Origin of the sequence: Mycobacterium montefiorense, assembly GCF_003112775.1 — a bacterium.
In the GTDB taxonomy this organism is placed as follows: domain Bacteria; phylum Actinomycetota; class Actinomycetes; order Mycobacteriales; family Mycobacteriaceae; genus Mycobacterium; species Mycobacterium montefiorense.
Map to the genome: position 1 here is coordinate 114,931 of NZ_BFCH01000017.1, position 57,671 is coordinate 172,601.

A 57,671-nucleotide genomic window follows, 5' to 3' on the forward strand; every position below is an offset into this window, starting at 1 on the left:
AGATCCTCGACCTTGCGGTGGCATTCCGTATTCCGGTGGCCCCCATCGGCGCACCCGCCACGCTGCCGACCGTCGACCACTTTGTGCAACGGGGCGTGTTCGTCGAATCCGAGTCCGGGGTGCTGCAGCCGCGGGTGCCGTATCGCAGCGATGCCATCACGACGCGGCCGCCCGGACGTGCCCCGGTGCTGGGCGCCGACAACCGCGGAGTGCACTGGCCACCACGGCTGGAACGACCGAGACTTGCCGACGGCGGCGCACTTCCGCTGTCCGACATCCGGATAACCGACTTCACCGCGTTTTGGGCCGGGCCGGTCGCCACCCAATTTCTCGGTGCGCTGGGCGCCGACGTGATCAAGCTGGAGGGCGTTCGCCGTCCCGATGGTATGCGGTTTTCCGCGGGTCGCCCGACTGACTGGGACCAGTGGTGGGAGTGGGGCCCAGTCTTCCTGTGCAGCAACAACAACAAGCGCGGCGTCAGTATTGAACTCAGTTCCGAAGCCGGCCGGGAGCTCGCGCTGCAGCTCATCGCCGCGAGTGACCTGGTCATCGAGAACTTCTCCCCCCGGGTGATGGAGAACTTCGGTCTGCAGTGGGATGCCGTGCGCGCGGCCAATCCCCGTGCCGTCATGGTCCGGATGCCGGCATTCGGTCTCGACGGCCCGTGGCGCGACCGCGTCGGCTTCGCGCAGACGATGGAGCAGGCGACCGGAATGGCATGGATGACCGGACATGCCGACGGGCCGCCGGTGATCCCGCGCGGTGTGTGCGATCCGATCGCAGGGCTGCATTCCGCGTTCGCGGCCATTGCGGCGCTGGTCATCCGCGACCGGGATCAGACTGGCATACACGTCGAATCCACGATGGTGGAGTCGGCGCTGAACGTGGCCGCCGAAATGCTGCTCGAGTACTCGCGCAACGGAATTCAGATGCGGCGTGTTGGAAACCGGGGTCCTGGCGCGACTCCGCAGGGTATCTATCGTTGCCAGGGCGATGACGAATGGGTCGCGCTGGCCGCGCTGACCGACGCCGCTCGCGAAAACTTGGCGGGCCTCCTTGACAGGCCGGAACTCGGCGACGACGAGGCCGGCTGGCGTGAACGAGCCGACGAAATCGACAAGTTGATCGCGGATTGGACCGCGCGGCGACCGGTGGCCGATGTGGTCCGTATGTTGCGCGCCGCGCAGGTATCCGCTGCTCGCGTGACGGAGGCGGCCGCGCTGCTGACCGACCCGCAGTTGCTCGCGCGGGGATTCTGGGAAACCGTCGACCATCCCGTCGCCAGCTCCTTCCTTTGCACCGGAATGCCGTTTACCTTTGTCGGAAAGCCGAGGCGCTGGATTCGCCGCATATCTCCGCTGTACGGGCAGCACACCAGCGAGGTATTGACCGGTGTACTGGGGTACGGCGAAGAAGATCTAGCGGAGCTGCGTGCGGCGGGCGTAACCAGCGTCCGGCCGGCGGGCTTGTGACATGGCCGTCACGCTGTGTGTGCCACCGCGAGCCGGGGAACTGTGCGCGCCGGTGCGGTTCCTGGTGCGCCAGGACTCGGTCGTGATGGAACTGACGGCGCGACACCGGATTACCAGCGTGGAGTGGGACGAGCGAGAGCATGCGGTGGCGATGGTCGTGGAGATCACCGACCCACAAACCGCACGTCCCGTCGACGTACGCATCGATGTCGTCGAAGCGGGCACGCCGGCAGTCGATGCACGCAGCAGAACAATCGGTACCGTCGCGCGCGACGGACGCCAATTCGAGGTCCTGGGAACCTATCTCGGGGTGGTAGCAGATGAGAATTGAAGGGCCGCAGCGGATGAAAATGACGCAAGGGTGAGCGCCTCGCGGCGCACCGCGGCGATCGTCGGGGTGCACAACACCCGGCAGGGACGGCGCCTGGACGACGAAACGTCACGCGGCCTGGCGATCAAGGCGATTCTGGGCGCGCTCGACGATGCCGGCCTGACCCTCGACGATGTCGATGGCATCAGTGCGAGCCCGAACTCGACTTCGTTGATCTACGACCTGCGTATCGGCCCGGCCTGGCAGGGCTTGGCCTTCGGGGTCGGCATGATCACCGAGGCTGTCGCCGCCATCGAGCACGGCATGGCCGACGTGGTGGTGCTGGTTGCCGCCCAGGCCGGCGAATACCGCGACCACGAGGCCACGGCGCCTTGGACCAGGCCCGAGAACGAATTCGTCGCGCCGTGGGGAATGTTCACCACCGCTGAGTTCGCGCTGATTGCCCGGCGGCACATGCACGTCTACGGCACCACGCGCGAGCAGCTCTCGATCGTGGCCGCGACCATCCGCAACAACGGGTCGCGGAATCCGGAAGCGGTTTACTACCAACGCGGTCCGTTCACCCCGGACGACATCACCGCGTCCCGGCCGGTCGCCGACCCGTTTCACCTGCTTGACTGCGCCACTACCTCCGAAGGTGGTTGCGCGCTGGTGGTGGCGAACGTCGACAAGATCGACGCGGCGTGCCGGCCGATCTATGTGCTCGGCAGCGGCGCGGACTTTCACGGCCCGTCATATCAGCACCCACCGGCCTGGGATCTCGCCGGCCGCCGCGGCGATCACGTGAATGGCGTTGTCGGACGACGCGCGGCGCAATGCGCGTTCCGCCAGGCTGGAATTCGGCCCGACGACGTCGACGTGCTGGAACTCTACGACCCGTTCTCGTTCGAAATCATCCGTCAGCTCGAGGCTTTCGGCTTCTGTGGCGACGGTGAAGGCGGTCCATTCGTCGCCGACGGCCACATCGCCATCGACGGCAGTCATCCGATCACCACCGATGGGGGAACCATGTCCTTCAGCCACGCCGGTGCCAATCCGCAAATGATGCAGCGTGCCGTCCGCGCCGTCCAGCAATTGCGTGGTGAGGCGGGCGCGCTCCAGGTACCGGGCGCGCACGTCGCGTTCTGCAGCAATGGAGGAGCGGGCGCATTGTTCACCACGGTGCTGATCGTCGGAGATGAGCCACGATGACTACCGATGCGTTGCAGCCACAGCCCGGTCCGTTGCCGCATGCGAGCAGTCACCTCAGCGTGCCGTTCTGGCAGGGATGTCAATCAGACGAGCTGCGCTATCAGCGCTGCGATGCATGCGGGCTGGCCAACTTTCCGCCGGTCGAGCACTGTCGGCAATGTCTTTCGGCTGAATTGCAGTGGGAGAATAGCGGCGGTATCGGCGAGATCTACAGCTGGACAGTGGTTTACCGCCCCGTCACACCGGAGTTCGAACCGCCCTACGCGCCGGCGATCATCACGCTGGATGAGGGTTACCAGATGCTCACCAACATCGTGGATGTGGCGCCGCAAGATCTGGCGATCGGCATGCGGGTGCGTGTGCACTTCCATGTCGTTGGTCCTGACCTGACGCTGCCCTACTTCACCAGCCAGAAATAGCCCGGTTGTGAGTCCGCGGCGTACCACCAACGGTCTACCGGTAACGGCCTACCTGGTGCTGGGTGTGCTGGCAGCCAATGACGAGCAACTGACCGCCGGCGAGATCAAGATGCGCGCCGAGCTAACGGTGGGCCACTTCTACTGGTCGCCGTCGGTCAGTCACGTGCGACGCGAACTGAACAGGCTGCTGGCCCGCGGGATGGTCGGTGAGATCGGCGCTCAATCCGGCAAGCGCGCGATCACGCTGTACGAAACCACCGATTCTGGGCTCGATGCACTTCGCCGTTGGGTGCAACACTTTCCCGGCGACGATCAGGTCGTCATCAAGCACCCCGTCATCCTGCGAACCTGGCTCGCGCGGGGCGAGGATCCCGAACGCATCGCCGAATCGTTGGACCGCCATCTCGAGGCGACGCGGGCCCGGCTGGACGAGGCGCTATGGTCGCGGCAGCGCTCCCGTGAGCTTGGCATCACCGACGATCCCGACCAGCGTTTGTCGTTCGCCGTCCTGGACTACTCCATCCGCGGGTTGTACGCGGAGATCTCGAACATCGCCCAGCTGCGCGACGAGATCGCTAGCGGCACAAGCCGAGATCCCGTCAAGCGGGTGCCCCGGGCGAAGGGACAGATCCGCCGTCGGACGCCAAAGAACTAGCCGCACGCCAGCGTCGTGACGCCGAAATTCGACGCGGCCGCGACCTAGGCCAGCGGATCCACCGGAGATAATATTGCGCCTGACTAGACTGACACGAGTTGGTCGAAGTAACCCAAAAGATCCGTCCCTGCGCTGCTCGTCAGTGAATCGGGTTCGGGGCGGATGTCGGTTAACAAGCTCGGCTTCTCAAGGGGGGCGCTTACTTAATGTCAGCGGACTTGACGAATCCTCACGAAAAGCCGCTGTCTTGGTGGGTCGGTAGCGACATACCCACCGAGTCGCTGCCCGGGCTGCCGCCGCTGCCTCCGGAGCTGCACGCACGGCTGCAGCGAGCGCTGGCACTGCCAGCGGCACAACAGCCCGAATGGCCAAACGAGGCGCATGTCAGGAAAATTCGGGCGCTGCTGGAAAGCGTGCCGCCGGTGACTCTGCCCACCGAGATCGTCATCTTGCAACAGCGACTTGCCCAAGTAGCGCGCGGCGAGGCATTTCTGCTGCAGGGGGGTGACTCGGTGGAGACTTTCGCGGCCAATTTCGAACCGCACATTCGCAGCAACATTCGCACCCTGCTGCAGATGGCGGTCGTGTTGACTTACGCCGCCGCCACGCCGGTGGTCAAGGTCGCGACCATCGCCGGGCAATATGCGCGGTCATCAAAACCGGCCGGGGCGCCCGAAATACCGCCCCTTCTTGGTGATTTGGTGCATTCAGCGGATTCCGGCGAGGCGGCGCGACGACCCGATCCCTCGCGACTTGTCCGGGCCTATGCCAATTCGACGGCGACGATGAACCTGGTGCGTGCGCTAACCATCGACGGGACAGCCGATTTACATCGAGTCCACGACTGGAACAAAGACTTCCTGCGCAGCTCCGCTGCGAGTGCACGCTATGAATCGGTGGCCACTGAAATCGATCGCGCCCTACGATTCATGTCCGCATGCCACGTCAACGACCCCTCATTGCAGAGCACGGAGATCTTCGTCAGCCACGAGGCGCTGCTGCTGGAATACGAGCGGGGGCTGCTGCGCATGGACACCTCTGAAACCGGCGAGATCAAACTCTACGATCTTTCCTCGCACTTTCTCTTTATCGGCGAACACACCGGCGACCTTGCTGGCGCTCACATCGCCTTGGCGGAGATTCTGGCCAACCCCGTCGCAGTAAAAATCGGCCCGACGACCACGCCAGCCAAAGTCGTCGAATACGCGGATCGGCTTGACCCCGATCGTGTCCCGGGCCGGTTGACATTCGTCACGCACATGGGCAACACCGCGATCCGCTCCGTGTTGCCGCCGCTGGTCGACGCCGTTCGGGCCTCCGGCCACCCGATTATCTGGCAGTGCGACCCGATGCAGGAAAACACGATCACGCTGTCCAGCGGCTACCAGACGCGCGACTTCGATCGCATCCTCGACGAAGTGGAAGGATTCTTCGAGGTTCACCGATCGCTGGGCACCCACCCTGGTGGGATCCACATCGAATGCACCGGTGAGGAGATCACCGAGTGTCTCGGTGGTGCCCAGGATATTTCGGAAGCCGACCTTGAACTGGGACGCTACGAAACCGCGATGGGACCACGCCTGAATACCCAGCAATCGCTAGAGCTTGCGTTCCTCATCGCGGAAATGCTGCGTCCCTGAAATGAGCCGCCCGTTGGCGCGCTAGCGGGAGGGAGGACCTGCAGGATTGTCGGGAGAGCTAGCCGCATTCCGGTAGGCGGTGCCACGTGGTTCGCGTACCCACAGGGTTTCGTCCTCGCCGATTGCCGTTGCCTGGGCGATCAACTGACGTTTGAGCACCTTGTGTGTCGCGGTGCTGGGCAGGTCGGTGGCGATACGTAGATAGCGCGGCCGGGCCTTGGGGGACAGGTCGGGCTGCGTTGCGAGGAAGGCTTCGAACTCATCGGGGTCGAGGGTCTTTCCCTCATTCAGCACGACAGCGGCCATTACCTGGTCGCCGACCTGGCCATCCGGGACGGCGTACACCGCAACCCGATTGATCACGCTGTGGCGCAGCAGGATTCGCTCGATGGGTGCGGCGGCCATGTTCTCGCCGTCCACCCGCATCCAGTCCGCGGTGCGGCCCGCGAGGTAGATCCACCCGTCGGCGTCGCGGTAGGCGAGGTCACCGGACCAGTACATGCCGTGACGCATGCGTTCGGCGTTGGCCGCCGGGTCGTTGTAGTAGCCGGTGAAGAAGCCGGATCCGGCGGTGTTGACCAGCTCGCCCACGGCCTCGTCGGCGTTGGCGAGCGCGCCGGTGGCGTCGAAACGCGCCTCGGCGCACTCGGTGATGGTGTCGCTGTTGTAAATCGCGATCCCGTCGATGCCCCTGCCGATAGAACCCTTCGGGGTGCCTTCTTCGCGGATCACGATAACCGCGTTCTCCGTTGAGCCGAAGCCGTCCTCGACCTGGACGCCGAAACGGCGCCCGAACTCTTCGATGTCCTTGTCGTTGGCCTCGTTGCCGAATGCCACCCGCAGCGGGTTGTCAGCGTCGTCGCCACGTTCGGGGGTGGCCAGGATGTAGGCAAGCGGCTTGCCAACGTAGTTCATGTAGGTCGCGCCGTAGCGGCGGACATCATCGAGGAATTTGGTCGCCGAGAATTTGGCCGGGACGATCGCCGCGCCGGACACCACCGCGGGCGCCCACCCGGCGACGACGGCGTTGGAATGAAATAGCGGCATGGACACGTAGCAGGTGTCCTGTTCGGAGAGGACGAAGCGCTGGACCAGGTTGGTGCCGGCGAACATCGCCATCAGGTGCGAGACCTGAACGGCCTTGGGATTTCCACTCGTCCCCGAGGTGAAGATCATCATGAACGCGTCGGTCGCGCTGACTTCCCGATGCGGAACCAATTCGCCCGCAGCACAAACGAATTCGGCCCATTGCGGTGTCGAGGTATCGAAGATCTGTGTTCCCTCGACATCCAACCCGTCCAACAACGGCCGGTGTTCGGCGTCGGTCACCACGAACTGGCAATCGGCCCGCCGGACGTCGGCGGCCAGCGCATCACCACGCCGGGTGTTGTTCAGGCCGCACAGCACATAGCCGCCCAGGCCGGCCCCCGCCATCTGGTTGAGCATCTCTGGGGTGTTGCCTAGCAGAGCGCCGACGTGCAGCGGTCGTTGCGGATCGGCAGCGCCGATCAGCGCCGCGGCTCGCGCGGTTGCCTGCGCCAGGTGCTGGCTCCAACTCCATTGCAGATCATGGTGTTTCACGGCGATATTCGGATCCGACACGCGCCGCCGCAGGAACGCCTGCATCGTGTCGTCAGTCATCGACATTCACCTTCACTGTGTCCAACCCTACGAGACGAGACGGTCCGTCTTATCCTAGCGGGTCGGATGGTGCGGCAGTTCACCTGCTGCCGATGCGCCCCAGGGCGCATGCATCAGAGCGTCCGGGGCCCGCTACCCGCCCACCATCATCAGTCCGCCGTCCACGGCCAGCAGCTGCCCGGTAATGAAGCCCGACCCCGGGCCGGCCAGGAAAACCAGCATCGGGCCGACATCGCGCACCGGATCGCCCAGTGTCCCGCCGAGCGGAATCATCATCTGCATCTGCTGGTCGATGAGCGCGGCGGCGTCCGGCCCGAGGAAATCCCGCAGCCGGTCGGCCCCCGGCGTCTGCACCGCGGGTGCCAGGGCGTTGACGGTGACATTGTCGGAGGCCCAGGCTTTGGCGGCCGATCGCGTCCAGGCCTGCACCGCTCCTTTGGTCGCGGCGTAGACAGCCGAAATCGGGCTTCCCATAACGGCTTCGGAGGATCCGAAGTTGATGATCCTGCCGCCCTTAGGGTCTTGGCCCTTCATGACGGCGTACACGGCCTGATTGGTCAGGATCGTCGCCTTGATGTTGGTGTCCAACAGGAACGAGATGTCGTCGGCGCCGATATACCCCGGTATCCCGGCCTGCCACAGCCCCGCGGCGTTCACCAGGACATCGAGCCCGCCAAGATGCTCGGCGGATTGTCCGACCATCGCCGAAACGGCGTCGGCGTCACGCACATCGCACTGGATCCAGGTGGCCGCGAGGCCATCCGGCGGCGGAGTCCGGTGATAGGTCGCGGCGACGTCGGCTCCCGCCGCGGTGAGCACTCCGACCGCGGCGGCACCGATACCGGTTGCTCCGCCGGTCACCAGGATTCGTCGATCTTTGAGTGCCGGCGCTACGTCTGACATGGCCGAAACGCTATACGGCCACTACACCGCGTTGTCAGGGGAGCCTGCTACGCGCGCACCGCGATCGTCGACATCAGTTCGGCGAGCCGGTCAGGCTGGTCCACCATCGAGTACGTCCGCGCGTCATCGATGACTTCGAGGCGAGCGTTGGGAATGGTCGCGGCCATACGCCGGCCGTCCTCCTGCGGAAAGAACACGTCGTCGGCCGACCAGGCGACGAGGGTGGGCATGTCGATCTCGTGCAGCCGGGCCGCGACGCCGGTGGCGACCTCCGAGCGCAGCGACAGGGTGAACTGGCGCAGGTCTTCTGCGATCGCCGCGTCGTTCTGCGCCGGCCGGACCCAGAGCTTGGTCAGGTGGTCAATATTGCTGTGCGCCAATCCATCGAAGGCACGCTTGCGCACCAGCGATGACCGCATCGCCTGGGTCACGGCGCGGAACGTCGTCGTCGTTTTCGCGGCGAGGATGACCGGCTTAAGGATGGGGGGCGGAAAGTGTTCGAATGCATCGCAACTCGTGAACACAAGCCCGCCGAGCCGTTCGGGATAGTGCACGGCGACCAGTTGGGTGACCAAACCGCCGGTGTCGTTGCCGACCAGCACCACGTCCTCGAGATCCAGCGCGGCAATCACGTCCGCCACGATGCGCGCCACACCGTAGATGGTCTGATCGGCGCCGGGGCGCAGCGGTTGGGTGTGTGCGCCGAAGGGAAAGGTGGGGGCGATGCACCGCAGGCCCAGGCCCGCAAGCCGTTCGCTGACCTGGCGCCAGAGTTCTCTGCCCATCATGTATCCGTGCACAAACACGACTGGCCTGCCGTTTTCTGGTCCGGTTGCTTCGTAATGAATGGTTCCGGCACTAATGTCGATCGTCGACATGGATAACTCCTACTCACGAATGTGTATTTACAAACAGGCTGTCTGTTCGTAAGTTACCAACAGGTTGTATGGAAAGCAAGAGACGCACTCAAGAGGAGCGCTCCGCGGCCACTCGCGACGCGCTGATCTCGGCTGCCCGCCGGCTCTGGGGCGAACGGAGCTACGCGGAGGTGGGCACGCCGGAGATCGCCGCTGCCGCGGGTGTCACCCGAGGGGCGCTGTATCACCAATTCGCTGACAAGGCAGCACTATTCAGCGAGGTAGTCGAGGTGGTGGAGCGGGATCTAATGGCCCGAATCGCCACTCTGGTGGCCACCTCGGGAGGAACTACACCGGCGGACATCCTTCGCGCCGCCGTCGATGCTTGGCTCGAGATTTCCGGTGATCCTGAGGTCCGTCAACTGATCCTGCTGGACGCACCCAGCGTGCTGGGCTGGGCGGGATTCCGCGATGTCGCCCAGCGGTACAGCCTGGGTATGACCGAGCAAATGCTGACCGAGGCGATCAAGGCGGGTCAGTTGGCTCGTCAACCCACCCGACCGCTTGCCCATGTGCTGATCGGCGCGCTCGATGAGGCGGCAATGCTGATCGCCACCTCCGAAGATCCGAAACGCGTCCGCCGGGATACCCGCCAAGTTCTGCATCGGCTGATCGACGGGATGCTGCACGACCCGACACGCTGACGGCCACCAGCCGCATCAGGCTCGTCATGACCCCGCGTTGCCCCAAAACCTTTGCACCAGAACGACTGCGGCCGGCGCGACTTTCGAGCCATGTGGCAGCCGGGGCAGTCACCGAGAAGGTTCCCTTTTCGTCAGTGCAACTCCGGTGATGACGCCCTGGATGAGTTGGTCGAGGTGGTCGGCGCTCTCGACGACCGGTTGGCCGGCGACGAACGTCATCATCACCCCGTTGATGAATGTCAGAGCGGCGAGTGCCTGATCTTCGATCAACGCCGAATCGGGCGGGTTTTCCGCCGGATGCCATTGCGTGACAACCTCGCGGGCCAGCGCATAGAGCCGGTCCGACGATTCGTTGAGCTTCGCGGCCAATTCGGGATCGCGGCTGGCGAGCAACATGAGCTCGCAGCGTGCCCTGGCGCGGGTCAACCAGGGCTCGGTGTTGACGTGCATGACAATCCGGGCCAGGCCCGCGGTGCCGGTGAACTGCGTCGACTGCGAGCCGGCGAGTTCGGTCATCAGCGCGAAGTCGGCGACATCGAGGGAGGTCAGCCGGGTGGCGACCGCATGCAGCAACGCTTTGCGGGTCCGGAAGTAGAACGACGTGCTGCCCGCGGGTACCTGGGCGCGTTCGTCGACCTTCGGATGGCTCACGCCGTGGACACCGTCGCTGCCCAGCAGTTCGATCGCGGCGTCGGTGAGTTGTCGACGCCGCTCGGGTGCGTTGTGCTTCCTGCGGGCACCGGTCGGCATGGCGACTTCAATTTTATGAGCGAGTTAGAACTGACCACAGTTTGGTGTGCTTGGCTCGCCGTTGAAGCGGGCAGCGATCCACTGCATGGCCGGTTCACCGTCAACGAGCATCGGCAGGGCGTGGTTGATGATCAGCTTGTTGAGGAACGGTGGTTTCTCGTTGGTCCGGAATTCCACATCGGCGCCCTGAGCACACCAGTCACGACCAAGCTGATTGGCTGCGGTCCACGGCACCAGCGAGTCGTAGCGATTGCTGTCGATCAGCACCGGCGTCGTGGGTTTGTAGCGACCGAGCTTCTGCTCTTCGAACATGGTGTTGAACGGTTCTTCGTTGACCAATTGATAGATGTCTTCAGTGAAGTAGGGCTGCAGATGTCGAAACATGAAATCCAGCAGGGTCTGTCCTACGCACTGACGCGACGCTGATTCGAGCATCGCCAGCCCGCGGGGTGTCATCTTGGAGCGGATGAAGTCGGCGAACTCCGGGTACTCGGCCATCACACCGTTGAGGGCGTAGCCGACGACGCCGACCAAGACGCTGCCGTCCGCGTAGGGCAACAGTTCCTTGAGGTTGGCCGGAGGTGCGCCCGCGTAGGTTCCCACGATGTGCAGCTCCGGGGCATACGACGGGGCGAGCTCGGCTGCCGACGCTGTCGCCCCACCGCCTTGTGAATAGCCCCAAAATGCCACGGGCCCTTGTGGATCCAGTGATGTTCCGGGCAGGAGCATTGCCGCGCGAGCCGCATCGAGCACGGCTTGCCCCTCCGCTACCCGGCCCACGTACGTGTGCATGGATGCGGTGCCCAAGCCCTCGTAGTCGGTCATCACGATGGCGAAGCCGCGAGCAACCATGGTGGCGACGAACAGTTCCTCGTAGTTGAACATGATGTCCCAGCCGCCCGAATAGTGGATGCCCTGGTTGAACATTCGCGACGGGGCACACTGATTGCCTTGGCCCTGGGTTCCGGGCGCGTAGCTGATCAGCGGCCGCGGCCCCTTGCCCGGCCACGCATTGTAGGGCTCGAAGTAGGTACCGGTGACCGCGATCGGCCTGCCTCGAGTATCGGTGCTGCGGTACATGATTCGGGTGCCGGTGGCCATGATCGCGCCCAGTTGGCCGGACGGCTCCAGCACCAATCGCGACGGTTCGGTGCGGATCAGGTCGCCGGGCTGGCCGGACGGCAGCGGATCTGGCGGGGTGTAGAACTCGGTATACTGCGGTTCATCCCCACCGTCCGCGTGCACAATGCCGGCGCCGAACAGCGCCGAACCGAACACAAACAGGACTGCGAAGATTCCCCCACATCGGCGCATCACGAAAAGGTAACAATGGGTAGACCGGCAGCGGAAGAGTAATCTCTAAAATTTTAGAGATTATGCGTTGACGCGCTGCGCGAGTTGCCGGTCACGAGCCGCTGAAGGCGATATTCATTCGTCGTTTGAATACATCGTCGAAACGGCGGTAGGTGCTGCGCAGTGTGCGGCCCGGCCAGCCTTTGGGAGTGAGCTCTACCGGGAGTTGCGGGTCGAGCTGGAGGTGTCGGACAACGGCGATCGACAAGGCGAAGTCATGGGTGAAGCCTTCGGTCGAGTCATCGCGCTGGCTCGTCTTGAGCGCGACATCCATCGCTTCGATGAGCACCCTTGCATCGTCTGTCCACTCGTCAAGAGAAAACAGCGGCCGAAGCCTGTCCGGGGTTATGTCTGTGGCGGCGCCATGAAAGTGGGTGCATTGCTGATCGAGCACCTCACGCGATGGCGGAAGCCGTTGCGGGTCAAGGTTGTCCGGGCGGATCCAAACGCCGTCCCGGAGCTCGGCAAGGTGCAGTGCTATCGCTGCCTTACGCAGCTCAAGCCGGTCGGCCGCCGACCGGCGATCCAGCGAGACGATCGCCAATTCCCAGGTGCCGTCCCAGCCAGGAGCGGCTGCGTCATCGCTGCGGGACGCTTCGTCTACGCGCTGGCGCCGCTCGAGCAGGTGCCCGGCCAGCGCGTAACTGCCGTCATCCCCGGTAAGTTCGCCGTTGGACACCATCCGCCACAGGCAGGTGCGGGCCGCCCCGGCGCTGATGCCAAACAGGGCAGCCATGGCAACCAACTCCGCGACCGTGAGACGAGCATGGGTGGACCCCAATAGCGCCGACGCGAGCACTGAGCGCGCGCTGAGCGGCCGGTTGTCGAGCAGATCGCTGATGCGGGACTGGAACGCGGCGGGCACGCGGGCAACGCTATCACCAATTCATTGACGCGTGACATGCAGAGTGTGATACTGACACGCATGAGCTCCGCCACCAAGTTGCTGGTCGCAGATGATGTGGAAATCGCCCGCCGCATCCTGGCACATATCGATGCCGGCACCACCGACGAGGGCGCGAGTTGGCGTGAGCCCGTCGAAAACTACCTGAGTCCAAGCAGATTCACGGCCGAACTCCGGATGCTGCGCGCGATGCCGAGTGTGTTGGTGCCCTCCGTGACGATCCCGCACCCGGGCGACTACGTCGAACGAACGGTCTTCGGGGTGCCCTTATTCGCGGTCCGGGGGCGCGATCAACGCGCCCGGGTGTTCCGCAATGCATGCCGGCATCGCGGGTTTGCCCTTGTCGAAGGGGCCGGCTGCACCCGCGCGCTGGTGTGTCGCTATCACGGCTGGACGTATCGACTGGATGGCTCGCTGTCGCACGTGCCGCACGCCAACGCGTTCACTGATCTGGACATGTCCAACCGCGGATTGGTCGAGGTCGCCAGCCATGAGTCCGACGGCCTCATCGTCATCGGTCCGCTCGACTCCGGAGATGCGCAGCGGCAAGAGTGCGCTGACGAGGCGATGGCGTGGCTGACCGAGGGGAGTCCGTGGCGGGACAAACTGGTGCCAGCCGAGCAACTCCTGCTGGTGGAATCGACACTGCGGGCGATGAACTGGAAGGTGCTGGCAGAGCAGTTCCTGGAGGGCTATCACATCCGTTCGACGCACAAGGACACTTTTTCCCGGTGCAGTACGACGATCTCAATGTGGTTGAGAAGTTCGGGCCGAACAGCCGAATCACGTTTCCATACCAAAACATCGAGCGGCTTCGCGGCCGCGCGGAGAGCACCTGGACGACAGATGCCCGGGTCACCTATCTGTACCAGCTGTTCCCCAATGTCATGCTGGCTACCTTTCCGGACGTGATAGCCGTGGTCGTGATCGACCCGGTGGACGTCGGCCACAGCACAGTCACCACCTATTCGATGGCCCGGCCCGACATCGCCGCGCGTGCCTCGCTGCGCCCGCAGGACAAGCTGGTAGGTGTGGGTAGCTTCATCGAACGGGGTCTGGTGGAAGACAACGAGATGTCGATGGGTGTGCAACGCGGGCTGAATTCCGGCGCAAACGAATTCGTGGAGTTCGGGCGCCATGAGAGCGCGATCGGACATTTCCACGCAACCCTCGACGACCGCCTGGCTCGATTAGCCACCTAGCGGACAGGCTTGAGTAATCACGTTGGCGTTCAATAGATGTGGACAAGCAGCGTTGGCGTCAGGAGTCGAATGGGCCCAACCGCACGGCCAACGGCATTCCGCAGCGCACGAGCAGGCTCATGCGTCCCCCCGGTACCGCTGCCGCCTCCGCGCGAGTCATGCTGACCAGTTCGCGTTTGAAATCGCCTCGCGGGTAACGGCGCACGGCCTCGGCGACGTTTCCGCGAGCGACGTCCCAGATGCGTAGTCCGGCAGCGTCGACCATTGCGCCCCACTGTAAATAGCAGCCCATCGCGCCGTCGGACTCGACGGTGATCCCGGGTGTCGTGTGCACACAGATGCCGTCTGCGAGCAGATTCGCACGTTGGTCATCGGCAGCCGCGGCCTGCGCGCAGGCGAACACCCGCTCGGCACTGCCAAGCGTGAAATCCCGATTGGCCGTGGGCTTGATGATGCCGTAGTCGTGCAGCAGCGCCCCACAATAGAACAGCTCGCCGTCCAGCTCGCACCCGTCGACCGCCGCGAGCGCATGTCCGAACAGCCAGGTGCGGTAGGAGTGGCCCAGCAGGGTCGGCGGCAATTCCGCGCACGCCTCTTCGGCCTCCCGCGCGAACTTCGAATCAGGTACCCGCAGGGTGCTCAGATCCACCTTTGCGGCGTCGGCCGGAATCCGGCCCGGTGCGAGCTTGATCCGTCCCACGGCGTTCGTCCATTGCCCGACCGCTGTCGCGAGTACGAGACGGCGCCGCTGTGCGCGCGAGAGCCGGCCACCGGTGTGACGTGCCCAACCGAGGCCGCCAAGCCGCTGCGGGTCCGGTGTGGTCGCGGCCAATGGGGTTGTCGCTAAGGCGTTCTCAGGAACACATCGTTGAGCGTGACGGTACGAAGATTGCGCTCGCGGATAGTGTCGATGAGTTGCGGATAGACGTGCGTGACGGGCAGGTGATTGAGGTGCCCGATCACGATGTTTTGTGGCGTGAAGTACTCGTCGATCATCTTGAGGATGTATTCCTCGGTGATCAGCGTCGAGTCCGACAACGAACCCGACCACAGGGTCGGGACGGTGTAGCCGAGCTCGTCGGCCACTGCGTCGACGGCGCCGTTGTGCTTGCCATAGGGCGGGCGGTAGTAGGGCTTCGCGCCGACGCCGTAGGTCTTCTTCAGGAAGTCGTCGTTGCGCTTGAGCTCTTCTTCGACCTTGCCCTGCGGCACCGACGTCAAATCCGGGTGCGACCAGGTGTGGTTGCCAAGCTGGATCTGCCCGGACTCCACCAGCGGCCGCAGCAGGTCCAGATTCTCGGTCCACGAGTTGTAGATGCCGTTGACGAAGAATGTCATCCGCGCGCCGGTGTCCTTGGCGAGCTGTGTGTAGGCGCGCACCACGTCGCTGTTGACCCCGTCGTCGAGGGTTAATGCGAGCAGGTCACCATCGCCGGGGATCTTCATCAGTGCCCCACCACCCGGTAGCGGGATGCGAGCGCTTAGCGGTGGGGGCGGCAACAAATCGGCCGGCGAAGGCGCGGCCGGGCCCGGCGTCGCGGGCGAATCCAGGGGCGCCTGGGCAAATGTTCGCGGTTGCGGGTCGACGATCAGCCGTGCTACGCCCACGGCGGCAACAGTGGCCGCGGCAAGCGAGCCGAGGAATCGCCGGCGCTTCATCTCCTCCACGGCACGGCCTCGTTTGCGGTGTGGTGGCCGGCAGGCGGGCCCGCGTACGGGTTGCCTACCACGCCAAACTTCGCATCCACAGCAGCGAACCGTACCACTGCCAACCCCAATATGTCGGTTTCGTTACAGGAGGGTCAGCTGTGAATTCTCGACGAAAACGGGCTTGGAGCTGCGCAGGTCACGACGCGGTCACGACGCGCTATCGGATCAGTGCGGTTCCCCGCTGTCCCGCTTCGGTAACTGCACCCGCTCGACTTCTGGGGTGCCCAGCGTCGAAGCGAGCCACGGCAATGCAGCGTCGAACGCCTGGGCGCCGAACGGCCAGTCGTGTTTGCCAGGCTGGGTCACCACCGTGCAGCCGATCCCGTTCGCGCCGGCGATGGCACACAGGGCGTTGGCGGCGGCGTCCTGTCCCTCCGGGTTGGCCGCGGTGGTGCTGCCGAGGGTGGGATTGGCCGCTTGCGCGACGTTGTGTGCACCGGGCGGCCCGGGGACGTCGAACCATCCCGACAAGCCGGTGTAGCGGCCGTGCCGAGTTATCACGGTGAGCGGGTCGAACTCCGCCCACGCGGCGGTATTGCCGCCGAACAACTGGGCGATCGTCTGGTCCTTGCTTCCGATGTTGGGCCGGAAATCGCCGGCGATGTCCACGAACGCACTGAACAGCTCCGGATGCATGACGCTCAGGGTGACGGCGCAGGTGCCGCCCATCGACCACCCGGCGACGCCCCAATTCACGCGGTCGGCGCTGACCCCGAAGTTCGAGACCATGAACGGCACCACGTCTTTGGTCAGGTGATCGGCGGCGTTGCCGCGGCTGCCGTTGACGCACTCCGTGTCGTTGTCGAACGCGCCGGTCGGATCCACGAACACGAAAACCGGGGCGAAACCGTGATGGCGGGCGGCGAAGCCGTCGATGGCGGTGAAGGCGCCGCCGGGTCCTAGCCAATCCGAAGGGAGGTTGAACGCCGAGCCGATCATCATGACCGTCGGCAGCCGGGGCGGCGGGTTGGTATTGAACCACGCGGGGGGCAGGTAGACGAGTTCCTGGCGGTGCGGAAAGTGGGATGCGCCGGAGTCGATGTTCACCGGCACGACGACACCTTTGTCCGGCTTGGTCCCGGCGATCTGCATTGCGGTGACCTGCAGGCGGTCGATCTGATCGGGCAGCGGCGCGGAGGTCAGCTGATTCCATGCGGCGAGCACGGTGGGGAAATAGCCGACCCAAAGGTTCAGCGACATGCTCGCGCACAGCGCACACAGCGGGACCGAAACAAACGCCAGCACGCGACGCCACCAGCGGGCGCCTCTCCAACCCAGCACCAGCACCGCGGCGGTCAATCCGCTCATCGCGATCCACAGCCACAACGACGTCGGCGCCGGGTCCCCGGCAACTCCGAGCGAGGCAATGTACCAATACGCCAGCGCCGTCAGTGCGGCCGCGGCGACCAGCGCCACCGGCAGCGCGCGCTTGAACCAGCTCGGCCTGCGCCAGTCGATCACGATCAGCGCGACGAGCAGTGCTAGTGCCTGCGTCGCGAGTGGCAACCAGCCATGCAGCAGGGACAGTTGTCCGAGGAATTGGGGCAAACGTGCAGACCTTAAGCGCTATGGAACCCGGTGGGCCAGACCAACTATCCCATACCGCCCGAACCGGTCGTGCTCGTGAAGGAGCGCAGTCGCAGGCTGTTGCCTACGACAAAGACGCTGGAAAAGGCCATTGCGGCGCCCGCGAGCATCGGGTTGAGCAGGCCCAGCGCGGCGAGCGGGATTGCGGCCACGTTGTAGCCGGAGGCCCAGAAAAGGTTCATCTTGATCGTGGCCAGCGTTGCGCGGGAGAGCCGGATCGCGTCGACGGCGGCGCGCAGGTCGCCGCGGACCAGCGTCAGGTCGGCGGCTTCGATCGCCACGTCCGTGCCGGTGCCCATCGCGAGGCCCAGATCGGCGGTGGCCAGAGCGGCGGCATCGTTAACCCCGTCGCCGACCATCGCGACGACCTTGCCGTCGGACTGCAGGCGCTGCACGACCGCGACCTTGTCGGCGGGCATGACCTCGGCGATGACGTGCGCGATTCTCAGCTCGCCGGCGATGCGGTCCGCCACGGTCTCGTTATCGCCCGTCAGCAGGACCGGTGTCAGCCCAAGCCGCTTGAGCTGCCGGATGGCCTCGGCGCTGGTGGGCTTCACGGTGTCGGCGACCACCAGGATGCCGCGGGCGCTGCCGTCCCAGCCCACGGCGACGGCCGTTTTGCCTTCGCTTTCGGCGCGGAGTTTGGCCGCAGAAAGCGCGGGGTCCAGGTACTGGGACCAATCGGCCAGCAGGCTCTCGCGGCCGACGACAACGGCATGGCCGTCGACAACGCCCTGCACGCCTTTGCCTTCCACTCCCCTGAAGTCCTCGGGCGCGGGCAAGGCGCCGAGTTCCGTGCTGGCGGCCTTGGCGATCGCCTGGGCGACGGGGTGTTCGGAGGCGCCCTCCAGCGCCCCGGCGTAGCGCAGCAGCGTTGCGCGGTCCGCATCGGGCGAAGTGATGACGTCGACGAGTGCCATCTTGCCGGTGGTTACGGTGCCGGTCTTGTCGAGCACGATCGTGTCGACCTTGCGGGTGGACTCCAGCACCTCGGGCCCCTTGATCAGCACACCGAGCTGGGCCGCCCGGCCCGTGCCGACCAACAATGCGGTCGGAGTGGCCAGCCCGAGTGCGCACGGGCAGGCGATGATCAGCACCGCGACCGCGGCCGTGAACGCCGCAGCGACCGGGAAGCCGGCGGCCAGCCATGCCACCAGAGTGGCTACGGCGATGACGATCACGATTGGAACGAAGACTCCGGAGACGCGGTCCGCGAGTCGCTGCACGTTTGCCTTGCCCGATTGGGCCGCCTCCACCAGCTTGGCCATCTGCGCCAGCGCAGTGTCGCCGCCGACCCGGGTGGCACGCACCACGAGACGACCGCCGGCGTTGACCGTGGCACCGGTGACGTTCTCGCCCTCGCCGACCTCGATCGGGACGGACTCGCCGGTCAGCATCGAGGCGTCCACGGCCGACGAGCCAGAGATGACGATCCCGTCGGCCGCGATCTTCTCGCCGGGGCGTACGACGAACTCGTCGCCGACTCTGAGCCGCTCGATCGGGATGCGGGTCTCGGTGCCTTCGCGCAGCACCGCGACGTCTTTGGCGCCCAGCTCCAGCAGGGCGCGCAGCGCGGCGCCGGCACGTCGCTTGGCGCGCGTCTCGAAGTAGCGGCCGGCCAAAACGAACAGGGTCACGCCGGCGGCCACTTCGAGGTAGATGTTGCCGGCGCCGTCGCTGGGCGCGACGGTCAGCGTGAAGCCGTGGTGCAGGTGTGGGTGGCCGGCCGTCCCGAAGAACAGGGCGTACAGCGACCACAGGAATGCCGACAGGGTCCCGATCGACACGAGCGTGTCCATCGTCGCGGCGCCGTGCTTGAGGTTGGCCCATGCGGCGGCATGGAACGGCTGGCCCGCCCACACGACCACCGGTGCGGCCAGGGCCAGTGACGCCCACTGCCAGTTGCGGAACTGCAGGGCGGGGATCATCGCCATCGCGATTACCGGACTGGCGAGCACGATCGCGGTAATCAGGCGACTGCGCAGCGAGGCGAGTTCGACGTCGTCCGCCGCGGCGGGTCCCTGCGCAGGTTGCGGCAGCACAGCGGTATAGCCGGCCTTTTCGACCTCGGCGACCAGCGCCTGCGGGTCGAATCCCGGCGGGACGGTGACCGAAGCTCGCTCCAAGGCGTAATTCACGGTCGCCGTCACACCGTCGAGTTTGTTCAGCGCCTTTTCCAGCCGGGCCGCACAGGAGGCACACGTCATCCCGGTGATGTCCAGCTCCAGGTTGTTGACCGCACTCGTGGTCATGACGCTCCTTCCCGATACCCCCCAGGGGTACGCAAGCCCTGATTCACTTATACACCCCTAGGGGGTATTGCCGTCAAGGCCGTGTCATCGCCGGGTATCGCTCGGATTCTGCCTGGTCGGCTGCGTGATGCCGTGGCCGGGCACCCGATCGTCACGGCTGCGACAACAACAGCATCACCCGGCCCTGCGACGGCGCCTCGGGAAAGGCGCTCGGATCGAGGCCGTAGTACTTGCGCTGGTCGGCGGTGATGGCGTCGATCACTTTGCCGGTGGCCGTGAGCCGGCTGTCGTGGACGCGGGCCATCATGCCCTTGAAATCGGGCACCGACAGCGATTCGGCGAGTAGCAACGCGTCGCCACCGGAGGGCAGCAGGACCAGCACCCCGGCTCCCGCGTAGTTGTTGCCGCCGCGGCCGGTGCCACGCGGCGCCCAGTAGACGGCCTCGGATGCGACGGTGCCTATCACCCGCCGGTAGTGGCCCGGGTGGTCGGTGTCGGCGACGGTGACGACGGGCAGCGCGGCGATCGTGCGTTGTTCCTTAAACCACATTGCGCCCAATGGGATGCAGACGATCGCGTACATCAGCACCAGCAGGACGAGCACCGGTTTCCACGCGATCTCCCAGCCCAGCCGTCGCTGCGAGATCGGCAATCCCTCCAGTCGCGCATCCAGCTGCCGGCGCCCGAGGCGAAAGACATACCAAGCCAAGACGCGGGCCAGCGCCATGCAGGCCAGGATGATCAGGCCGACGATGCCCGATACTCGCCAGTAGAAGGTGCTGTCGCCCTGATTGGTGGTCGCGGCAAACATCACCGCCGGGATCGGCGCAGTGATCAGCAGCAGCAGCGCGTACGAGGGATGGCTGGTCAGATACGGGTACGTCACGCTCCACGCACGGTTGCCGCCGTAGACGGTCACCGGCCCAATGTCGGCGTGCACCACCGGAGTCCACGAACCCTGCACCACCCGGGGCCTGACCAGAGAGCGCACGAAGAAGAAGCCGAAGACCAACGAGACGACCAGCGCTCCCCAGAACACCCCGTCGAGCCGTTCGCCGGTGCCGGGCACACCGAACGCCCCACGAATATCGATGACTTTGCCGATGAAGAACGTCAACGGCATCACGAAGAAAAACTCGGTCAGCCATATCTGGATGAGCTGGGGGATGCGCGATCCGATCCGGTCGAACGCCAACACGCGTTGCCAGACGAACGCCAGGACGCCCATGGCAGGTGACTTTACCTGGGAAATATGCAGCCCACGCCTAGTTGCACATCATTGCCGGAGATGCGAACCGCCGCCGATGTACCACACCTGGCCGGTGATCCACTCGGCCTCCTCGGAGAGCAGGAACGTGGTGATCGCGGCGAGGTCGTCGGGTTTGCCCAGCCGGCTGGTCTTGCCGAACATCAGGAAGGCCTGCTGCAACTGCTGGTCGTTCTGCCGTTCCTGGGTCTCACCCATCACCAGACCGGGCATGACGCCGTTGCTCCTGATGTTGTGCTTGCCCCAGTTGACCGCGACATGACGGGTGAGGTGGTTGACGGCGGCTTTGGAGGCGCCGTAGGCGACGTGTTGCGGGTCGCTGCCCAGCGCGGCACCCGAGGAGGTGTTCACGATGCTGCCGCCGCCACCCTCCAGCAAGCCGGGGAGCACCGCTTGGATCGTTCGGACGTAGCCCAACAGGTTGACGTCGAGGGTGCGCTGCCAGACGTCCATTCCGGTATCCAGGATCGTGGTGTCGCGGCCGAGGTTGTCCTCCGAGAGATCGGCACCGACGTTGTGCAGGCCGTGAATGCCACCAAACTCGCCGATGGTCCGATCAACGAGATGCTGCACGGACTTTGCATCGGCAAGGTCGAATTCGATCGCGATGGCGCTGCCGCCGGAATCGGTGATTTGCTCGGCGGTTGCGGTCGCGCCGTCGATGTTGATGTCGCCGATCGCCACCCGGGCGCCTTCGGCGGCCAGGCGTTTGGCGGTGGCCGCGCCGATCCCGGTGGCGCCGCCGGCCACCAGGAACGTCTTGTCTTTCAGCCCGCGCATCAGATGTATCCAACGCCGAGGTCGACCGAAACCTGGGTTGCAGTAACGAATTTGGATTGATCGGAGGCCAGCCACGCGACGGCGTCGGAGATGTCTTCGGGCTGCGCGATCCCCTCGGGTAGCAGGGGTTTATGCATGCCGCGCAGGTGGGGGTAGTCGTCGGCGGCCGCTTCTAACGCTTCCCGCATCCGGCCGGTGCCCATCGGGGTGGCCACCGCCCCGGGGTTGAGGCTGTTGACCCGGACGTTGTAGCGGCCGAGTTCGGCGGCGAAGGCGCGGGCCATGCCGACGATGGCGTGCTTGCTGGCCGTGTAATGGATCATGAACGACTGCATCTTGATGCCGGCCGCGGATCCGACCAGGATGATCGAGCCGCCGCGGCCGCCGTTGACGATGTGATGTGCGCCGGCCATCACGGTGTTCCAGGTGCCGATCACGTTGGTGTCGATGGTGTCTCGGAATGCCTGCGGGGTGATCTGATCCCAGGGGGCGGGGCAGCAGATTCCGGCATTGGCGACGATGATGTCCAGGCGGCCCAGCTCGCCGACCGCGGTGTCGACCGCCCCTTTGAGTGCGTCGATGTCGCGGATGTCGACCGCCGCGGCGACGACCTTTCGCCCGCTGGCGCTGACCAGCCGCGCCGTCTCCGCCAGGTCGTCGGGTGTCGGCGAATCGTAGGGAACGCTGGACGGCAACGGGCCGGCGATATCCACCGCGACGATGTCGGCGCCCTCGGCGGCAAGCCGCACCGCGTGGGCTCGGCCCTGGCCGCGTGCGGCACCGGTGATCAGCGCCGCCCGTCCCGAAAGTGGTTGATCCACTTCGTCCTTCCTAGTCACGGGCGAGCTTGTCGAGCGGGTTGGAGCGTTCGAGCATGCCGTAGGTCTGTTCGCCGTCCCACCTGTAGCGCACGCCGGCCTGCTGCAGTGCCGGGAAGCTCGGCATCTCCTGCTTCATCGCGCGCATGGAGTACATGTCGTCGTCGTGATGGATGTCGTGCGTGGAAAACACCGTCTGCCCGGCGATCTCGACGATGCCGACCCGGCTGTCCCTGGTCTCAAGAACCAGCGAGACATCCTCGCCCTGCGGTTGCAGCCGGGTCAGCCACGGGGCCTGCACCACCCGCGCCGCGATCAGTGCGCCGTCGCCGGTGAACACGAACCCCTCGTTGAAAGTCGGTTGGCCGTCGGGCCGGGGCGGGTAGGCGATATAGCCGAACGCCCGCCCACTGCCGAACACCGCCGACTGCCAGCAGTGGCCCCAGAATCCGGCCAGCTTGCGCACCCCGGTGCGACGGATACGCAGCCCGCTGCCGGTGAACGTTTGCTGCTTCTCGCCGGTGACGTGAAATTCGGCTGTGGCGGTGAACAATTGCTCGTAGCGCGGGCCGCCCATCATGTCACCGACATTGGAGGTGCGCAGCTGAGTGTCGGCGTCGGCCTTTAGCGCTCCTTGTACCCAGGGAGGCGCGGCCATCTTCGCTTCGACGTGGAAGCTGATGTCGACCGAACGGCCGCCCTTCTTGCCGCCGACCAAGTCGGACGAAGACGTCTGCACCGCCGGTCCGTCGTACGACATCGTCCAGGTGTGGAAGGGCTCGATGCAGCGGAACACCAGGCCGCCGGCGCCCAGCACGCTGGCCAGCCCGTCGGGACCCGCGGCCGGCAGCGATGGCCCGTTGCTGCGCCGCCGGTAGACCCGGCCGTCTGGGAACGCGACGTTGACCTGAATATCGTGCGAATCCCAATTCGCGCCGACCGCTTCGATTCCGATGCGTGGCAGGCCGATCTCGCCGCGGTCGTCCACAACCCAGAAGCTCACCGAGTCGCGCATCTCGGGGTCCTGTGGTCGTTGCGCCAGCATGTACTCGCGCGCCGGATCGATACCCCCGGTCAGATCAACAGCCATCGAATTTCCTTTGCTCGTGGGCATTTCAGTGCGCGGTCCAGCGGCGCGCGCTGTCCACGTAGCGGGCGAACCGGGGACGCACCTCGTCGAAGTCGATGCCGAACTCCACCGGATCGGCATGCGAGCTCGCCTCACGCTCGGCCGCGGCGTGCTCCCACCAGCTCCGCATCTGCGCTTCGAACTGCGTGCCCACCGGGGCGCCCAGCCACGCGTACAGGCCGGTGACCTCGCCGATCGGATCGTCCTGCATCGCGCGAAAGTCGATGTCGTAGAACCGATCCTCGGCCCCGCCGGCGCGGAACTGCAGCGCCCGCTGCATGCCCAGCGACCAATGCTCGACATTGAGACTCCCGATGTACCGGCGGTCGATCTCGGAGCTGAATGTCCCGATGATGTCCGCATACAGATCGGCGACGGACAAGATGACATCGGTCGGATCACGATGCGTCATCACGAACCGCGCGTCCGGGAACGCCGCATCCAGGGCGTCGAGCCACAACACGTGTGACGGGCATTTCAGCCGCCACGGACGGTGCGGCTCACCCCACGCCAGCAGCTTCATCACTCTGCGCTGATACCGCAAAGTGCGAGTGAGGTCGGCGTGCTGGACCAACCACGCTGAATACGAAGGTATTTCGGCGAAGGACTGGAAGATGTGCGACTTGAAATCCAATGCCATCAGTTCATGGCATTCCATCGGCCCATGCGTGTCGCCGGGGACGTGGCGGCGGGTGCCGACCATTTCACCGTGATCGGACGGGACCCGGGGATCCGCACCCTGCACCGTGGACGGCGGCGGACATGGCTGCGACGATTCCCATCGCCGCAGATAGCGCACGTCGGGATCCTGCGCCAGCAGCATCGACAGCGCGGTGGACCCCGTTCGCGGTAAGCCCAAGCCGATCAGCGGCGCGGTGATCGGCACGTCGTCGATCTCCGGATGCCGGCGATACCAATCCTCGACCTGCAGGCGCTGCGACAGGTAGCCCACGATGCGCTGATGCAGGAACGCCGCACCGCGCTCGTTCAGCCGTGCCTCGTCGCGCAGCGCGGCGAGCAGGATGTCGAGGCCTTCCGCGTAGGAGTCCTCGCCGAAGTCGGCCAGCCCGGTCTGCGCAATCGCCTGATCCAAAACCGCAGGGCTAGTTAGCATCTCAGCCCATCCACTGGCCACCGGCAACATCGATCGTCTGGCCGCACAGGTAGTCGGCGGCCTCCGAGGCCAGGAACGCGACCATGTTGGCGGCCTCCTCGGGCAGCGAGGCCCGCCCCAGCTGGACCTGGTTGGTGATCGCCTCGTGGATGGCGCCGCGCCCGGCGCGTTGTTTGTCATCCTGCGGGTCGAGCAAGTATTGGCGCATCTCGGGTTTGATCATGATGCCCGGGGCCACACCCAAGACATTGACGCCGCGCAGTGCGACCTCGTGGGCGAGGTTGCGGGTGAACCCGATGACACCGGCCTTACACGAGTTGTAGACGACCAGGCCGCGTTGTTGAATGCGGCCGCCGACCGATCCGATGTTGATGATCTTTCCCGAGCCCTGGGGCAGCAGGTACTGCAGCGCGGCGTGCGCGCCGTACATCATCATCGTGAGGCTGCCTAGGACGGTGTAGTCGATTTCCTCTTTGGTCTGGGTCTCAAAGGGACCGGCGGCAACCATCACGGGATTGTTCACCATGATGTCGAGGCCGCCGAGTTCGTCGCGAGCCTGGGTTACCGCGCCGTGCACCTCGTCCCAATCGGACATGTCGGCTCTGACGGGGATCGCCCGCACACCCCAGCGGTGCTCGACTTCTTGGGCGCGGCGCTCCACCTTCTCGAAGGTCCGGCCGATCAGCGCCACGTCGGCGCCGCAACCGGCCAGCCGGTTCGCGATCGCTTGGCCCAGACCGTCGCCGCCGCCGCCGGTCACGAATGCCTTCTTGCCGGACAGGTCCATCAGCTCGGTCACCCGCTTGCCGATAATGTGCTCGGGCAGCCGGTCCAATCCCAGCAATTGCACCCAGTCCTGATCCTCGCGCACCGTCATCGCCGTTCCTTTCCGCCGCTCGCCTCGATTCGCCAGCCAGACCCACACGGCATCGCACCGGGGGCACCATGCCCACATCGCCGACCATATGGCCGGATCGGGGCGGTCAGGTAATACCAATTCGGGAAACCAGTCATGCCGGTTTTGTATGGCTGGTAGATCTGGAAGCGATGGATACCCACCGGCTCAAGTACTTCCTGCAGATCGCCGAGGAAGGCTCGATCTCGCGGGCGGCCACCGTGCTGGGCATCGCCCAGCCCGCGCTGAGCCGTCAGATCCGGCTGCTCGAGGAAGACTTGGGCATCACGCTGTTTCAGCGGACCCACCGCGGCGTGCATCTCACCGAAGAGGGCGAACGGCTGCGCTCGTCGACGGCCGCGCCGCTGCGCCAGCTGGAGCTCGCGGTCCGGTACGCGGGATCGCCGCTGGCGCGCATCGAGCGCGGACTGCTGTTCGGCATGGTGCCCACCGCCGCCGATGTGCTGGCTACGCCGCTGTTGGCCAGCCTCGGCGCGGCATTCCCCAACGTGCACTTTCACCTCGCCGTCGCCGAAACCGACGATCTGGTGCAGCGCATGCTCAAGGGTGCGATCGACCTCGCGGTGATCAACCCGGTCTCCGACGACCGGCTCTTCTACCGCCACCTGGTCGTCGAGGACCTTGTTCTGGTCGGCGGGCCCGCATCGGATCTCGCTCCCGCGAGCCCCATTCGCTTCACCGACTTGGCCGCCTTGCCGCTTGTCATGCCCAGCGCGCAGACCGGGATTCGTAATACTCTGCAGAACACCGCGCTGCGCCTGAAAGTCGCTATTACGGCCCGCTTTTCGACGGATTCGCTAGAGGTCTGCAAGCATCTGGTCACCGCGGGACTTGGATACGCGGTGCTGCCACTGGCGGCATGTGGCGCCGACGTCGAGGCCGGGCGGTTGCGCTACACGTCCATCTGTGAACCCGAGATCAACCATCAGCTCGGGGTGGGTGCGACCGCGGCCCTGGAACTGCCGCGCGAGTTCGCGACGAAAATCGGGATCGTGCTGCGTGAAGAGGTCGCGCGGCTGACCAAATCCGGTTTTTGGCCCGCACGCTTCGTGCCCTCACCCGTGTGGGATCCGAATATCCCGGAGCCGCAGGAGTAGGCGGGTCTACGCTTCCGGCAAGGCCGAAAGGAGACATCATGACCGTCGTCGTTGTCGAAGCGGGGCCACATCAGGTGAGCCGGTCGGTTGACGTGGCCGCACCGGCCGCGGAGCTCTACGAGCTGGCCGCCGATCCCCGGCGCCACCATGAACTGGATGGATCGGGCACCGTCCAGGGCAACATTAAATGTCCCGAGGCATTGGTTGTGGGTTCGAAGTTTTCGACGAGCATGAAAATGCTGGGCCTGCCGTACCGCCTCACCAGCACGGTGACTGAGTTGAAGCCGCACGAATTGATCGAATGGCGCCATCCGCTGGGCCACCGCTGGCGCTGGAAGTTCGAGTCGCTCTCGCCCGACTTGACTAGGGTCACCGAGACTTTCGACTACCGCGACGCGGGCGCGTTGAAGAAGAAACTGAAGTACTACGAGCGGATGGGTTTCGCGAAAGCCAATGCAAAGGGCATTGAGGCGACGCTGGCCAGACTCCGCGATCGCTACGCCGCGACTTAGTGAACGCGATCGCGACCTGAATCGTGGTTCCTTCGGAGTAACGGCCCCGCCCACCGAAGGACTTCGTCGATGACCGCTAGCGGCAACACCACGCCAACACATTCCCTGTCGGGATCACTGATCCGATCGGGACAGTTGATCAGTCGTTACGGTCTGGTCGTCGTCTTGGCTTGGATCGGGTTCGGCAAGTACGTCAAAATGGAATCCCGGGTGCTGATCGAGCACAACCCGCTGATGAGCTGGGTCTACGACGTATTCAGCGTCACGACCGTTGCCCGCGGACTAGGGACGATGGAAATCGTTGCGGCACTTCTCATTGCGTTGTACCCGGTCTGGCCCCGCGTGTCGGCGATCGGAAGTGCGTTAGCGGTCGTGCTGTTTTTGGGGACGTTGAGCTTTTTGTTCACCACGCCCGGCGTGGTCTCGACCCACGCCGCCGGACTGCCCGTGCTGTCGGGGATGCCGGGCCAGTTCCTGCTCAAGGACCTGGTGTTGATCGGGGTGGCGTTATGGACCCTCGGCGACGCGCTGCGTGAACAGCGTTCCGCGGATGAGGCTTTTGGCTGAACTCAGCGCAGCTTGGTAGGTCGCCGGTGCCAAGCTGTCCGCCTGCTCGGACAGCCCCCGGGTCAGCGCGCAGATCGCTTCGACCGTCGACCGGCTGTCGGTTTCGGCGGACAGCGTCCCGCGTTGCCGGGCATCCTCGACGATCTCAAAGACGACGTCGTGCAACGCCTTGGATCCGGGGGATTTCGCCGTGCTGGCCGCGCGCAGCGCCCGCAAGAAGCCGGTCAGATACGGATGGTCGCGGATTAGTCGGGTCGACTCATCAAGCACCGCGTCGACCCGGTCGTTGACATCGTCGTGTTGGGCCGCGGCCGCGCGCAGTCGTGGCGCCACGATCTCCTCGATCTCCTCGCCGGTCGCATTGAGCAGTTCGGATTTGTTCGGAAAGTAGTGGTACAGGCTGCCACTGGTCATGTCGGCGGCCCGAGCGATCTGCCGGATGGTGGCCTGCGAGTAGCCGACTTCGGCCACGCAGCGCATCGCGGCGGTGATGATCCTTCGGCGAGTCTCCTCGCTGTCCGCTCCCACCGGGCGGCCCAATTGCGTCATGGTTCCTCGCGGCGGCGTACTCGCGTGCCGATCCGGATGCGCCACGCCCGCTTTCGCCGCACCAGGTAGTAGTCCGCGGTCAGGCTCTCGCCAAGCCGCCAGCCGCGCCATCTGGCCAGCAGGCACAGACATGCGCCGGCGGCAATTCCAGCCAGTTCGCCCTGCGGGGCCAAGTCATAGCGGGAGAGCAGCACCACGGTGCCGCTGGCCGCGACCGCGGGTGTCGCGTAAAGAGTATTGCCGCCGAAGATCGCCGGGGTGCGGTTCACCGCCAGGTCACGCAGCGCTCCGCCGCCAACGGCGCTGATCGTGCCGAGCAAAATCGCCGGGAGCCAAGACAATCCGGATGCCAAGGTCTTCTCCGCGCCGACCACCGCCCAGGTGCCCAATGCCAGCGCATCGACGATCGGGTAGGTCAGGGTCCAGAGCCGGGCGCGTAGCGGTATCAAGAACGCGACCGCCGCTGCGGCCACGGCGACCACCACGTAGAGCGAGTCAGTCAACGCCACCGGCGGCCCGTGCTGCAGCAGTGTGTCGCGGATCAGGCCGCCGCCGAGTCCCGACAGGATTGCCAGCGCAACGAATCCCACAGGGTCCATACGGAATTCGCGGGCAACGACGCCACCTAGCACGGCATTGACGAATACGCCGGCCAAGTCGATTGCGCGCGAGAATTCCCCCAACTCGAGGTTCACGGCCGCACACCTCCGGGATTACATGGTTGGTCAAATATATTCGAAGATGTACTGCGCCCGCGGTCGAAGGGTGGGCAACTATGCGCGCGAGGACACAGCTGGGCCGCCCCGTCGGCGCCAGCGGTGAAGAGACCCGCCGCCGCATCATCGTCGCGACGATGAAATGTGTGGCGGAGGTCGGCTATGCAAAGGCGACGATCCGTGAGATCGCGCGCATGGCCGACATGACCAGCGCCAGCCTGTACAACTACTTTCCGAACAAATCCGAGCTGATCACGGCAGCCATCGCGGCCAGGACCGACACGGCCATGCCACGCCTGCGACAGGCGGCCCAACGCCCCGGCAACATCGTGGACCGAATTGAAGCGGTGCTCGACGAATCCGGGCAATTGATGCATGAGTACCCGGACCTGGCCGCCTTCGAGTTTGCGATCCGGGCGGAAACCATGGCGGTCCCAGGCCGGCGAAAAGCCCGCGGTAAACCGATGAATCCCGGGTTCGAGGCCTTCCGCGAAATCATCGAGGGTGTCGTCGAGGACGCCCGCCAGCGTGGCGAGCTGGGTGACCACCCCGATTCGGGGGCCGTCGTCGCGGCGATCTACGCGCTCGTCTACGGACTGACCGAGGTGGCAGCTACGCTGCCGCCGGAGGACTACCACGCCGCACTGGGTTCAGCGAAGGTGCTGGTCAGAGGGGCCATATTCGATCAGCAGGGAGCAATTCCTTGATACGATCAAGCGATTAATTATAGAGTCGGCTCACGAAGAGCGGAGTCGGGACTTGACCGAGACTGTTGGGTGCGCGTTCGATGTCGATGCGCTGCGGCGCAAGTATGCCGAGGAGCGCGCGCGGCGGTTGCGCCCTGACGCGATCGACCAGTATGTGGAAATCGCCGGGGACTTCGCCCACTTCGCCGAAGATCCCTGGGTCGACGAGGAACCAGCCCGCGAGCCCCGCACCGACGAGGTCGAGGTGGCGATCGTGGGTGCCGGCTTCGGCGGGCTATTGACAGGGGCTCGGCTGCACGAGCTCGGAGTGAAGAGTGTGCGGTTGATCGACCGCGCCGCGGACGTGGGCGGTACCTGGTACTGGAACCGGTATCCAGGGATCGCGTGCGACGTCGAATCCTATGTGTACATCCCGCTGCTGGAAGAACTCGGCTACATCCCGGCGGAGAAATACGCCAAGGGCGCGGAGATCTTTGCGCACTGCCAGCGCATCGCGCACCAGTACGATCTGTATCGCGATGCGTGTCTGGGCACTGATGTAGAGGAAATCCGTTGGGATGCAGCGGAATCCCGCTGGATCATCCGCACCAATCGGGGCGACGTGATGCGGGCCAAGTTCGTCTCGATGGCCAACGGATATCAGGCCAAACCCAAACTGCCCGGCATTGGCGGGCTCGGGTCGTTTCGCGGTCACACGTTCCACACCAGCCGCTGGGATTACGGCTACACCGGGGAGCACCTGGAGAACCTGTCCGGTCTGCGTGTCGGGATCATCGGCACCGGCGCGACCGCGGTCCAGTGTGTGCCGCACCTTGGCGCTGCCGCCCGGCAGCTTTACGTCTTCCAGCGCACGCCCTCGTCAGTCGACGTGCGCGCCAATGCGGACACGGATCCCCAGTGGGCCAACACATTACAGCCAGGCTGGCAACGCCAGCGCATCCAGAACTTTCAGATCCTGACCGCCGGCGGGCAGGCACCCGAGGATCTCGTCGCCGATGCCTGGACGAGCATCACCCGCAAGTTGCCGGTGATGCGTCATGACAGCGACGAGTCGGTGGACCCCGAGCAGCGCGGCCGCGACATCGAGCTCGCAGACTTCGCCAAAATGGAGGAGATCCGCGCCCGCGTTGACGAGATCGTGGCCAACCCCGACACGGCCGAGGCGCTCAAACCCTGGTACGGCTACTTCTGCAAACGTCCCTGCTTTCACGACGATTATCTGCAAACCTTCAACCGCGACAACGTGACCCTGGTCGACACTCGCGGTCGCGGCGTGGAGCGCATCGTCGAGTCCGGCGTCGTCGTCGACTCAGTGACCTATGAGCTCGACTGCCTGATCTTCGCGACAGGCTTCGAGGTGGGCACCGACTACAGCCGTCGCACCGGATTCGAGTTGATCGGCCGCGACGGCGTGACCCTGACCGAGCGCTGGAACGACGGTGTCCGCACCTTCCAGGGCTTGTGCGCCAACGGTTTCCCTAACTGCTTCATCGAAAGCATCTCTCAAGCCGGATTGACGGTGAACTTCCCCTACCTGCTTGACGTGCAAGCCAGCCATGCCGCCTGGATCATCGCCTGGGCTCTCGAGCACGGTGTCAGCGAGGTTGAGGCGTCGCCGGCCGCCGAAGCCGCCTGGGTCGACACGGTGGTCGCCCGGTCGGTCGCGACCGCCGACCGCGCCAAGACCTGCACGCCCGGTTACTACAACCGCGAGGGCAAGGCGGACGCCAAGACGCGACAGGGCAGTTTCTTCTTCGGTGCGCCCACCGAATACGCCGACATTTTGGCGGCCTGGCGCGCGCAAGGAGATATGGCTGGCCTCGACATTCGCGGCACCGAGGCCGGGCCGTGAAGTATCCGCTGGGCCGGGTCCGGGCGGCCGCCCGACGCCGCCGCTCACCCAAGGTGGCGATCATCGGCGCGGGATTCGGTGGGTTGGGCGCGGCGGTGGCGCTGCGCAGGGCCGGCATCGACGACCTGGTGATCCTCGAAGCGGATGACGGAGTCGGCGGAACCTGGCGGCGCAACACCTACCCCGGTGCCGCGTGCGATATCCAAAGCCATCTGTACTCCTTCTCGTTCGCGCCCAACAAATCCTGGAGCCGGACCTACGCCCGGCAGCCCGAGATCCTTGCCTACCTAGAATCGGTGGCCGACGACTTCGACCTGCGCCGTCACCTGCAACTCGGGACGCGTGTGCGTTCCGCCCAATGGAATTCGGCTACCTGGCGCTGGGACTGCACGATTGAGCGTGCCGGTCGCACCAGCACACTGACCGTCGACGTGGTGGTGTGCGCCGTCGGCCTGTTCGGGTCGTTGAAGGTTCCCGATATCACGGGCTTGAGCGATTTCCGCGGCTTCGTCATGCACACCGCCCAGTGGGATCACGACATCGCGCTGGCGGGCAAGAAGATGGCGGTGATCGGCACGGGCGCCAGTGGGATACAGCTTGTTCCCGAATTGGCGAAGGCCGCCGCCCAGGTGACGGTTTTCCAGCGCACCCCGCCGTGGATGGTTCCCAAAGACGATCGCCCCTACAGCGCAACAGAATTGGCGGAATTCCGGCGCAATCCGCTGGCGGTGCCGCGCACCCGCTGGAAGATCTGGAAGTTCCAGCACGACAACACCGCGACCTTCGCGGACGACCCGGTGGTCACGGCCCGCACTCAGGTTGCCACCTCGTTTTTAGAGCGCACCGTGGCCGACGCGGAGCTTCGCCGCGCCCTGACACCGGATTATCCGCTCCGATGCAAGCGGGTGCTGCTCGGCGACGACTACTACCGGGCGTTGCAGCAAGACAACGTCGCGCTCGTTACCGATCCGATCGAGCGGATCACCGAGACATCCGTCGTCACCGCAGCGGGCGATGGCGTCGATGTCGACGCGATCGTGCTGGCCACCGGATTCGAGACATCGCGGTACCTGTCGGGAATCGACGTCGTCGGGTACGGCGGGCAGCGTCTGCACGAGCAGTGGGGCGACGATCCCAGCGCGTATTTGGGTGTGGCTGTCGGTGGGTTCCCGAACTTCTTCATGTTGTACGGCCCCAACACCAACCAGGGCGGTAACTCAATCGTCTACATCCTGGAAGCCGGCGCGCGCCTGATAGCCAGCGCGGTGAAACGGCTGGCGCGTCGAGGCGGCTATCTCGATGTGCGCCCCGAGGCGGAAAAGCGATACAACGAAGGGCTTTCCGCGGACTTGGAGCGCACCATCTGGACCCAGTGTGACAGCTATTTCCGTTCGCCCACGGGTCGCATCGTCACGCAATGGCCCTACACCGAGCTGGAATACGCGCGCCGGACCTGGCGGCTGCGACCCCGGGATTGGCTGCACCGCACCGGGGTGGCTTCGGGCCCTGGCCGACGGCTAGCCGATGCCGAAGTCGATTACGCCGCGGATCAATTCACCGGCGGCTAGGTCGGCGTAGGCGGCGTTGATCTCGTCGAGCCGGTAACGCCTGGTGATCATCTGGTCGAGGAGTAGTTGGCCCGACCGGTACATCGTGGCCAGCAACGGGATGTCGCTGCGAGGATTGCACGAGCCGAACACGGTGCCGCACAACTTCTTGTTCATCAGGATGAAGTCTTGCAGCGCGACGTCGATCGAGTGGGTGGCCGGTGACGGGAGTCCGGTGAGCACGCACGTTCCGCCCTTACGGGTCAACGTCAGTGCGGCTGCGACATCGTCGGCGCCGATCATCGAGGGGGAGACGACGACCGCATCGGCCATCACGCCCCGGGTCAGCTCACGCACCTGATCGATCGCCTCGGATGCCGTCGCCGCGTGCTGCATCGCACCGAAGGTCAGTGCGGACTCGCGCTTGAACGCGACAGGGTCGACCGCGACGATGCGGGCCGCGCCGTTGATCCGGGCGCCCTGAATGGCCGCGGTGCCGATCCCGCCCACCCCGATCACCACCACCGTGTCACCGCCGCGGACGTTAGCGCGCCGTGCCGCCGAGCCGTAGCCGGTGGGGACCGCGCACGCCAGCAACGCCGCGGGTACCAACGGGAAGTCCCGATCGATCTTGACCAGTGAATTCGCCGAGACGACAGTGTGTTCGGCGAACGCCCCGATCTTGGATACGTGCCCGAGGTTGCGTCCGTCGGCGGTGTGGTGGCGAAAGGTGCCGTCGGTTGGCATGCCGGGCGCCAACGTTCCCGATCCGGTGTCGCACAGGTACTCCATTCCCGTGGCGCACCAACGACATTGGCCGCAGACCGCGACGAAGGACGTCACCACGTGATCGCCCGGCACGAAGCCGGTGACCCCGGCGCCCACCTCGATCACTGTGCCGGAGCCTTCGTGGCCGCCGATTGTCGGTGACATGGCCGGGAGCCCCAGTGCGCGCAGGACATCGGGCGGTGCGGCCAGCTTGCCCTGCCGGATGTGTTCGTCGGAGTGGCACAACCCGGTGGCGGCCAGCCGCACCAGGACCTCGCCGGCCCGGGGTGGATCCAGCTCGAATTCCTCAACAGACCACGGACTGCCGTACTCGTGCAGGACGGCCGCGCGGCTTTTCATCGATGCTCGCCTCTCCATCGTGGTCGCCGGCAGATTAAACGATCAACCGTTTGATTATAGGACCTTGTTATTTGCGTCAGGCGGATTCTCACGGCTGTGGAAAAGTGGCCCGTTAACGTTCTAGGTGTCGTCGCCGTCGTGCTCGTGGCGAAGGCGAACGCGCGAACTGTATGCGGCAATCGACAAGGCGTTCGTCCCGCAATACCGCGACTGGTCTAGCTGCCGGCGGCCACCCGGGCGCGCTCGGTCATCGAGGCGATCACCCCGCCGTCGTTGAGGATGTCGGTGCCGGTGAGATAACCCGCCTTGTCGCTGGCGCAGAAGGCGAGTAGCTCGGCCATTTCCTCCGGCTTGCCCCACCGCGGTACCGCGGCGTTGGCCACCATCGCGCCGGCCCATCTCGGTGTCGATGGACCCCGGAGACACCGAGACGATGCGCAATCCGCGAGCGTTGAAACGCTCGGCCTGCGCCTGGCTGTACCACTTCACGAAGCTCTTGCTCAAGGCGTAGGCGATACCGGACCGCGCGTCCTCCGGGGCGATTTCGCATGCCGTCATCATGGTGTCCATGAACGCGTCGCCGTCGGTCAGTGCTAGCGGGAATTGTTCTGCTGGAATCATTTCCGTCGGCAGCATGTGGGCAGCCATCGATGCCACGTTGACAATCACGGAGCCCTCGCCCGCCGACGCGTAAAACACCTCGTTGATGTTGACGGTCCCGATTGCGTTGGTCCGCATCACATAGTCGGCCGCGCCCATGCTCGGGCTTACCCCCGCGGTGTGGATGACCGAGGCGATCGTCCCGACGGTTTTCGCCGTCTCCAGCAGGTCGGTGACCGCACGCCGGTCGGTGACGTCGCAGTTGACGGCGGTGGCAGTCACTCCGAGGTCTTTGAGGGTCCCGGCTGCGCTGTCCAATCGGTCCTGCCTGACGTCGCACAGCACTATTGCGTGGCCGCTGCCGACGATCTTGGCCGTGGCCAGGCCCATGCCACCCGCACCGCCGGTGATTATCGAGACTCGATTCATACCTGGACGGTATTACGCAGGCCGATTTCGGGCGGAGCCGGGGCTAATCCATTGCCTGGGCCCGGACGATATGTCCTTCGAAGCCAAGGGAATTCGCCATTGCGCGATAGCGGTCGCGATAGTTGCGATACGCGACGTCGTCGCCGTGGGCCTGGGCCATCGCCGCCCGCATCGATAGCAGCCATAGGTCATACATGACGAATCCTGGTTCGGTCGGAACAGCCGCGAGTCGATCGATAGCCGCCTGTGCTTGCGGGCGGTCCGCCGGGCGGCTTCTGCGCAGTAGCGCTGTCACCAGCGCCTCGGTGGTAGCTCCGAGAGTCACCAGGTCTGTCCTGGAGTATTGCTCCTCGACGCTAGTGCGTAATAGTTCGATCGCGCTGTCGGCATCGCCGGTACGCAACTTCTCGTTGCCGATAAAGAAGTTCACCAGCGTGGCCGCTCCCAGCGTGAAACGCTCCTGCAGGGCGGCTTCGCGGGCCGCGGCAAGCAGGGTGAAAGCGTACTCGCGCTGGGCCCCGTCGCTGGTCACGACGGCGACACCATGTACGTACTGGGCGCAAGCGAGCGTGAGATCGTCGCCGGATCGTTCCGCGATCTCCAGCATCTCGGCCGTCTCCTGTACGGAGGCCGCGTCCGGCAACCAAACCCCGAGAGGAACCAGGTTGTACTTGAACAGCAGCATGATCGCACGCAGGGAGGGTTCGAACGCGCGGACCATTCGCACGGCTTGATCGACGTCGGCCTTCCAGCCGGGGTCGCCGAGAAGGCAACGCGCACAACCCCGGAGCATGATTGCCCCCGTCAACGGGGAACCGATTATCAGATTGCCCTTGATGGCATCACCATCGGCCAGCTCGATCGCCCGTTGCGCGATGCGGATAGTTTCCGACATTTCGGCGCGCTGCAACTTCGTGGGCACCGCCGCGTACAGCAGCCCAAGAATCAACGTCGGGTCGCCGATCGAGTCGAGCAGGCTTTCGAGCTCGGAAGCCAACCGCGAGGCTTCGTCGAATCGGGCGTGAACGATGAGTGCAGGCAACCAGCCGGCCATGGCCATCGCCAGCGAAACTTTGTCGCCGGCGACGGTGGCAAGGTCGCGCAGTTCGTCAAACCCGGTGTCGGCCATAGTGCCACCCGTCAGCCACGCGCTGGCGCAGAGCAGCGTCCGCGGGTTGATGCGCATTGCGTCGCGCTCGGCGTCGGCGTCTGGCAGACGGTCCGCGACATCGCGCGCGTGCCGCCAACTCGCCCTTGCTGCGGCGAGGTCGCGGTGGGTGAACCGCGTCCCCGCGCGCATGTACCAGTCGAACGCTGCGTGGAGATTGCCCGCGGCTTTAAGGTGTTCGGCGATCAGCGCGGCGTTCTCATCGGTCGATTCCGGTTCGCGCTGCTCGATCAAACTAGCCAGTCGCCCGTGCAGCTCGTCGCGATCCGATTTCAGTTGCGACTCATAGGCAACGAACCGAATCAGCGGATGCCGAAACGCGTACTCGATCTTCGGGGTGAAGCCGACTTGGTCGATCAGCTCGCCCTTGACGAGCTCGTCGAGGATCGGGTCGACGCCCAGGGCGGTCACCAGGTCCGGGCTGAACCGTGATCCGATGACGGCGGCGGCGCACAGCGTGCGTTTGGCCGCGAAGCTGAGCCGGTCGATGCGGGCGGCGATGACGGCGTGCAATGTGGGCGGGGCGGTGATGTCGGCGATCTCGCCTTGCAGCAGATAGGAACCGCGTTCGCCGCGAATGGAGCCCCGTTCGGCGAGGTCGCGCACGATCTCCTCGGCGAAAAACGGATTTCCGCCCGCACGTTCGGAGATGACTTCGGCGAGCCCCTGCACCGAAGCGTCGGTGCCGAGCAATTCGCCGATCAGCGCCACCGTTTGTCCGGTGTTCAGCGGGCGCAGGGCGATGGTCTGCGCGCCGGGGATGGCAGCCAGGGCGCCCTGATACTCGGGGCGGTACGTGATCAGCATCATCGAGCGGGTTTGCCGGATCACGGTCAGAAAGTCGGCCAGCATCGACTCGCTGACCTCGTCGATCCAGTGGGCATCCTCGATCACATACAAGGCCGACCCACGGCGATTGACCCATGCGGCATTGACCAGCGCCGTGAGGCGCCGCCGCCGGGCGTCACCCTCGATGCCCGGCGCCGCAACGGCCGGATCCGCAATGCCGAGCAGGTCGTCGACGAGCCAGAGATCCTCGGCATCTGCATCTGGAAATTGGGATTCCAGCTCTGTGCGCGCGGCCTCGCCGCTAAGCCCGTCAAGCGCGAGTGCGGCACGCAGGAGTCCCGTCACCGCGTGGAAAGGGATGTCGCTGGTATGCGACTCGCAGTATGTGGTGAAGAGCTCCATGCCGCGACTTTTCGCCAATGCCGCCGATTCGCGGACGGTCCGGCTTTTGCCGATACCGGGTGGTCCAACCACACCGATGACGCATCCCGCCCCGCCGATTGCCTCGTCGAGAATGCCCGCGATGGTGTTGAGTTCCCAGGTGCGCCCGACCAACTGCAGGTCTTTCCTGCGGCGGTGGTCGCTTGTAGCGGCGAGCAAGCGGCGAGCGGGCACCGGGACCTTGGCTCCCTTGATGTACACAATTTCGGGCTCTGCAAGGGTCGTAGCGTCGTCGACCAACCGCGCCGTTGACTCGCTTAGCATCACTCCGCCGGGCGCCGCAGCCGACTCCATCCGCTGGGCCATTCCCACCTGCTCGCCTATAGCTGTGTAACCCAAAGCGCCAGAGCCGATCTCGCCGGCAATCACCTGGCCGGAGTTCAGTCCGACCCGCAGCTGCAGCTCGACCTGGTCTCGGTGTGCGACTTCGTCTGCAACATGCCCCGCCTCGTCCTGGATCCCCAGTGCTGCTAGACAGGCGCGAAAGGCATGATCTTCCAACGCAACTGGCGCGCCGAAGACTGCCATGATGCCGTCGCCGGTGAACTTGTCCACGGTTCCGCCGAATCGCTGTACCACCGCCGCCGCACGCTCGACAAGTTCACCCATGATCTCGCGTAGTCGCTCGGCACCCACCGCGGCGGCGATGTCCATCGAGTGCACGACATCGGCAAACAGCACCGTCACCTGTTTGTACTCGGCTGCCGCGGCTGAAGCCTGGATAGATGAACCGCACTCATCACAGAACTTGGCGGTGGACCGCAATTCGGCGCCGCATGACGGGCACGCCACCGTCGACGTCGTCACGTGAGCACCACCCATCCAGGCCGGGCCACCCCAATTGCTAAGAATAGGCGGCTTACCGGCGGGAAGCGCGGATATTGATGCTTTGCCGGGCGTTCCGCGTGCTACCTCGAGAGCGCCGTGCTCCGAAGTTCGTGGTGCAGGTGACCGCCGTGCCAGACGGCCGTGCCGATGAATGGCGCCTGCAGGGTGGTGCCCAACTGACGGCGGTTGATGATCAGCCCACCGACGGCGATGGCGGCGTAGACGCCGCAGAGGACGAGCCGGTCCGGGGTCGAGCTGAGGGGGAACTGAACGACGAACAACACCAACAGCGCCCAGGCGGACATCCGGCTGAAGCGCAGCGCCAGGATCACGGCGACACCCATCAGCGTCTGGCTGGCCGTCAGCAAAACTTCCTCGATCTGGCGAGAGTCGAGCACCAGCGAGGAGCTGCCGCCGCCCAGCAGATGGGCCACCGGCAGCGAGCCGATCAACAGCGTCCACTGGTTGACCTTGGACGAAATCAGCGTGGCGATGGCCGCGGTGCCCTTGCCGCGGGCAGCGAAGATGATCGCGATGATGAACTCGGGTGCCTCAGAGGCTAACGGCGCGAGCCATTGCACCAGCAGGAATCGGTCGATGCCCAACTGGGTGCCGGCCGCGACGAGATTGTCGGCAAACGGTTTGGCGCACAACAGGATCACTGCCCCGGACATCGCGAACAGTCCGCCGACGACAACCCGGCGGCTCCGGTCGGACAGCTCGCCCAGCGCCGCGGCAGTACCGACCAGGTCGGGTTCTTCGACGTCGCCGTGGCTGACCTTGTACAGGTAGAAGCCGAACCAGGCCAGCAGCGCCAACCCCAGCGCCAGGTGGATCTCGCCGCTGGCCGGTATCGCGAATGCGGCCACTCCGGAGATCAGCAGAAATCCGAGTTCGACGCGATTGGCGGGCTCGAGCGTCAGGCCGCGGATTTTGCCCGCACCGACCCGGCGCGCCGCCATCATGCTGACCAGAACCACGACCGGCCACCCCAGACCCATCAACAGCCGGTTGGATCCGGTCATGTTGGCCGCCGCGTACTGCGTGTAATCCGGGTTATGGCCCGACACGTACGCGTAGTAGAGGTCGACGGCGTATTCGGGAAGCACCGCGACCAATGCGAGCACCGCGATTGCCAAGCCGCCGGAGACGTCGATCTGCGCGGCCTCGGCGGTCCACGCCAGCAGGAAGCTGGCTGACACGACGGCAGCTCCGAAGATCAGCAGGGCAGAGACCGGGTCTGGATGCAAGCCGATAAGCCGGACCACGACCGCGGGCGCGATGAATAGCGCGGTGGTCACTGCCGAGCGGGAGAGAATTCGCCGCGACGAGCGGGGTGCCGTCGGAACCGAGGCGGCGGCGCTGTAAGTGGCGAGCATCGTCATCTTTCACATCGGGTGTCGATCATGAATGGCTACCTGGCTCGCGGCCGTGACTTGACCTGCTTGCCAAAGATACCCGCTCTACCCCCGCCCAGCAACGTTGTGAGCACGCCAACCAAGTCCGTCAGTTCTGCTATATTTGCTGGCCAGAGCACCCAATCTCAAAAGTTAGGCGCAGCTAACTTCAGATTTTGGCAAACCGATCTAGCGTTCTTGCGGGGACTCTGTGAGCTTTGGGATAGGTTCGGGGGAGTGTTCGGTGACACCTCTATGAAGCAACCGTGGAACATCAACACCCACTACGACGCATTGCTGGAGTCCGCGGTTCCGCGCGACGCGCGGCGAGTCCTCGACGTCGGATGTGGCGACGGCTTCCTCGCTGCGCGTCTGTCCCGCCGAATTCCGGACGTCGTCGCACTGGATCTCGACGGACCCGTGCTGCAACGCGCACAGCACCGGTTCGGGTCGGCGCCGGTCCGCTGGACGCACGGCGACGTCATGACGGCCGAGCTGCCCTGCTTCGATGCCGTGGTCTCGAACGCCGCCCTGCATCACTTGTCCGACACCGGCGCGGCGCTGCGGCGACTGGCCGCCCTGGTGCGCCCCGGCGGCGCGCTCGGCGTGGTCACCTTTGTCCGGCCGTCGCTTCGAAACGGCCCATGGCACGTGACGTCGTGGGTGGCGTGCACCGTCGCCAATCGTGTCAACGGCAAGTGGGAGCACACTGCGCCGATCAAATGGCCGCCGGTGGCAACGTTGCACCAGCTGCGCTCCGACGTCCGCACGGCGCTTCCCGGCGCCAGTGTTCGCCGGCTGTTCTACGGTCGAGTGCTGATCAGGTGGGACAAGCCACGCAGCGGCTAGCGGTCCGGTCCCATCGCCACAACCGCGGCCTGTGTGAACAGTTCGACCGCCTGCTTACGCGTCAGCGACGCGATCATTTGTGCACCGGCGCGCATCATTTCGCCCGCCATCCAGGTCGGCCCATTGGTCAGATTCTCGAACGCCTCGGCAATGACCTCTTCCACCGGGCATGCGCCGGCCGGAATCTCGTCGGGTGAGCTGATGTTGCCGCGGCTGTATTCGAGTTCCCGCAGTGCGGGTGTGTTCGTCTTGCCGAGCATCAGACCGAGCACGTCGACGCCTTTGTCGTGCAGCTCGGCCCAGAGCGCCTCGGTGAAGACCATGTCGAATGCCTTGGATGCGCCGTACGCGACCATTGCGGGGGCGTAGTGGTGGCACAGCTGCATCGGCACCATGCAGTTGCGATGCACCATCGCCTCGGCGGCTTCAATCGAGTTATCAAGGAAATGCTGGTAAGTCGGGTCTGCGCCGGCGCAGTACACCAGGAAGCCGATCTCCAGATCCCCGGTGGCTTCGGCGATGGCGTTTGCCGCGTCCGGCTTGGCGAGATCGATGGCGAGCGTCCGGGTCTGGGCGCTCGTTTGGGATTCGATCTGAGCCGCAACCTGATCGAGTACCGCCTGGCGCCGCGCCAGTAACACGACATTGACGCCGCGTTCGGCGAGTCCGGTGGCGAAGGCGGCACCCAAGCCATCGGAGGCGCCGGCCACGACTGCCCACGGGCCGTATTTGGTTGCGAATGTCACTTGAAAACTCCTGCTCGATTATGGGCCGAATGTCGCGATGCGAACCTGGGTGAACCTGCGTCGCGCGATGCGCCAGCCATCTGCGGTCCGGACGATCTCGTCATCGTAAAAGCCCCATGCGTTGACGCCGGATTGATTGTCGCCAAACATGATTACCGCGTCGATGTAGGTACGGGCCGATGCTTTGTCGCCGTCGAGCGTGATGGCCTGGTTGGTCAAGCGGTGCAGGGTGTGGCCCGCCATCGCGTGCGTTTTGTCCATGAAGTCGGTGACCGCGTCCACACCTTGCCAGGTTCCGATCTCGCCGTAGTCGAGTTCGCAGTCGTCGGTGAACACGGTGCGGAACAAGGGCCAATCGCGACGATCGATCCCAGTCGCGTAGCGCACCAGCAGCTCGGAGATGTCCTGACGGTCGTCTCGTTCGGTCACGCGATGTCTCCGTTCGGATGGACCACGATGCGCGGCGGTCCGTCGGACCGGCGGGCTTGATCGAGTGCACCGGGAACCTCGTCGAGGCCGATGACCATGCCGACGCTGGGAAGCGGATCCAGTTGCCCCGACGCGATGGCATCGAGCGTTCCGTACCAGTCCTGTGGATGCGGCCCGCCGCCGAATTGGATTGTGACGCCTTGGCGAGTCGCGGTGGTGATGTCCAGCGTGTCGCCGGTGTACCAGCCGCCGGCGCAGTAGATGCGAGTGGACATCTCGGCGGATTCGACGAGATTCTGGATCAGGCCGGCGGCACCGACGCACTCGAATACGATTGCTGGGCCGGGCAATCCGCGTTCGGCGCGCACCTCCCGGAATGCGTCGAACGGCGAGCGCTCCGCGGGATCGACGACAACGTGCGCGCCGAAGCGGTCCTGGGCGAGTGCGCGACGGTCGGCCTTGTAGTCCGCCACGATGATCGGTTCGATGCCGCGAGATGCCAAGGCGGCGACGGCCGAGAGGCCGATCGCCCCCGCGCCGATGACGATGGCGATCTCGCCTTCTTGGAGATCTGCCGATCTCACGTAGAACTCGCCGACCGCGAAGGCATCGACCAGCGCGACGGCGTCGATGGCAACGTCACTCGAAACGGCTTTGGCTGCCGCCTCCGAAATTACCAGCAGCTCACTGAAACTCCCTTGCGCCTCAGGGTGCTGGCCGATGATCCGTACACCGCCGGCGCCGCCGTCCACCAGGCGTATCGGGATCGACGTCACCCGGGTGCCCACGGTGAACTGATCCGAGCAGCCGGGCCCGTGCGCTATCACCTCGCCAACGAATTCGTGACCGAGCACGATGTCGCGGTCCGTGTCGTACAACGAGCGTCCGGTCGGATCGTCGATCGCGAGTTCCGGGTGGTCCATGAAATGCACATCAGAGGCACAGATCGCGGTGCTCAGGGTGCGCAGCAACAGCTCACCGGGCCCGGGCTCGGGGTCGGCCGTCTCGCGGACCGTCAGCCGACCGTCTCTCAAAACCACCGCGCGCAACGCGCCTGCCTCGTTTTCTCGAATAATCGACTTAATCTGTCGAATGTTCGCTATAACTGTAGGAACCCGATCACAAAGGAGTCAACCCATTCGCGGATCCACCTCGGCCCCGACCGCGCGGGTGCTCGACGTTGTCGAGCTGCTGGCGCGGTCCGGAAACACGCGGATGCGCTTCTCCGACATCGTGCGTGAGCTCGACCTGACACAGGGGACGGTGCACGCGATCCTGAAGACGCTGTGCGATCGGGGCTGGGCGAGCCGGGATCCCGTCGCGAAGACCTTCTCACTGGGACCGGCGCTCGCCGTGGTTTCGGCTCAGATGGACAATGCCCGGCCGCTGACACACGCGGCGCGCTCGGCGGCACTGCGACTGTCAGGTGAGGTCGGCTACGCCGGATCGGTGGTTGAGCGATTCGGTGATTCGTTGGTAGTCACGGCTTTTGAAGGCAATCCGGCCACCCAGCCCGCGGGGATACCCGGCGATCGCATCCCATATGCGCCGCCGTTCGGCGTCGCGCTGGCCGCGTGGGACACCGATGAAGAGCAGCGCGCCTGGATTCGACGCGGTGCCGGCAGCAACGCCGATCGCATCCAGCGCCTGGAACACATCTTGGCGCATACCCGCGAGCGTGGGTTCGACGTCGACTGGACAACGCCGGCGCTGGCTCAGGCGGTCCAGGTGGTCGGCACGTTGGACAGCGACCAGATGCCGACTCCAGTGCGCCACATTTTGGACCAGCTGCTCGTCGAATTCACCACCATCGGTTTCCTGTCCGACGACAACCCCGGGCGCCGGAAGCAACCCGTGGTGACTATCGCCGCACCGGTTTTCGACCACCGCGGCCATGTCGCCCTGATGGTTGCGGTGCATCCGCTGTCTCCGCTCAGTGCCCGGCAGATCCAGGTCATCGGGGTCAAGCTCACCAAGGAAACCACGGCGATCAGTGAAGCGCAGCAGCATCCGGAGGTAGTGGACCTCGAGGAGCGCAGCGGCGCGCGTCGTCGCCGGGCCTAAGCTCGCGGGTGGCGGCGGAGGGCGAAAAGCGATGGCAGAACGCTATGTTGTGGACGATCTTGCCGGCTTCGTCGTCGGAGCCGAGCAGTCAGACCTGAGTGAACACCCACGCGCGTTGCTCAAACGCAACGTGCTCGACAGCATCGCCTGCGCCGTCGGTTCGCTTGACGGCGAGCTCATCGCGACGATCAGGGAGCACACCGCAGAGTTCAGCGGCGTCGCCTCGGCGACACTCGTCGGTGGTGGCCGCGCCCCGGTGGATCAGGCGGCATTTTTCAATGCGGTGCTGGTGCGCTATCCCGACCTGCTCGACACGTACCTGACGGTGGGAGGCCTCTGCCACCCGGCCGACAACTTCGGTGCGATCCTGGCGGTGGCCGAGCACGTTGACGCTACGGGGGCCGATTTCCTGCTTGCCCTCGCCGTCGCCTACGAGGTCCAATGCCGGTTCAGCGCACAGGTTCCCGTGATGGCGCGCGGCCTCAACCATGCGCTGCAGCTGGCGATGTCCGTCGCGGCGGGATCGGCGAAGCTGCTCGGGCTGGACACCGAACGCACCGCTAATGCCATCGCCGCCGCCGCGGCCGACAACGTATCCCTGGCCGCTGTCCACGCGGAACCGGTGTCGAACTGGAAAGGCATCTCGCCCGCCATTACCGGCATGCGCGCGGTGTACACGACGATGTTGGCTGCCCGCGGCATCACCGGACCCAAGTCGCTGTTCGAAGGCCCGCATGGACTGGTGCAACTCTTCGATCGGCCAATCGATTTCAACACCGCCGACCGCAGACTCACGTCGGTCGAGCAAACCTACCTCAAGCAGTACTGCGCATTGATTCACGGGCAGGCCATCATTGACGCGCTGTTGGCGATCCGAACCGATCAGAATCTGCGCGGCGACGACATCGCAGGGGTGTCCATCGAGGTCTTCCAGAACGCGTATGACATCGCCGGCGGGGGAGCGTACGGCAACAAGGATCATCCCCGGACCAAGGAACAGGCCGACTACAACCTCAAGTACCTCGGCGCGGTCGCATTGCTCGACGGTGGGGTGGGGCCCGAACAGCTTGAGACCGAACGTGTTCTGCGCAGCGATGTCCAGCAGCTGCTGGCGCGGGTCGACGTGATCGTGGCGGCCGACCTGACCGCGGACTATCCGCAACGCACCGCGACGCGGGTGCATATTCTCACCCGCGACGGGCGGGAATTCAGCCGTGAGGAAAGCGATTACGAGGGGTCACCGACCCGGCCGATGTCGTGGGAGCGCGTCGTGGACAAGTTTGGCTGGCTCGCCGAGCCCTGCTGCGACGAGGCGTTGCGCGCCGACATCATCGCTGCCGTCGAACGCATCGATGACATCTCCGTTGCCGAGTTGGCAGGTCTGTTGGGCGCGGTGAGCCCGGTGCCACAGCGACCACGCAGCGCCCCGCGGTTCTGAACCAGACCCGCGGGGCCTAGCGCGCCCTCTTGCGTCGTTTGCTGCCGGCGTTGAATGATCGGCCATGCGCAAAGATCGCGGCATCAACCGCTGGGAGTTGGTCACCTGCGCGCTGGCAGGCCATGTCACCTACGCGCCCGATGAGCAGGCGCTCGCCAACCGGCTCACCGGCACGACCGGATTGGGCGAAGTGTGGCGGTGTCTGCGCTGCGGGGAATTCGTCGTCGGGGCACCGCATGGCAAGGGCCACGCCGAAGATGCTCCGATGATTATGCGCGGCAAGGCTTTACGACAAGCCATCATCATTCGCGCTAGCGGTCGAACGCCTGTTCCGGGCGGTGGTGATCGTGCTCGCGGCGTATGCGGTGTGGACGTTCCGCGGCGCGCGGGGATCCATTCAAGCCACCCTGGATCGTGACCTGCCGATCTTTCGGGCCGCCGGATTCAAGGTCGACCAGATGACGGTCGTGCACGAGCTGGAAAAGGCGCTGGCCGCCAAACCTTCGACGTTGGCGCTGCTGACCCTGATGCTGATCGCTTATGCGCTGATCGAAGTGCTCGAGGCCGTCGGCTTGTGGTTACTCAAGCGCTGGGGCGAATACTTCGCGGTGATCGCCACCGCGGTCTTTTTGCCGTTGGAGATCCATGACCTGGCCAAGGGCATCACGATGACCCGCGTGGTGACTTTCAGCATCAACATCCTCGCGGTGATCTACCTGCTGGTCTCCAAGCGGCTGTTCGGCCTGCGGGGCGGCCGCAAGGCCTACGACGAGGAGCGCCGCGGCGAGCAGCTGCTCGACGTCGAGCGGGCCGCCATGGCGACATGACGTTCACTGCTTGGGGCTGATGAACACGCCCTCGGCCGCCACGGTGACTCCGTCCTCGTCGGCGATGTGGCCGACGGAGTACGTCTTGACCCCTTCGATTCGCTCGATGTGCGCTTCCGCCCGCAGGGGACGGCCGAGCGCGGTGCGGCGCCGATAGCGCAGCGTCAGGGTGCCGGTGTAGGCGGGCCGGCCCAGCTTGTGTGCGGTCGCACCCAGCACGTGGTCGAGGATCAGTGCAGACACCCCGCCGTGAACGTGCTCCGGGGGGCCCTCGTATGCCGCACCGAGGGTGAATTCCGACCACACCAGCCCATCCGGTTCGTGATGGAGCACCAACGGCGGGGCGACGGCGTTGCGCAGACCGACCACCGCATTGCCCCAGGCGACCGTCTCACCGTCCGGCGTGACGTGCACGCCGAAGGTTCCCGGCCGCGCCGAGGCACTCAATTCGTCTGCGGCACTGTCGATTTTGGCCTTTGCCACAGCCACTGTGGCGGGGTCGGCTTCGGTGCGGATGCTGAGGTCGACGAGTCGGCGGATCGACTCGGCCAGCGGCCCGTAGACCGATTCGAGCCGACGGTAGTCAGTGCAGAGCAACTCGTCAGACATATAGGTAACCTAACAGTTGACTGGTCACGGTTCGGTTTCGGTAGCGGCGGCGACCGCGGACCTGTGGCACACTGGAAGTGATTCCCGCCAATGTTGGTGGATTTCCATTGTGGCAGAGCCATTTTGGTCAGCGCGAAGCTAATCATGCCTCTTCGAAGCGATTCGGGGCGCTGCACTGGGTTAGCACTGGTCCAGCGGTTCGGACCTTCGGTGGGCGCGTGACGCGCATGTCGCGATGACCGGGAGTGTGCGCTACGCCACAAACGGCATTAGCTCGGTGTTCACCTTCTTGCTGCACACTTGTAAAACAGCTGGGGTGAACTTAACAAGTCGGCTGACTAGGCCGATTGGAGGAGAGGTCGACACTGTGACAACACTGCAGACCTTGATGAACCAGGGCACTAGCAACCTCGACCTAGTGGGCCCGATCAAAGCGCGCGCCTGTGACGCGCTGAACGCCGTGCGCAGAACCAGGTCACGTGGCCAGGCGGCCGAACTACGCGTGATGCGCAGGGGCGCGGAGCGCTGCTGACCCGCTGATCGGGTCGATACAATTTGGCGTGCGCTGCGGGTGTCCTGCCCCGGCGTGTCGCCGCCCTGGATGCACACTCGACGCCGTCGACGCACACCCAATCGTCGGCGATGCCAGGGCCAGTGGTCGGCGATGGGAGATCCAGTTGCGCGCGAGTGGGTCGCGGTGACGGTCGGCGTCATTTGCGCAATCCCGCAGGAGTGGGCGTACCTGCGCAGCGCCCTGTCGGGAGCTGACCGCGAGCAGATTGCACAGGTCACCTTCGATACCGGCGAACTCGACGCACACCGGGTGGTGCTAGCGGCTGCCGGCATGGGCAAGGTCAACACCGGACTGGTGGCCACCCTAATGGCCGATCGATTTCGTTGCCGCACAATCGTTTTCACTGGAGTGGCGGGCGGATTGGATCCGCGGTTGCACATCGGCGACATCGTCATCGCCGACCGTGTCGTGCAGCACGACTTCGGGGTCATCGAAGACGAGCGGCTAGCGCCCTATCAGCCGGGGCATGTCCCGTTCATCAACGCGACCGAACGCTTCGGCTACCCGGTGGAGCCCGAACTCATCGACCGTGTCAAACGCCGCCTCGAGGGATTCACCGTTGCGCCATTGCCGGCCGCAGCCGGCGGCACGGGTACGCCGGTGCGGATCAGCTACGGAACGGTCTTGACCGGTGATCAGTACCTGCACTGCGAATCCACCCGCACCCGGTTGCACGACGATTTCGGTGGCCTGGCCATCGACATGGAGGGCGGTGCGCTGGCCCAGGTCTGCGAAGCCTTCGCGATTCCCTGGCTGGTGATCCGCGCACTTTCCGACCTTGCCGGTGCCGACTCCGGCGTCGACTTCAACCTCTTCGCTGACGAGGTCGCGATCAGCTCGGCGCGCATCCTGATGCAGCTGCTCCCGGTGCTCAGCTGAGCCGGCCGTCTTCCCCGGCGCGCTCACGTTCGCGCCGGCGCGCCCTTGACGCGCGCAGATTGGCGACGTTGCCGCATGTCTTCACGTCGTGCCACACCCCACTGTTGTTCTTCGAGCGGTCGTAGAAAGTCGACCCGCAATCGTGGTTGTGGCATCGCTTGACCCGCCGCCAGGTGCCGTCCTGTTGGCCGAGCATGATCTCGGCCCAGAGCGCCGAAGCCAGCCAGTGCCAGCCGCTACCCCGGGGCTCGAGCCGCACGTCGCCAGTATCCGATAGCCCGAACGACGCGGAAATTGCGACCGCGCTCCGCCGATCCGGCAGTTGGCCGGCGACCATCTTCGCGATCGTGTCGCGTAAGGCCCGAAGTCTCGATAGATCCGCGGCGTTCAGTGCGGGCGGCTCAGCGTCCACGCCGCGTAGCTTCGACCAGGTTCGTACCGCACCGGCGACCCAGTCCCGCGCTAGCGCGGGTTCGGCCAGTAGATCCGGTCCGTGGTCCTGTATGCGGAACGTATTGAGGAAATCCTGCACCAACCCCAGTCCGCCGGGCGCCAACGCGACTGGCAGTCGCTGTGACGCAGACCAGTTAGACATATGCAAATACTACTTGACTATGTCAAGGTCGGCAATTACGGTGACAGAGTCAAAGCTATTTCACTTAAGTCACGGAGGGCGATCATGGTCAACATCAAGGGGTCGACGGTCCTGGTCACCGGCGGACAGCGCGGGCTCGGTAAGGCCATCGTGGACGAGTTGCTGCGCAGGGACGCGGCCAAGGTCTATGCCACGGCGCGAGCACCCAAGCCCAGTGAGGACCCCCGTGTCGTGAGCGTCGCGCTCGAGGTAACCAACGCGGATTCGGTTGCCGCGCTGGCTGTTATGGCAGCCGATACCAACATCGTCATCAACAACGCCGGCACTTCGGGTGCGCTCAACCTCCTCGACAGCGACATCGAGGAGATTCACGCAGTGTTCGAGACCAATTACTTCGGCGCGCTTCGAGTCGGCAAGGCGTTCGCACCGGTGCTGGCCCACAACGGCGGTGGAGCGCTGGTCAACATCCACTCGGTGGCGTCCTGGCTCGGCGGCATGGGTGGCTACGGCGACTCAAAGGCTGCCATTTGGGCGGCTTCCAATTCGTTGCGCATCGAGCTCGAGACGCAGAGCACGCTGGTCACCGGAGTACACGTGGGCTACCTAGACACCGAAATGTTCGCCCATATCGACGCGACGAAGAACGACCGGCGCCAGATTGCCCGCGAGATTGTCGACGGCATCGAGCGCGGAGACACCGAGGTGCTGGCCGACGAGGTCAGTCGTCATGTGAAATCAGTGCTGTCCGGGCCGGTTGAGGCGCTCCAAATGCGTTGAGATTCGGGGTTCGACACGTGGAAGTCAGGCCGCGGCCGGGTTGGTGGTCGGGCGAGCCCGATCGCGGGTCACGGGTTTGGATTGGCGCATGGCTGATACGGATCCCGAAGGCATTGTCAGTGCAACCCGCGTCGTCTCGGCCAGCGCCCAGCGCATCTTCGAACTGATCGCCGAGCCGTCCAGTCAGCCCAGCTGGGACGGCAACAACAACCTCGCGTCGTCTGCTCCCGGGCAGCGCGTCCACGGCGTGGGCGACGTATTCAAGACGACGTTGACCAACGGCGGCGTGCGGGAAAATCATGTCGTGGAATTCATCGAAGGCACCAAGATCGCCTGGCGTCCAGCAGAACCCGGCAAGCAGCCGCCTGGCCATCTGTGGCGCTGGGAGCTCAGCGAGATCAACTCCACCCTGACCACCGTCACGCACACCTACGACTTCACCAACCTGACCGATCCCAAGCGGCTAGAGAGGGCTCATTCGACGACGCCGGAGATGCTGCGCGAGTCGATGGATAAGCTCGCGATGCTGGCGCAGCGCTCCGAGTAGAGCGCTACGGTCACTGCATGGCTCTACCACCAGCGGGAAACGACCGTGCCGCCATCGTCACCGGCGCCTCATCGGGCATTGGCGAGCAGTTCGCCGAAATCCTGTCGCGGCGCGGCTACCAGGTCGTGCTGGTAGCCCGCAGCGCCGACCGCCTTGAAGAGTTCGCCGGACGCCTGGGGCCCAACGCCCACCCGCTGCCCGCGGACCTGTCCGATCGGTCCGCGCGGGCAGCGTTGCCGGATCGGGTCGCCGCGCTCGGCCTGACTCCGGACATCCTGATCAACAATGCCGGGCTCTCCACACTCGGACGCGTCGCCAAATCGGTTGCCGAGCAAGAAGTCAACCTCGTCGAGGTTGATGTGGCCGCGGTCGTCGATCTGGTTAGCAGGTTCTTGCCCGGCATGGTCGACCGTCGTCGAGGCGCCATCCTGAACGTCTCGTCGGTGGCCGCGTTCGGTCCGTTGCCTGGCCAAGCGGCATACGGCGCCGCCAAGGCATTCGTGCTGTCCTACACCCACAGCCTGCGCGGTGAACTGCGCGGCACCGGGGTTACCGCGACCGCGCTGTGCCCAGGGCCGGTGGACACCGGATTCGGTGAAGCCGCCGGCTTCGACAAAGCGGAAGCCGAAGCCGCCCTGCCGCGGATCATGTGGGTTCCCGTCGACAAGGTCGCCCAGGCCGGGATCGACGGGCTGGCTGCCGGCAAGGCGATCGTCGTCCCCGGTCGTGTCAATCGGATTGCTTCGGCACTTTTCCGGATCGCGCCACCCGAATCGCTGTTGCCGCTGCTGAGGCGCGGTCACCCGGCTTTCAAAAACGACTAGTAACGAAAATTGGGCCTCAGCCGAATTTGGCGCGCACCCACTGCAACGTGCCGAGGTTCTTCACTCGCACGCTGACGAACCCGTTGTCTTCCAGGATGTCGCCGATTTCGTCTTCACCGAACACATGCGCCCCAATGTTGGGCAACAGCTGCCAAACTCGCGCGGCACGCCCCGCAGACGGGACCATGATGGCCAGCCGCCCGCCCGGTCGCAGCACCCGCCCCATCTCTGCCAGCGCGGCCGCCGGGTCGGGAACCAACTGAAGGGCCGCCATCGAAACCACTGCGTCGACAGTGTCGTCGCGCAGCGGAAGTCGTTGTGCGTCAGCCCGAATGAAGCCGACGTGCGGGCCTGCCTCGTTGCGGACGGCCCGGGCCAGCATGGCCTCGGAAATGTCTACACCCAAGGCCAGGCCGTCCTTGCCCGCCGCGCGGGCGAGCGACGCGGTGACGGTGCCCGGACCGGAGCCGACATCCAGCACGGTCCCGCCGGGCGGGATGTCCAGCCACTCGGCGGGGTGTTGCAACGCGGCGATCAGCCGCCGCGACAACGCCTGGGCGTTGTCGTAGAGCATCGACCCGATGGGTGATGCCCACACCGCCTGGATCGGGCCGGTGTTCTTCGGGACGTCCGGCGATTCGGTGCCGAGTAGATCGAGATAGCCCTTACCGGCATCTGGGTCAGCCGGCGGATCGGCAAGCAGATCCACTGCTTTGCGCAGCGCGGGCGGAAGCGAGACGTGCACGTCAGTCATGCGTACTCCTTCGATCAAATATCAAGCTGTACGCCGAAATTCTGGAGCCGCGACGCTGTCAGCCCCCAACGCAGCCTACGCGCGGCCGCCGGGCACCTCGACCCGCCGAAAATGTGGGGTTCGTTAACGGTTGACGACCGCGTGCTCACTCACCAGGGCGTACAGCCGCCACCGGCCAGGCACGCCTTTGAGTGTGCTCTCGCCGCGGTCGGTGAACCTGTGCCGCGATCGGGTGACGATGTCGCGCAGCGTCGACGACACCAATACCTCGCCGGGGCCGGCAAGGGCGGCAACCCGGGCGCCGATGTGCACGGCCATGCCGGCGACATCGTCTTTCAAGGCGCCGCGTACCTCCACTTCGCCCGCGTGGATGCCGACCCGCACCTCGATTTCCAGCACTCGAACAGCGTCGACAATGGCGTCCGCGCACGCGATCGCCGCGCTCGGGCTGCTGAACGTTGCCACGAATCCGTCTCCGGCCGTGTTGACTTCGCGGCCGGAGAAGCGCTGCAGCTCGTGGCGCACGATGGTGTCGTGATTGTCCAGCAGATCGCGCCACCGGTCGTCGCCGAGCAAGGCGGCGCGCTCGGTCGAGCCGACGATGTCGGTGAACACGATCGTGGTGAGCAGGCGTTCGGCATCCGACCCGCCGCGTACTCCGGTGACGAACTCCTCGATCTCGTCGAGCATCGGCGCGGTGTCGCCCACCCAGTACAGCGTGTCTTCACCCGGTAGCTCGACGAACCGTGATCCGGCGATGTGCTCGGCAAGGTACTGACCGTTCGCGACGGGGGTGAAGCCCGAATCGGTGCGATGCAGAATCAGCGTCGGGGCGCTGATACGCGGGAGCGTGTCGCGGGCGTCGGCCTGCCGGATGGTCTGGATCATCGCGCGGGCCATGCTGGGCGAGGCGGCACGGTTGCCGGCCGTGTCCCACCAGGTACAGAAGGCGCCGTCGCGCGCGACGCTGGGCGCGATAATGCCCAGCATGTCGAAGCCTTGATCTACGGCGTCCGGGTCGATGGCCACGGTTGTGTACGGATCGATGGTGTCGACCTGTGCGCCCATCGGATAGTCGGGGGCGTACAAGGTGCGGGCCGAGCCATTGATGATGACCAGGCTGCTCACCCGTTCGGGGTAGTCGGCCGCCAGCACGAGTCCGGTCATCGCGGTGAAGCCTGGCGCCACAATCGTTGCCTGCTCGCAGTCGACTGCGTTCATCACGGAAATGACGTCATTGGCCCAGAATTTCGGTCCGATCAGGTCAGCCGAGGAAACCCGTGACGACAGGCCGATCCCACGCTGGTCGAGGCGAATCACCCGCGCGAACGACGCCAGCCGACGGTGAAAGCGGTACATGGACGGCTCTGCGTCGACAGAGTCGATCGGGATGGAAGGCCCGGGCAGCAGCAGCAGGTCCATCGGCCCATCGCCAAACATCTGGTAGGCGATGTCCGTCTCGCCACAACTGGCGTATCGGGTTCGTGGTGGCCCGGACGACCTGGTCACTGCTTCAGGCTAAATCAGGACTATGACAAGTCGCCGATGATGGGTACCAGATAGCGCGCGGCGTACTCCCGGACCGCGGCGTGATCCGAGATGTCGAGCCGGTCGGTGGGGAACACGATGATGCCGAGCGCTACCCGCAGCAGAATGTCGGCGATGTTGGCCAGGTCGGTGTCGGGACCGGCTGCCCCACATTTGCGCAGGTTATTGGCGATCCCGCCGGCGAATTGGCCGATCGGGAAGACGTGCGATCGGGAGAACAGGCCGAACAGCTCCGGTTCGCTTTCCACGATCCGGGAGTACAGCGGCGAGTCCTGGACCAGGCGCACGCCGAGCGTGAACGCCTCGATCACCGCTTGTCGCGGATTGCAACCGGCGGTGGCCCGGTCCAGGGTGGAGAAGAAGAGCTCACCCTCGCGGCGCAGCACCTGTTCGACCAGGTCATCCTTGGTGGGAAAACGCCGGTAGATGGTGCTGCGGCTGACCCCGGCGCGAGCCGCGACGTCCTCGATGTTGGCGCGTCGCACGCCGTACGTCTCGAAGACCGACCGCGCGGTGTCCAAGATGGTGCGGTCGACATCGCTGATCTCAGCGAGATCGCCGCCAAGGCTGCGGTTCTGCATGGATCACGACCCTCACGGCAAACTCGACGCACGAATGCTAGCTTTGGAACAAAGATACACTTTTGTGTCAACGCTTCAGGGGAGGTGGGCATGACCGCCCGCAACGACCAATTAGCCGGCCCGACGGCCGGTGTCCGTTTCGACACCGGCGTTCGGGAAGCGATCCCTGTCTTAGCTGAGGGGCCGATCGACGACGAGGGCGCCGATGCGGCGCCGCGGCTGGGGCCGGAGTCCCTGATCTGGAAGTTCTACGGCGATCACCGCACCCAATTCTTCGGGTTCCAACGCGTCGCCGGTGTCGAGAACTGCATCGAGCAACTCGCCCAGGGAGTGCTCGATCACTCGGTGGTCTTCAGCGACACGTTGGGCCGGGCCAAGCGAACCGCACCGCCGTTGATGAACACCGTCTACTCCGACGACCCACACGAGTGGGGCCGCAAGGTACGCGATTTCCACAAACCAATCAAAGGCACCATCAGCGACGGCTCCAGGTATCACGCCCTGAATCCCGAGTTGTTCTATTGGGCGCACGCAACTTTCGTCGATCAGGTCATCTACAACACCGACATGTTCATCCGTCGGCTGTCGGACGCGGAGAAGGAACAGATCTACAACGAAGGCAAGCTCTGGTACAGCCTGTATGGAGTCAGCGAGCGTGGCCAGCCCCAGACCTATGCTGACTTCGTCGCCTATTGGGACGACATGCTCGAGCGGTTCGTGCCGCATAAGACCGTTCTGTACGGCACCGGCTACATCCGCAAAGGAATCCCGGGGCCGAGCTGGATACCCAAGGGGATCTGGAAGATCCTTTCCGCGCCGCTGAACGCCTACACCCGCCTCGTGCTGGTCGGAACAATGCCGCCTCAGATGCGCGATGTGTGTCAGATGCAGTGGGATGCGAAGAAGGAGAAGAGGTTTCAGCGATTCGCTGCCGTCGTCCGCGGGTTGAATCCAGTGTTCAACCGGTTGCCGCTGTGGTTGCTCTACACATCGTGGGCGGCTAAGGCATGGCGCCGGGCGGGCGTAGACCCGCGCCGGCTCTCCCACCGCGCGTCCTAGCTGATCCGCAGCAGCCGTTCGGCGTTGCCGTGCGCAACCTTTTCCCGGTCGGCTGCCGACAGCGTCGTCTGCTCGAAACCCCGCACCGCATCGTAGGACGACTCGTAGGGGTAGTCGATGGAGAACATCACCGCATCGGCACCGACCTCGAGCACGGCACCCAGCATCGCCGCCGGCGAAAACACGCCACTGTTGGTGAACACGATGTTGGTACCGAGGTAGGCCGACGGCGCGCGCTGCAGCGTGCTGGTCGCCCCCAACGACGTTGACGCGAAACGGGAGTCCAGGCGGCTGCGCTGGAACGGTAGGAACTCGCCCATATGTCCCAAAATCATTGTCGCGCCGGGATGCCGGTCGAACACTCCGCTGAACAGGATCCGTAGCGCGTGCCCGCCGACTTCGGCGGCCCAGCTCCAGGTCGCGCCGTACAGTTCCGGACGTCCTTCGATGACCTGCCAGTTGTCGGCCGGCGGTGACCCGGGATGCAAATACAGCGGTACGCCAAGGGATTCCGCCGCCGACCACACCTCGTCATACTCGGGTGCATCCAGGTAACGGCCGCCGGGTCCCGTCACGCAATCGTTGACCAGCGCGCCACAGAATCCGTCCGCGGTAACGGCGCGTTCGAGTTCTGCGGCTGCGGCGGCGGGATCTTGTAGCGGCAACGCGGCAAATCCGCGGAATCGATCCGGGTGCTCGGCGATGACCTTGGCCAGGTAGTCATTGGCGAACCGCGCGTTATCGCAAGCGCGCTCGGCGTCGATGTCGACCTGTAGTCCCGGAGCCGTCAGCGACAGCACCTGGATGTCGATTCCCGCATCGTCCATCTCCGCGAGCCGGTGCCCGGCGAAATCAGGAAGCCGGAGCTCGCAGCGCTCGGCGTACTGCGGCTGCATGCGCTTCCAAAGCTGCTGATGGACCACCGTGGGCTGGCGCTCGGCCAGCTCGGGGATGAAGAACGCTTCCTCTAAGGCGATGTAACGCATCGGCTTTCCTCACTGTCGTCTGCACTTTCTCCCTTCGACTCTGCGCCCCGAAGCACCTATTTGTAAAATGAATATTTAGTATTGCAGTCATGCTTACGACGCATATCGATCGAGTCGATCTGAATCTGTTGCCGCCGCTGGTGGCGTTGCTCGAGGAGCGCCATGTGTCGCGTGCCGCCGACCGCCTTGCGCTCAGTCAGCCCGCGATGAGCCGAGCCCTGCAGCGGTTGCGCCGGCACTTTGGCGACGAGCTGCTGGTTCGGGGCCCCGACGGCTACTCCCTGACGCCGCGCGCTGAGCGCATCAGGGACCAATTAGCCACCGTGGTAACCGAATTGGATCAGCTGTTCGCCAACGAGACGTTCGATCCCGCCACGACCCCGCAGTCGTTTCGCCTCGCCGTCAGCGACTACACCGTCGCGGCGTTCGGCCCCGCGCTGGTCCGGCGGATCCTGAGGCAATCGCCGAATTCGACGGTCATCTGTGAGGCCCTCGACGCGCGCGTGTTCGACAAATTGGATGCCGGGACGCTCGACCTGGCGATCTACGGCCGCGCGGCACCCGAGCGGTACAGCAGCCAGCACCTGTTCACCGATCGGTTCGTCTGCGTGGTGGCCGCCGAACACCCGCTTACCGCGCGCACCTCGGTGTCGCTGTCGCAGTACCTGCGCTGGCCGCACTTGAGCATCGACGTCGGCCGGCCGTGGGTGGACCTGGCGCTCGAATCGCGCGGCGCCACCCGTCGCGTCGCTGTCGTCCTGCCGTACCACGTGGTGGGGTCCAGCATTCTGCCCGGCACCGATCTGGTCCTGACGGTTCCGGCCCGGCTGGTCTCGCAGTTTGCCGATTCGAGCCGCGTTCGGGTACTGCACGCCCCCCGCGAGCTGGGTGACGTGCAGTTCTACACGGTCTGGCATCCACGCCTCGACTCCGATCCCGCCCACAGCTGGCTTCGCGGGATCGTGCGCGACGTAGCGGGTCCGGCTTCGCGCCGGCGGACCGCGGCGAAGTCCAACGCCGATTCCTGACCGTCAGAAGGCGCCTGGGGCGAAAACTGTGGGCTGGCCCACAGTAGATTGGGGCATCCCGCTACGTCAGCCCGAGCGTGAGGAGCACAAGCGATGCAAATGACGGGTAATACCGTGCTGGTCACTGGCGGCGGCAGCGGCATCGGCCGCGGCTTGGCCGAGTCGTTGCACCGACTCGGCAACCAGGTAGTGATCGCGGGCCGCCGTCGTGAGCTGCTGCAGGCCGTCGTGGCGGCCAACCCCGGCATCGAGTGCATGTCACTGGATCAATCCGACGCGGCCGACGTCAGGCGGTTCGCCGTCGAGCTGACCGACCGCTATCCGGAATTCAACGTCCTGGTCAACAACGCCGGGACACAGCGCGTCGAGGACCTCACCGCCAGTAACGTTGGTCTGGCCGAGCAGAGCATCGCGATCAACCTGATGGGCCCGATCCGGCTGATGTCGACGTTGCTCCCGGCGCTGTTACGCAAGCCGCGCGCGGCGATCCTCAACGTGACGTCGGGCCTGGGGTTCATGCCGAGCGCCCTTACGCCGACCTATTGCGCCACCAAAGCAGCGCTGCACTCCTACACCGAGTCGCTGCGCTTCCAGCTTCGCGACACCGCGGTCCAGGTCATCGAAGTTATTCCGCC

General features: G+C 65.2%; 53 protein-coding genes and 3 pseudogenes (2 of these 56 only partly in view). 25 read left to right on the forward strand and 31 right to left on the reverse strand.

Annotated elements, in window-relative coordinates; all coding sequences use genetic code 11:
• The 6 genes from DB708_RS10495 to DB708_RS10520 form a co-directional block, all read left to right on the forward strand.
• Positions 1-1,472, forward strand: partial view of a CaiB/BaiF CoA-transferase family protein gene (locus tag DB708_RS10495; RefSeq protein WP_108921881.1) — the 3' portion only. 868 nt of this gene lie to the left of the window's left edge; only the last 1,472 of its 2,340 coding nucleotides appear in the window; its start codon lies beyond the left edge, outside the window; it ends in the stop codon at positions 1,470-1,472.
• Position 1,473: 1 nt separating this feature from the next.
• Entirely contained in the window at positions 1,474-1,803 is a 330-nt protein-coding gene (locus DB708_RS10500) for a hypothetical protein (RefSeq protein WP_108921882.1), read from the forward strand.
• Between the two features lie 30 nt (positions 1,804-1,833).
• A complete protein-coding gene (locus DB708_RS10505) occupies positions 1,834-2,994 on the forward strand; it encodes a thiolase family protein (protein WP_108921883.1) in 1,161 nt (386 codons plus the stop codon).
• Complete coding sequence (locus DB708_RS10510; protein WP_108921884.1) at positions 2,991-3,413, forward strand: Zn-ribbon domain-containing OB-fold protein; 423 nt, start codon at positions 2,991-2,993, stop codon at positions 3,411-3,413. The genes DB708_RS10505 and DB708_RS10510 overlap by 4 nt, the downstream gene beginning before the upstream one ends.
• 7 nt (positions 3,414-3,420) lie before the next feature.
• Positions 3,421-4,068, forward strand: coding sequence for a PadR family transcriptional regulator (locus tag DB708_RS10515; RefSeq protein ID WP_108921885.1), 648 nt, complete (start codon positions 3,421-3,423; stop codon positions 4,066-4,068).
• Between the two features lie 242 nt (positions 4,069-4,310).
• The gene (locus DB708_RS10520; RefSeq protein WP_201263505.1) at positions 4,311-5,708 is read left to right on the forward strand and encodes a 3-deoxy-7-phosphoheptulonate synthase; all 1,398 of its coding nucleotides are present in this window, start codon (positions 4,311-4,313) and stop codon (positions 5,706-5,708) included.
• 21 nt (positions 5,709-5,729) lie between these two features.
• Here the strand turns inward: DB708_RS10520 and fadD1 are convergent, their stop codons facing one another.
• The 3 genes from fadD1 to DB708_RS10535 form a co-directional block, all read right to left on the reverse strand.
• Positions 5,730-7,349, reverse strand: a complete 1,620-nt coding sequence (fadD1, locus tag DB708_RS10525; protein WP_108922238.1) for a fatty-acid--CoA ligase FadD1 — start codon at positions 7,347-7,349, stop codon at positions 5,730-5,732.
• A gap of 132 nt (positions 7,350-7,481) precedes the next feature.
• Positions 7,482-8,252 carry an SDR family NAD(P)-dependent oxidoreductase gene (locus DB708_RS10530; RefSeq protein WP_108921887.1) on the reverse strand — a complete coding sequence of 257 codons (771 nt, stop codon included), beginning with the start codon at positions 8,250-8,252 and terminating at the stop codon, positions 7,482-7,484.
• 47 nt (positions 8,253-8,299) lie between these two features.
• Positions 8,300-9,130, reverse strand: coding sequence for an alpha/beta fold hydrolase (locus DB708_RS10535; protein ID WP_108921888.1), 831 nt, complete (start codon positions 9,128-9,130; stop codon positions 8,300-8,302).
• A 68-nt stretch (positions 9,131-9,198) separates the two neighbouring features.
• On the opposite strand from DB708_RS10535, the gene DB708_RS10540 reads away from it, so the two are divergent.
• Positions 9,199-9,813 carry a TetR/AcrR family transcriptional regulator gene (locus DB708_RS10540; protein WP_108921889.1) on the forward strand — a complete coding sequence of 205 codons (615 nt, stop codon included), beginning with the start codon at positions 9,199-9,201 and terminating at the stop codon, positions 9,811-9,813.
• A 108-nt stretch (positions 9,814-9,921) separates the two neighbouring features.
• Here DB708_RS10540 and DB708_RS10545 read toward each other — a convergent pair whose 3' ends face one another.
• The 3 genes from DB708_RS10545 to DB708_RS10555 form a co-directional block, all read right to left on the reverse strand.
• Entirely contained in the window at positions 9,922-10,563 is a 642-nt protein-coding gene (locus DB708_RS10545) for a TetR/AcrR family transcriptional regulator (RefSeq protein ID WP_108921890.1), read from the reverse strand.
• 24 nt (positions 10,564-10,587) lie between these two features.
• Positions 10,588-11,877 carry a lipase family protein gene (locus DB708_RS10550; RefSeq protein WP_201263486.1) on the reverse strand — a complete coding sequence of 430 codons (1,290 nt, stop codon included), beginning with the start codon at positions 11,875-11,877 and terminating at the stop codon, positions 10,588-10,590.
• 91 nt (positions 11,878-11,968) lie between these two features.
• Positions 11,969-12,781, reverse strand: coding sequence for a PaaX family transcriptional regulator C-terminal domain-containing protein (locus tag DB708_RS10555; RefSeq protein ID WP_108921891.1), 813 nt, complete (start codon positions 12,779-12,781; stop codon positions 11,969-11,971).
• 228 nt (positions 12,782-13,009) lie between these two features.
• On the opposite strand from DB708_RS10555, the pseudogene DB708_RS27945 reads away from it, so the two are divergent.
• A pseudogene (locus tag DB708_RS27945) lies at positions 13,010-14,022 on the forward strand (aromatic ring-hydroxylating oxygenase subunit alpha).
• Between the two features lie 58 nt (positions 14,023-14,080).
• Here DB708_RS27945 and DB708_RS10565 read toward each other — a convergent pair.
• The 10 genes from DB708_RS10565 to DB708_RS10610 form a co-directional block, all read right to left on the reverse strand.
• Entirely contained in the window at positions 14,081-14,722 is a 642-nt protein-coding gene (locus tag DB708_RS10565; protein ID WP_108921892.1) for an HD domain-containing protein, read from the reverse strand.
• Between the two features lie 143 nt (positions 14,723-14,865).
• Positions 14,866-15,681, reverse strand: coding sequence for a polysaccharide deacetylase family protein (locus tag DB708_RS10570; RefSeq protein ID WP_108922240.1), 816 nt, complete (start codon positions 15,679-15,681; stop codon positions 14,866-14,868).
• A gap of 216 nt (positions 15,682-15,897) precedes the next feature.
• A complete protein-coding gene (locus DB708_RS10575; protein ID WP_108921893.1) occupies positions 15,898-17,280 on the reverse strand; it encodes an alpha/beta hydrolase in 1,383 nt (460 codons plus the stop codon).
• A 44-nt stretch (positions 17,281-17,324) separates the two neighbouring features.
• Complete coding sequence (locus DB708_RS10580) at positions 17,325-19,571, reverse strand: heavy metal translocating P-type ATPase (RefSeq protein WP_108921894.1); 2,247 nt, start codon at positions 19,569-19,571, stop codon at positions 17,325-17,327.
• 151 nt (positions 19,572-19,722) lie between these two features.
• Positions 19,723-20,799: a hypothetical protein gene (locus tag DB708_RS10585; protein WP_108921895.1), complete on the reverse strand. Its 1,077-nt coding sequence runs from the start codon at positions 20,797-20,799 to the stop codon at positions 19,723-19,725.
• Positions 20,800-20,847: 48 nt separating this feature from the next.
• On the reverse strand, positions 20,848-21,618 hold the full coding sequence (locus DB708_RS10590; protein ID WP_108921896.1) for an SDR family NAD(P)-dependent oxidoreductase: 771 nt from the start codon (positions 21,616-21,618) through the stop codon (positions 20,848-20,850).
• Entirely contained in the window at positions 21,618-22,439 is an 822-nt protein-coding gene (locus DB708_RS10595; protein WP_108921897.1) for a mycofactocin-coupled SDR family oxidoreductase, read from the reverse strand. Before DB708_RS10595 ends, DB708_RS10590 begins: the two co-directional genes overlap by 1 nt.
• A 10-nt stretch (positions 22,440-22,449) precedes the next feature.
• Complete coding sequence (locus tag DB708_RS10600; RefSeq protein ID WP_108922241.1) at positions 22,450-23,526, reverse strand: hypothetical protein; 1,077 nt, start codon at positions 23,524-23,526, stop codon at positions 22,450-22,452.
• Between the two features lie 25 nt (positions 23,527-23,551).
• Complete coding sequence (locus DB708_RS10605; protein ID WP_108921898.1) at positions 23,552-24,679, reverse strand: sulfotransferase family protein; 1,128 nt, start codon at positions 24,677-24,679, stop codon at positions 23,552-23,554.
• Between the two features lies 1 nt (position 24,680).
• Positions 24,681-25,556, reverse strand: a complete 876-nt coding sequence (locus DB708_RS10610; protein ID WP_108921899.1) for an SDR family NAD(P)-dependent oxidoreductase — start codon at positions 25,554-25,556, stop codon at positions 24,681-24,683.
• Positions 25,557-25,726: 170 nt separating this feature from the next.
• Here DB708_RS10610 and DB708_RS10615 point away from each other — a divergent pair, with 170 nt between their 5' ends.
• The 3 genes from DB708_RS10615 to DB708_RS10625 all read left to right on the forward strand — a co-directional run bounded on the left by DB708_RS10615 (position 25,727) and on the right by DB708_RS10625 (position 27,771).
• Positions 25,727-26,692 (forward strand): LysR family transcriptional regulator, encoded by a 966-nt coding sequence (locus DB708_RS10615; RefSeq protein WP_108921900.1) that lies wholly within the window; start codon positions 25,727-25,729, stop codon positions 26,690-26,692.
• Positions 26,693-26,730: 38 nt separating this feature from the next.
• Complete coding sequence (locus tag DB708_RS10620; protein WP_165839796.1) at positions 26,731-27,204, forward strand: SRPBCC family protein; 474 nt, start codon at positions 26,731-26,733, stop codon at positions 27,202-27,204.
• A gap of 69 nt (positions 27,205-27,273) precedes the next feature.
• Positions 27,274-27,771 carry a YkgB family protein gene (locus DB708_RS10625; RefSeq protein ID WP_108921902.1) on the forward strand — a complete coding sequence of 166 codons (498 nt, stop codon included), beginning with the start codon at positions 27,274-27,276 and terminating at the stop codon, positions 27,769-27,771.
• Here the strand turns inward: DB708_RS10625 and DB708_RS10630 are convergent.
• Together DB708_RS10630 and DB708_RS10635 are read right to left on the reverse strand one after the other, a co-directional pair.
• Positions 27,712-28,320 (reverse strand): TetR/AcrR family transcriptional regulator, encoded by a 609-nt coding sequence (locus tag DB708_RS10630; protein WP_108921903.1) that lies wholly within the window; start codon positions 28,318-28,320, stop codon positions 27,712-27,714. The two genes, DB708_RS10625 and DB708_RS10630, sit on opposite strands and share 60 nt — an antisense overlap.
• On the reverse strand, positions 28,317-29,015 hold the full coding sequence (locus tag DB708_RS10635) for a trimeric intracellular cation channel family protein (protein WP_108921904.1): 699 nt from the start codon (positions 29,013-29,015) through the stop codon (positions 28,317-28,319). Before DB708_RS10635 ends, DB708_RS10630 begins: the two co-directional genes overlap by 4 nt.
• Before the next feature lie 80 nt (positions 29,016-29,095).
• On the opposite strand from DB708_RS10635, the gene DB708_RS10640 reads away from it, so the two are divergent.
• The 3 genes from DB708_RS10640 to DB708_RS10650 are packed head-to-tail and all read left to right on the forward strand — an operon-like array spanning position 29,096 to position 33,163.
• Positions 29,096-29,743, forward strand: coding sequence for a TetR/AcrR family transcriptional regulator (locus DB708_RS10640; protein WP_108921905.1), 648 nt, complete (start codon positions 29,096-29,098; stop codon positions 29,741-29,743).
• A 52-nt stretch (positions 29,744-29,795) separates the two neighbouring features.
• Positions 29,796-31,595, forward strand: a complete 1,800-nt coding sequence (locus DB708_RS10645) for a flavin-containing monooxygenase (RefSeq protein ID WP_108921906.1) — start codon at positions 29,796-29,798, stop codon at positions 31,593-31,595.
• Between the two features lie 53 nt (positions 31,596-31,648).
• Complete coding sequence (locus DB708_RS10650; protein WP_108922242.1) at positions 31,649-33,163, forward strand: flavin-containing monooxygenase; 1,515 nt, start codon at positions 31,649-31,651, stop codon at positions 33,161-33,163.
• On the opposite strand, the gene DB708_RS10655 is transcribed toward DB708_RS10650, so the two are convergent.
• From DB708_RS10655 to DB708_RS10670, 4 genes and pseudogenes are all read right to left on the reverse strand, one after another.
• Positions 33,113-34,270, reverse strand: coding sequence for a Zn-dependent alcohol dehydrogenase (locus tag DB708_RS10655; RefSeq protein ID WP_108921907.1), 1,158 nt, complete (start codon positions 34,268-34,270; stop codon positions 33,113-33,115). The genes DB708_RS10650 and DB708_RS10655 overlap by 51 nt on opposite strands.
• Positions 34,271-34,485: 215 nt before the next feature.
• Positions 34,486-35,299 (reverse strand): annotated as a pseudogene (locus tag DB708_RS10660) (SDR family oxidoreductase).
• 43 nt (positions 35,300-35,342) lie between these two features.
• Positions 35,343-38,504 (reverse strand): adenylate/guanylate cyclase domain-containing protein, encoded by a 3,162-nt coding sequence (locus tag DB708_RS10665; protein ID WP_235616724.1) that lies wholly within the window; start codon positions 38,502-38,504, stop codon positions 35,343-35,345.
• A gap of 101 nt (positions 38,505-38,605) precedes the next feature.
• Positions 38,606-39,910, reverse strand: coding sequence for a sodium/calcium exchanger protein (locus DB708_RS10670; protein WP_108921909.1), 1,305 nt, complete (start codon positions 39,908-39,910; stop codon positions 38,606-38,608).
• A 267-nt stretch (positions 39,911-40,177) separates the two neighbouring features.
• Between DB708_RS10670 and DB708_RS10675 the strand changes: the two genes are divergently transcribed.
• A complete protein-coding gene (locus DB708_RS10675; protein ID WP_108921910.1) occupies positions 40,178-40,771 on the forward strand; it encodes a class I SAM-dependent methyltransferase in 594 nt (197 codons plus the stop codon).
• Here DB708_RS10675 and DB708_RS10680 read toward each other — a convergent pair.
• The 3 genes from DB708_RS10680 to DB708_RS10690 are packed head-to-tail and all read right to left on the reverse strand — an operon-like array spanning position 40,768 to position 42,986.
• A complete protein-coding gene (locus tag DB708_RS10680; RefSeq protein ID WP_108921911.1) occupies positions 40,768-41,517 on the reverse strand; it encodes an SDR family NAD(P)-dependent oxidoreductase in 750 nt (249 codons plus the stop codon). The two genes, DB708_RS10675 and DB708_RS10680, sit on opposite strands and share 4 nt — an antisense overlap.
• Before the next feature lie 18 nt (positions 41,518-41,535).
• A complete protein-coding gene (locus tag DB708_RS10685) occupies positions 41,536-41,946 on the reverse strand; it encodes a nuclear transport factor 2 family protein (RefSeq protein ID WP_108921912.1) in 411 nt (136 codons plus the stop codon).
• Positions 41,943-42,986, reverse strand: coding sequence for a zinc-binding dehydrogenase (locus DB708_RS10690; RefSeq protein WP_108921913.1), 1,044 nt, complete (start codon positions 42,984-42,986; stop codon positions 41,943-41,945). The genes DB708_RS10685 and DB708_RS10690 overlap by 4 nt, the downstream gene beginning before the upstream one ends.
• A 130-nt stretch (positions 42,987-43,116) precedes the next feature.
• Here DB708_RS10690 and DB708_RS10695 point away from each other — a divergent pair, with 130 nt between their 5' ends.
• From DB708_RS10695 to DB708_RS10705, 3 genes and pseudogenes are all read left to right on the forward strand, one after another.
• A complete protein-coding gene (locus tag DB708_RS10695) occupies positions 43,117-44,010 on the forward strand; it encodes an IclR family transcriptional regulator (RefSeq protein ID WP_108921914.1) in 894 nt (297 codons plus the stop codon).
• Positions 44,011-44,059: 49 nt separating this feature from the next.
• On the forward strand, positions 44,060-45,448 hold the full coding sequence (locus DB708_RS10700) for an MmgE/PrpD family protein (protein WP_108922243.1): 1,389 nt from the start codon (positions 44,060-44,062) through the stop codon (positions 45,446-45,448).
• A 64-nt stretch (positions 45,449-45,512) separates the two neighbouring features.
• A pseudogene (locus DB708_RS10705) lies at positions 45,513-46,275 on the forward strand (DUF2127 domain-containing protein).
• Positions 46,276-46,278: 3 nt separating this feature from the next.
• Here DB708_RS10705 and DB708_RS10710 read toward each other — a convergent pair.
• Positions 46,279-46,884: a PaaI family thioesterase gene (locus DB708_RS10710; RefSeq protein ID WP_108921915.1), complete on the reverse strand. Its 606-nt coding sequence runs from the start codon at positions 46,882-46,884 to the stop codon at positions 46,279-46,281.
• A 664-nt stretch (positions 46,885-47,548) separates the two neighbouring features.
• Here DB708_RS10710 and DB708_RS10720 point away from each other — a divergent pair.
• On the forward strand, positions 47,549-48,337 hold the full coding sequence (locus DB708_RS10720) for a 5'-methylthioadenosine/adenosylhomocysteine nucleosidase (protein ID WP_108921917.1): 789 nt from the start codon (positions 47,549-47,551) through the stop codon (positions 48,335-48,337).
• Here DB708_RS10720 and DB708_RS10725 read toward each other — a convergent pair.
• Complete coding sequence (locus DB708_RS10725; RefSeq protein WP_235616726.1) at positions 48,330-48,932, reverse strand: CGNR zinc finger domain-containing protein; 603 nt, start codon at positions 48,930-48,932, stop codon at positions 48,330-48,332. The two genes, DB708_RS10720 and DB708_RS10725, sit on opposite strands and share 8 nt — an antisense overlap.
• 84 nt (positions 48,933-49,016) lie before the next feature.
• Here DB708_RS10725 and DB708_RS10730 point away from each other — a divergent pair, with 84 nt between their 5' ends.
• The 3 genes from DB708_RS10730 (at position 49,017) to DB708_RS10740 (ending at position 51,080) form a co-directional block, all read left to right on the forward strand.
• The gene (locus DB708_RS10730) at positions 49,017-49,709 is read left to right on the forward strand and encodes an SDR family oxidoreductase (RefSeq protein ID WP_108922245.1); all 693 of its coding nucleotides are present in this window, start codon (positions 49,017-49,019) and stop codon (positions 49,707-49,709) included.
• Between the two features lie 88 nt (positions 49,710-49,797).
• Positions 49,798-50,256, forward strand: coding sequence for an SRPBCC family protein (locus tag DB708_RS10735; protein WP_108921918.1), 459 nt, complete (start codon positions 49,798-49,800; stop codon positions 50,254-50,256).
• A 17-nt stretch (positions 50,257-50,273) separates the two neighbouring features.
• Positions 50,274-51,080, forward strand: coding sequence for an SDR family NAD(P)-dependent oxidoreductase (locus tag DB708_RS10740; protein ID WP_108921919.1), 807 nt, complete (start codon positions 50,274-50,276; stop codon positions 51,078-51,080).
• Between the two features lie 16 nt (positions 51,081-51,096).
• On the opposite strand, the gene DB708_RS10745 is transcribed toward DB708_RS10740, so the two are convergent.
• The 3 genes from DB708_RS10745 to DB708_RS10755 all read right to left on the reverse strand — a co-directional run bounded on the left by DB708_RS10745 (position 51,097) and on the right by DB708_RS10755 (position 53,963).
• Positions 51,097-51,834 (reverse strand): class I SAM-dependent methyltransferase, encoded by a 738-nt coding sequence (locus DB708_RS10745; protein ID WP_108921920.1) that lies wholly within the window; start codon positions 51,832-51,834, stop codon positions 51,097-51,099.
• Between the two features lie 123 nt (positions 51,835-51,957).
• The gene (locus DB708_RS10750) at positions 51,958-53,274 is read right to left on the reverse strand and encodes an adenylate/guanylate cyclase domain-containing protein (RefSeq protein ID WP_108921921.1); all 1,317 of its coding nucleotides are present in this window, start codon (positions 53,272-53,274) and stop codon (positions 51,958-51,960) included.
• Positions 53,275-53,363: 89 nt separating this feature from the next.
• On the reverse strand, positions 53,364-53,963 hold the full coding sequence (locus DB708_RS10755) for a TetR/AcrR family transcriptional regulator (RefSeq protein WP_108921922.1): 600 nt from the start codon (positions 53,961-53,963) through the stop codon (positions 53,364-53,366).
• A gap of 90 nt (positions 53,964-54,053) precedes the next feature.
• Between DB708_RS10755 and DB708_RS10760 the strand changes: the two genes are divergently transcribed.
• Positions 54,054-55,022, forward strand: coding sequence for an oxygenase MpaB family protein (locus tag DB708_RS10760; protein ID WP_108921923.1), 969 nt, complete (start codon positions 54,054-54,056; stop codon positions 55,020-55,022).
• Here the strand turns inward: DB708_RS10760 and DB708_RS10765 are convergent.
• Entirely contained in the window at positions 55,019-56,008 is a 990-nt protein-coding gene (locus DB708_RS10765; RefSeq protein ID WP_108921924.1) for an amidohydrolase family protein, read from the reverse strand. The two genes, DB708_RS10760 and DB708_RS10765, sit on opposite strands and share 4 nt — an antisense overlap.
• 89 nt (positions 56,009-56,097) lie before the next feature.
• Between DB708_RS10765 and DB708_RS10770 the strand changes: the two genes are divergently transcribed.
• Positions 56,098-57,036 carry a LysR family transcriptional regulator gene (locus tag DB708_RS10770; protein WP_108921925.1) on the forward strand — a complete coding sequence of 313 codons (939 nt, stop codon included), beginning with the start codon at positions 56,098-56,100 and terminating at the stop codon, positions 57,034-57,036.
• A gap of 93 nt (positions 57,037-57,129) precedes the next feature.
• Positions 57,130-57,671, forward strand: partial view of an SDR family oxidoreductase gene (locus tag DB708_RS10775; protein WP_108921926.1) — the 5' portion only. Its footprint extends 232 nt past the window's final position; 542 of the gene's 774 nt are visible here — the first part of the coding sequence; it begins with the start codon at positions 57,130-57,132; its stop codon lies off the right edge, out of view.

Bases quoted from the DNA above. Each gene is read 5' to 3' on its own strand.
- DB708_RS10500 (WP_108921882.1), top strand. From the start codon at position 1,474: ATGGCCGTCACGCTGTGTGTGCCACCGCGAGCCGGGGAACTGTGCGCG.
- DB708_RS10510 (WP_108921884.1), top strand. From the start codon at position 2,991: ATGACTACCGATGCGTTGCAGCCACAGCCCGGTCCGTTGCCGCATGCG.
- fadD1 (WP_108922238.1), bottom strand. From the start codon at position 7,349: ATGACTGACGACACGATGCAGGCGTTCCTGCGGCGGCGCGTGTCGGAT.
- DB708_RS10530 (WP_108921887.1), bottom strand. From the start codon at position 8,252: ATGTCAGACGTAGCGCCGGCACTCAAAGATCGACGAATCCTGGTGACC.
- DB708_RS10535 (WP_108921888.1), bottom strand. From the start codon at position 9,130: ATGTCGACGATCGACATTAGTGCCGGAACCATTCATTACGAAGCAACC.
- DB708_RS10540 (WP_108921889.1), top strand. From the start codon at position 9,199: ATGGAAAGCAAGAGACGCACTCAAGAGGAGCGCTCCGCGGCCACTCGC.
- DB708_RS10545 (WP_108921890.1), bottom strand. From the start codon at position 10,563: ATGCCGACCGGTGCCCGCAGGAAGCACAACGCACCCGAGCGGCGTCGA.
- DB708_RS10550 (WP_201263486.1), bottom strand. From the start codon at position 11,877: ATGCGCCGATGTGGGGGAATCTTCGCAGTCCTGTTTGTGTTCGGTTCG.
- DB708_RS10570 (WP_108922240.1), bottom strand. From the start codon at position 15,681: ATGAAGCGCCGGCGATTCCTCGGCTCGCTTGCCGCGGCCACTGTTGCC.
- DB708_RS10580 (WP_108921894.1), bottom strand. From the start codon at position 19,571: ATGACCACGAGTGCGGTCAACAACCTGGAGCTGGACATCACCGGGATG.
- DB708_RS10585 (WP_108921895.1), bottom strand. From the start codon at position 20,799: ATGGGCGTCCTGGCGTTCGTCTGGCAACGCGTGTTGGCGTTCGACCGG.
- DB708_RS10590 (WP_108921896.1), bottom strand. From the start codon at position 21,618: ATGCGCGGGCTGAAAGACAAGACGTTCCTGGTGGCCGGCGGCGCCACC.
- DB708_RS10600 (WP_108922241.1), bottom strand. From the start codon at position 23,526: ATGGCTGTTGATCTGACCGGGGGTATCGATCCGGCGCGCGAGTACATG.
- DB708_RS10605 (WP_108921898.1), bottom strand. From the start codon at position 24,679: ATGCTAACTAGCCCTGCGGTTTTGGATCAGGCGATTGCGCAGACCGGG.
- DB708_RS10610 (WP_108921899.1), bottom strand. From the start codon at position 25,556: ATGACGGTGCGCGAGGATCAGGACTGGGTGCAATTGCTGGGATTGGAC.
- DB708_RS10615 (WP_108921900.1), top strand. From the start codon at position 25,727: ATGGATACCCACCGGCTCAAGTACTTCCTGCAGATCGCCGAGGAAGGC.
- DB708_RS10620 (WP_165839796.1), top strand. From the start codon at position 26,731: ATGACCGTCGTCGTTGTCGAAGCGGGGCCACATCAGGTGAGCCGGTCG.
- DB708_RS10625 (WP_108921902.1), top strand. From the start codon at position 27,274: ATGACCGCTAGCGGCAACACCACGCCAACACATTCCCTGTCGGGATCA.
- DB708_RS10630 (WP_108921903.1), bottom strand. From the start codon at position 28,320: ATGACGCAATTGGGCCGCCCGGTGGGAGCGGACAGCGAGGAGACTCGC.
- DB708_RS10640 (WP_108921905.1), top strand. From the start codon at position 29,096: ATGCGCGCGAGGACACAGCTGGGCCGCCCCGTCGGCGCCAGCGGTGAA.
- DB708_RS10655 (WP_108921907.1), bottom strand. From the start codon at position 34,270: ATGAAAAGCCGCGCGGCCGTCCTGCACGAGTACGGCAGTCCGTGGTCT.
- DB708_RS10670 (WP_108921909.1), bottom strand. From the start codon at position 39,910: ATGACGATGCTCGCCACTTACAGCGCCGCCGCCTCGGTTCCGACGGCA.
- DB708_RS10675 (WP_108921910.1), top strand. From the start codon at position 40,178: ATGAAGCAACCGTGGAACATCAACACCCACTACGACGCATTGCTGGAG.
- DB708_RS10710 (WP_108921915.1), bottom strand. From the start codon at position 46,884: ATGTCTGACGAGTTGCTCTGCACTGACTACCGTCGGCTCGAATCGGTC.
- DB708_RS10720 (WP_108921917.1), top strand. From the start codon at position 47,549: ATGGGAGATCCAGTTGCGCGCGAGTGGGTCGCGGTGACGGTCGGCGTC.
- DB708_RS10725 (WP_235616726.1), bottom strand. From the start codon at position 48,932: ATGTCTAACTGGTCTGCGTCACAGCGACTGCCAGTCGCGTTGGCGCCC.
- DB708_RS10730 (WP_108922245.1), top strand. From the start codon at position 49,017: ATGGTCAACATCAAGGGGTCGACGGTCCTGGTCACCGGCGGACAGCGC.
- DB708_RS10735 (WP_108921918.1), top strand. From the start codon at position 49,798: ATGGCTGATACGGATCCCGAAGGCATTGTCAGTGCAACCCGCGTCGTC.
- DB708_RS10740 (WP_108921919.1), top strand. From the start codon at position 50,274: ATGGCTCTACCACCAGCGGGAAACGACCGTGCCGCCATCGTCACCGGC.
- DB708_RS10745 (WP_108921920.1), bottom strand. From the start codon at position 51,834: ATGACTGACGTGCACGTCTCGCTTCCGCCCGCGCTGCGCAAAGCAGTG.
- DB708_RS10750 (WP_108921921.1), bottom strand. From the start codon at position 53,274: ATGTTTGGCGATGGGCCGATGGACCTGCTGCTGCTGCCCGGGCCTTCC.
- DB708_RS10755 (WP_108921922.1), bottom strand. From the start codon at position 53,963: ATGCAGAACCGCAGCCTTGGCGGCGATCTCGCTGAGATCAGCGATGTC.
- DB708_RS10760 (WP_108921923.1), top strand. From the start codon at position 54,054: ATGACCGCCCGCAACGACCAATTAGCCGGCCCGACGGCCGGTGTCCGT.
- DB708_RS10765 (WP_108921924.1), bottom strand. From the start codon at position 56,008: ATGCGTTACATCGCCTTAGAGGAAGCGTTCTTCATCCCCGAGCTGGCC.
- DB708_RS10770 (WP_108921925.1), top strand. From the start codon at position 56,098: ATGCTTACGACGCATATCGATCGAGTCGATCTGAATCTGTTGCCGCCG.